47 protein-coding genes, 4 tRNA genes and 6 pseudogenes are annotated in these 56313 nt (G+C 40.0%); 40 read left to right on the top strand and 17 right to left on the bottom strand.

The window, feature by feature from the left end; translation table 11 throughout:
- Window positions 1–503: pseudogene (locus CDG59_RS11050) on the bottom strand (IS701 family transposase); the annotation flags it as partial.
- A gap of 54 nt (window positions 504–557) precedes the next feature.
- Between CDG59_RS11050 and CDG59_RS15770 the strand changes: the two are divergent.
- The 10 genes and pseudogenes from CDG59_RS15770 to CDG59_RS11095 all read left to right on the top strand — a co-directional run.
- Window positions 558–704, top strand: a pseudogene (locus CDG59_RS15770) (hypothetical protein); the annotation flags it as partial.
- A gap of 171 nt (window positions 705–875) precedes the next feature.
- Window positions 876–1193, top strand: coding sequence for a DMT family transporter (locus CDG59_RS11055; RefSeq protein WP_087545371.1), 318 nt, complete (start codon window positions 876–878; stop codon window positions 1191–1193).
- A gap of 18 nt (window positions 1194–1211) precedes the next feature.
- Window positions 1212–1700 carry a methylated-DNA--[protein]-cysteine S-methyltransferase gene (locus tag CDG59_RS11060; RefSeq protein WP_087536813.1) on the top strand — a complete coding sequence of 163 codons (489 nt, stop codon included), beginning with the start codon at window positions 1212–1214 and terminating at the stop codon, window positions 1698–1700.
- Window positions 1701–2049: 349 nt separating this feature from the next.
- On the top strand, window positions 2050–3270 hold the full coding sequence (gene argJ, locus CDG59_RS11065; RefSeq protein WP_087545373.1) for a bifunctional glutamate N-acetyltransferase/amino-acid acetyltransferase ArgJ: 1221 nt from the start codon (window positions 2050–2052) through the stop codon (window positions 3268–3270).
- Window positions 3271–3413: 143 nt separating this feature from the next.
- The gene (gene nadA, locus CDG59_RS11070; protein WP_087536814.1) at window positions 3414–4478 is read left to right on the top strand and encodes a quinolinate synthase NadA; all 1065 of its coding nucleotides are present in this window, start codon (window positions 3414–3416) and stop codon (window positions 4476–4478) included.
- Window positions 4479–4621: 143 nt separating this feature from the next.
- Window positions 4622–4698 (top strand) — tRNA-Pro (locus CDG59_RS11075).
- Between the two features lie 68 nt (window positions 4699–4766).
- Window positions 4767–4843: transfer RNA gene (locus CDG59_RS11080), tRNA-Arg, on the top strand.
- Window positions 4844–4879: 36 nt separating this feature from the next.
- Window positions 4880–4955 (top strand) — tRNA-His (locus tag CDG59_RS11085).
- A gap of 4 nt (window positions 4956–4959) precedes the next feature.
- A tRNA-Pro gene (locus tag CDG59_RS11090) sits at window positions 4960–5036 on the top strand.
- Window positions 5037–5176: 140 nt separating this feature from the next.
- Window positions 5177–5812, top strand: a complete 636-nt coding sequence (locus tag CDG59_RS11095) for a nuclease-related domain-containing protein (protein ID WP_087545375.1) — start codon at window positions 5177–5179, stop codon at window positions 5810–5812.
- A gap of 196 nt (window positions 5813–6008) precedes the next feature.
- On the opposite strand, the pseudogene CDG59_RS11100 reads toward CDG59_RS11095, so the two are convergent.
- From CDG59_RS11100 to CDG59_RS11130, 7 genes and pseudogenes are all read right to left on the bottom strand, one after another.
- Window positions 6009–6462, bottom strand: a pseudogene (locus CDG59_RS11100) (hypothetical protein).
- Between the two features lie 38 nt (window positions 6463–6500).
- Entirely contained in the window at window positions 6501–7742 is a 1242-nt protein-coding gene (locus CDG59_RS11105; protein ID WP_087545377.1) for an MFS transporter, read from the bottom strand.
- Between the two features lie 75 nt (window positions 7743–7817).
- A complete protein-coding gene (mqo, locus tag CDG59_RS11110) occupies window positions 7818–9458 on the bottom strand; it encodes a malate dehydrogenase (quinone) (protein ID WP_087545379.1) in 1641 nt (546 codons plus the stop codon).
- Window positions 9459–9793: 335 nt separating this feature from the next.
- Window positions 9794–11077 carry a ribonucleotide-diphosphate reductase subunit beta gene (locus CDG59_RS11115; RefSeq protein ID WP_087545380.1) on the bottom strand — a complete coding sequence of 428 codons (1284 nt, stop codon included), beginning with the start codon at window positions 11075–11077 and terminating at the stop codon, window positions 9794–9796.
- 41 nt (window positions 11078–11118) lie between these two features.
- Window positions 11119–11583 (bottom strand): hypothetical protein, encoded by a 465-nt coding sequence (locus CDG59_RS11120; protein ID WP_087545382.1) that lies wholly within the window; start codon window positions 11581–11583, stop codon window positions 11119–11121.
- Window positions 11584–11607: 24 nt separating this feature from the next.
- On the bottom strand, window positions 11608–11736 hold the full coding sequence (locus CDG59_RS11125; protein WP_087545384.1) for a preprotein translocase subunit YajC: 129 nt from the start codon (window positions 11734–11736) through the stop codon (window positions 11608–11610).
- A 71-nt stretch (window positions 11737–11807) separates the two neighbouring features.
- Complete coding sequence (locus CDG59_RS11130; protein WP_087545386.1) at window positions 11808–14642, bottom strand: ribonucleoside-diphosphate reductase subunit alpha; 2835 nt, start codon at window positions 14640–14642, stop codon at window positions 11808–11810.
- A gap of 545 nt (window positions 14643–15187) precedes the next feature.
- On the opposite strand from CDG59_RS11130, the gene bfmR reads away from it, so the two are divergent.
- Together bfmR and bfmS are read left to right on the top strand one after the other, a co-directional pair.
- Complete coding sequence (gene bfmR, locus CDG59_RS11140) at window positions 15188–15904, top strand: response regulator transcription factor BfmR (RefSeq protein ID WP_004655457.1); 717 nt, start codon at window positions 15188–15190, stop codon at window positions 15902–15904.
- Window positions 15905–15944: 40 nt separating this feature from the next.
- Complete coding sequence (bfmS, locus tag CDG59_RS11145) at window positions 15945–17585, top strand: sensor histidine kinase BfmS (RefSeq protein ID WP_005158651.1); 1641 nt, start codon at window positions 15945–15947, stop codon at window positions 17583–17585.
- 88 nt (window positions 17586–17673) lie between these two features.
- On the opposite strand, the gene CDG59_RS11150 is transcribed toward bfmS, so the two are convergent.
- Window positions 17674–18030, bottom strand: coding sequence for a hypothetical protein (locus CDG59_RS11150; RefSeq protein ID WP_087545388.1), 357 nt, complete (start codon window positions 18028–18030; stop codon window positions 17674–17676).
- Between the two features lie 122 nt (window positions 18031–18152).
- Window positions 18153–18257: a diguanylate cyclase domain-containing protein gene (locus tag CDG59_RS15775; RefSeq protein ID WP_413772672.1), complete on the bottom strand. Its 105-nt coding sequence runs from the start codon at window positions 18255–18257 to the stop codon at window positions 18153–18155.
- Between the two features lie 484 nt (window positions 18258–18741).
- Here CDG59_RS15775 and ndhC point away from each other — a divergent pair, with 484 nt between their 5' ends.
- The 16 genes from ndhC (at window position 18742) to CDG59_RS11235 (ending at window position 35738) form a co-directional block, all read left to right on the top strand.
- Window positions 18742–19293 carry an NADH-quinone oxidoreductase subunit A gene (ndhC, locus tag CDG59_RS11160; protein ID WP_004663758.1) on the top strand — a complete coding sequence of 184 codons (552 nt, stop codon included), beginning with the start codon at window positions 18742–18744 and terminating at the stop codon, window positions 19291–19293.
- Between the two features lie 6 nt (window positions 19294–19299).
- Window positions 19300–19977 carry a NuoB/complex I 20 kDa subunit family protein gene (locus CDG59_RS11165; RefSeq protein ID WP_004638049.1) on the top strand — a complete coding sequence of 226 codons (678 nt, stop codon included), beginning with the start codon at window positions 19300–19302 and terminating at the stop codon, window positions 19975–19977.
- Window positions 19978–20062: 85 nt separating this feature from the next.
- Entirely contained in the window at window positions 20063–21850 is a 1788-nt protein-coding gene (nuoC, locus tag CDG59_RS11170; RefSeq protein WP_004914299.1) for an NADH-quinone oxidoreductase subunit C/D, read from the top strand.
- Between the two features lie 12 nt (window positions 21851–21862).
- Window positions 21863–22372 carry an NADH-quinone oxidoreductase subunit NuoE gene (nuoE, locus tag CDG59_RS11175; protein ID WP_087545390.1) on the top strand — a complete coding sequence of 170 codons (510 nt, stop codon included), beginning with the start codon at window positions 21863–21865 and terminating at the stop codon, window positions 22370–22372.
- On the top strand, window positions 22369–23697 hold the full coding sequence (gene nuoF / locus CDG59_RS11180) for an NADH-quinone oxidoreductase subunit NuoF (protein WP_087545392.1): 1329 nt from the start codon (window positions 22369–22371) through the stop codon (window positions 23695–23697). Before nuoE ends, nuoF begins: the two co-directional genes overlap by 4 nt.
- Before the next feature lie 11 nt (window positions 23698–23708).
- Window positions 23709–26393 carry an NADH-quinone oxidoreductase subunit NuoG gene (gene nuoG, locus CDG59_RS11185; protein WP_087545394.1) on the top strand — a complete coding sequence of 895 codons (2685 nt, stop codon included), beginning with the start codon at window positions 23709–23711 and terminating at the stop codon, window positions 26391–26393.
- Between the two features lie 3 nt (window positions 26394–26396).
- On the top strand, window positions 26397–27413 hold the full coding sequence (gene nuoH / locus CDG59_RS11190; protein ID WP_004663752.1) for an NADH-quinone oxidoreductase subunit NuoH: 1017 nt from the start codon (window positions 26397–26399) through the stop codon (window positions 27411–27413).
- A gap of 18 nt (window positions 27414–27431) precedes the next feature.
- Window positions 27432–27974 (top strand): NADH-quinone oxidoreductase subunit NuoI, encoded by a 543-nt coding sequence (gene nuoI / locus CDG59_RS11195; RefSeq protein WP_004663751.1) that lies wholly within the window; start codon window positions 27432–27434, stop codon window positions 27972–27974.
- Window positions 27974–28492 carry an NADH-quinone oxidoreductase subunit J gene (gene nuoJ, locus CDG59_RS11200; RefSeq protein WP_171063546.1) on the top strand — a complete coding sequence of 173 codons (519 nt, stop codon included), beginning with the start codon at window positions 27974–27976 and terminating at the stop codon, window positions 28490–28492. Before nuoI ends, nuoJ begins: the two co-directional genes overlap by 1 nt.
- Entirely contained in the window at window positions 28492–28800 is a 309-nt protein-coding gene (nuoK, locus tag CDG59_RS11205) for an NADH-quinone oxidoreductase subunit NuoK (RefSeq protein ID WP_004638057.1), read from the top strand. Before nuoJ ends, nuoK begins: the two co-directional genes overlap by 1 nt.
- Complete coding sequence (nuoL, locus tag CDG59_RS11210; protein ID WP_087545395.1) at window positions 28797–30692, top strand: NADH-quinone oxidoreductase subunit L; 1896 nt, start codon at window positions 28797–28799, stop codon at window positions 30690–30692. The genes nuoK and nuoL overlap by 4 nt, the downstream gene beginning before the upstream one ends.
- A gap of 1 nt (window position 30693) precedes the next feature.
- On the top strand, window positions 30694–32292 hold the full coding sequence (nuoM, locus tag CDG59_RS11215; RefSeq protein ID WP_087536827.1) for an NADH-quinone oxidoreductase subunit M: 1599 nt from the start codon (window positions 30694–30696) through the stop codon (window positions 32290–32292).
- Window positions 32293–32295: 3 nt separating this feature from the next.
- Entirely contained in the window at window positions 32296–33792 is a 1497-nt protein-coding gene (nuoN, locus tag CDG59_RS11220) for an NADH-quinone oxidoreductase subunit NuoN (protein ID WP_087536828.1), read from the top strand.
- A 116-nt stretch (window positions 33793–33908) separates the two neighbouring features.
- The gene (gene upp / locus CDG59_RS11225) at window positions 33909–34544 is read left to right on the top strand and encodes a uracil phosphoribosyltransferase (RefSeq protein ID WP_004663741.1); all 636 of its coding nucleotides are present in this window, start codon (window positions 33909–33911) and stop codon (window positions 34542–34544) included.
- A gap of 117 nt (window positions 34545–34661) precedes the next feature.
- Window positions 34662–34955, top strand: a complete 294-nt coding sequence (locus CDG59_RS11230; protein WP_005158613.1) for a cold shock domain-containing protein — start codon at window positions 34662–34664, stop codon at window positions 34953–34955.
- A gap of 81 nt (window positions 34956–35036) precedes the next feature.
- Complete coding sequence (locus tag CDG59_RS11235; RefSeq protein WP_087545397.1) at window positions 35037–35738, top strand: excalibur calcium-binding domain-containing protein; 702 nt, start codon at window positions 35037–35039, stop codon at window positions 35736–35738.
- Between the two features lie 16 nt (window positions 35739–35754).
- On the opposite strand, the gene gigC is transcribed toward CDG59_RS11235, so the two are convergent.
- Window positions 35755–36639 (bottom strand): LysR family transcriptional regulator GigC, encoded by an 885-nt coding sequence (gene gigC / locus CDG59_RS11240; protein WP_004914268.1) that lies wholly within the window; start codon window positions 36637–36639, stop codon window positions 35755–35757.
- A gap of 84 nt (window positions 36640–36723) precedes the next feature.
- Between gigC and CDG59_RS11245 the strand changes: the two genes are divergently transcribed.
- Window positions 36724–37485 (top strand): ferredoxin--NADP reductase, encoded by a 762-nt coding sequence (locus tag CDG59_RS11245; RefSeq protein WP_087545398.1) that lies wholly within the window; start codon window positions 36724–36726, stop codon window positions 37483–37485.
- A gap of 20 nt (window positions 37486–37505) precedes the next feature.
- On the opposite strand, the gene CDG59_RS11250 is transcribed toward CDG59_RS11245, so the two are convergent.
- Entirely contained in the window at window positions 37506–37928 is a 423-nt protein-coding gene (locus tag CDG59_RS11250; RefSeq protein WP_016652946.1) for a hypothetical protein, read from the bottom strand.
- 206 nt (window positions 37929–38134) lie between these two features.
- On the opposite strand from CDG59_RS11250, the gene CDG59_RS11255 reads away from it, so the two are divergent.
- The 3 genes from CDG59_RS11255 to CDG59_RS11265 all read left to right on the top strand — a co-directional run bounded on the left by CDG59_RS11255 (window position 38135) and on the right by CDG59_RS11265 (window position 40554).
- Window positions 38135–38335, top strand: coding sequence for a hypothetical protein (locus CDG59_RS11255; protein ID WP_087545415.1), 201 nt, complete (start codon window positions 38135–38137; stop codon window positions 38333–38335).
- 220 nt (window positions 38336–38555) lie between these two features.
- The gene (locus CDG59_RS11260; RefSeq protein ID WP_087545400.1) at window positions 38556–40118 is read left to right on the top strand and encodes a mechanosensitive ion channel; all 1563 of its coding nucleotides are present in this window, start codon (window positions 38556–38558) and stop codon (window positions 40116–40118) included.
- Window positions 40119–40374: 256 nt separating this feature from the next.
- The gene (locus CDG59_RS11265) at window positions 40375–40554 is read left to right on the top strand and encodes a hypothetical protein (protein ID WP_005158592.1); all 180 of its coding nucleotides are present in this window, start codon (window positions 40375–40377) and stop codon (window positions 40552–40554) included.
- A gap of 35 nt (window positions 40555–40589) precedes the next feature.
- On the opposite strand, the gene CDG59_RS11270 is transcribed toward CDG59_RS11265, so the two are convergent.
- Window positions 40590–41786: an NAD(P)/FAD-dependent oxidoreductase gene (locus CDG59_RS11270; RefSeq protein ID WP_087545402.1), complete on the bottom strand. Its 1197-nt coding sequence runs from the start codon at window positions 41784–41786 to the stop codon at window positions 40590–40592.
- A 371-nt stretch (window positions 41787–42157) separates the two neighbouring features.
- Between CDG59_RS11270 and CDG59_RS11275 the strand changes: the two genes are divergently transcribed.
- Window positions 42158–46270: a DUF11 domain-containing protein gene (locus CDG59_RS11275; protein WP_087545404.1), complete on the top strand. Its 4113-nt coding sequence runs from the start codon at window positions 42158–42160 to the stop codon at window positions 46268–46270.
- Window positions 46271–46309: 39 nt separating this feature from the next.
- Here CDG59_RS11275 and CDG59_RS11280 read toward each other — a convergent pair whose 3' ends face one another.
- Window positions 46310–47179, bottom strand: a complete 870-nt coding sequence (locus CDG59_RS11280; RefSeq protein ID WP_087545406.1) for a 1-aminocyclopropane-1-carboxylate deaminase/D-cysteine desulfhydrase — start codon at window positions 47177–47179, stop codon at window positions 46310–46312.
- A 66-nt stretch (window positions 47180–47245) separates the two neighbouring features.
- Window positions 47246–47499, bottom strand: a pseudogene (locus CDG59_RS11285) (HlyD family secretion protein); the annotation flags it as partial.
- 100 nt (window positions 47500–47599) lie between these two features.
- Here CDG59_RS11285 and CDG59_RS11290 point away from each other — a divergent pair.
- The 6 genes and pseudogenes from CDG59_RS11290 to CDG59_RS15130 form a co-directional block, all read left to right on the top strand.
- Window positions 47600–47836: pseudogene (locus CDG59_RS11290) on the top strand (helix-turn-helix domain-containing protein); the annotation flags it as partial.
- A gap of 1 nt (window position 47837) precedes the next feature.
- A pseudogene (locus CDG59_RS11295) lies at window positions 47838–48155 on the top strand (transposase); the annotation flags it as partial.
- A 236-nt stretch (window positions 48156–48391) separates the two neighbouring features.
- On the top strand, window positions 48392–49759 hold the full coding sequence (locus tag CDG59_RS11300; protein ID WP_319823160.1) for an MBOAT family O-acyltransferase: 1368 nt from the start codon (window positions 48392–48394) through the stop codon (window positions 49757–49759).
- The gene (locus CDG59_RS11305) at window positions 49746–50825 is read left to right on the top strand and encodes a DUF459 domain-containing protein (RefSeq protein WP_087545410.1); all 1080 of its coding nucleotides are present in this window, start codon (window positions 49746–49748) and stop codon (window positions 50823–50825) included. Before CDG59_RS11300 ends, CDG59_RS11305 begins: the two co-directional genes overlap by 14 nt.
- A gap of 25 nt (window positions 50826–50850) precedes the next feature.
- Window positions 50851–52122: an SGNH/GDSL hydrolase family protein gene (locus CDG59_RS11310; protein WP_087545411.1), complete on the top strand. Its 1272-nt coding sequence runs from the start codon at window positions 50851–50853 to the stop codon at window positions 52120–52122.
- A 249-nt stretch (window positions 52123–52371) separates the two neighbouring features.
- Window positions 52372–52509, top strand: coding sequence for a hypothetical protein (locus tag CDG59_RS15130; RefSeq protein WP_413772671.1), 138 nt, complete (start codon window positions 52372–52374; stop codon window positions 52507–52509).
- A 46-nt stretch (window positions 52510–52555) separates the two neighbouring features.
- Here CDG59_RS15130 and CDG59_RS11315 read toward each other — a convergent pair whose 3' ends face one another.
- Window positions 52556–54178, bottom strand: coding sequence for an oleate hydratase (locus tag CDG59_RS11315; RefSeq protein WP_087545413.1), 1623 nt, complete (start codon window positions 54176–54178; stop codon window positions 52556–52558).
- Between the two features lie 354 nt (window positions 54179–54532).
- Between CDG59_RS11315 and CDG59_RS11320 the strand changes: the two genes are divergently transcribed.
- Entirely contained in the window at window positions 54533–55156 is a 624-nt protein-coding gene (locus CDG59_RS11320; protein ID WP_004663708.1) for a LysE family translocator, read from the top strand.
- 60 nt (window positions 55157–55216) lie between these two features.
- Here the strand turns inward: CDG59_RS11320 and CDG59_RS11325 are convergent, their stop codons facing one another.
- Window positions 55217–56182 (bottom strand): MBL fold metallo-hydrolase, encoded by a 966-nt coding sequence (locus tag CDG59_RS11325; RefSeq protein ID WP_087545414.1) that lies wholly within the window; start codon window positions 56180–56182, stop codon window positions 55217–55219.
- Between the last annotated feature and the right edge of the window lie 131 nt (window positions 56183–56313).

The raw sequence follows: 56313 nt of genomic DNA on the forward strand, positions 1-56313 counted from the left end.
CCAGTCGATGAATACCAACTATCACCTGTAATAAATTGAATCTTTGCACCCCAACTAAGTACTTCACTTAACATATCCATAAAGTAATCATTCTTGGTTTTACCCTCAGATTTGTCATAAATTCGGAAATTAATTGGAATATTTTGACCATTTTGATCTGTCGCATACAAGGTAATGAGATGAATACCCTTGACGGATCGGTGGTGTTTGCCTGACCAAAAATAGCTAACTAAGTCCATATGCTGACTATACGGTTTATCTAAAACAGTATCATCAATACTGACTGTAAGTTTATTATTATCAATATGTTGAATTGCTTCTTGATATAGGTCGTGAGGTGTGTAGTCTTCCCGATCTAGAAAGCTATTTACACTATCATGCGAGATGTTATAAGTCTCGGCAAGTTGTGTGCAGCTAATAGAGTTTGGTTCTGTCATGAGAAAGCCCATATAAATGGGTAGAGTACAGGTTGCTGTAGAAGCATGTTTAATTCGTCTAATCACAGATACTTTATAAAGCATTTTAATACTTTTTGAATCCGTCAATGCGTAAGTCCTAAAAAAGATGATTTAGTCTATTTAAAGGGTTCTTTAATCGAAATCCAGACAAAAGATGGCTGGCATTGGAAAAGTTCTTTATCCCGTGAAGATACAGGAAACGGGGCATGTGAGCTAATGCAGGTCGATCAGATTTCATGGCAGTAAATCTTAACCTTAGATAAACTTTTAATTTTTAAAATACTGCACTGGAATCCATACATAACCTTTCACATAATCTCGAAATTTTACAGTACACTGCTTTTCCTAAGAGGACGACCTCACTTCAAAAGCATCACGTTGGGACGACCCAACTCTTGTTAAGGTTGAGTGTGAAAAATGGCATGGGCAATTTTAATTTTGGCGGGTATTTTTGAAATTATTTGGGCATATTCAATGAAGATGTCTGAGGGTTTTACCAAGCTAACGCCAAGTATCGTGAACCTCATTTTTATGATTTTAAGTGTCGTATTATTGTCAATTGCAATGCGATCGTTGCCTTTGGGTACAGCTTATACGGTTTGGACGGGAATTGGTGCGATAGGATCATTTATTGTTGGCATCATGGTTTTAAATGAACCGATGACTGCGATGCGAATGATTGCTGCAATATTAATTGTATCTGGCTTAATGCTGATGAAATTGTCATCAAATTAATGGTTTAAGGAGAGTGTAATGCAACTGGTGTATATGTACATGGATTCTCCTGTGGGTGCATTAAAACTGGTTGCTCATGATCATGCACTGGTCGCCGTGATGTGGGACAATGAAGATCATAAACGAGTTCGACTGGCTGAACTGATAGAAGATCATCAACATCCGATGTTACTTCGAGTTAAAAAACAATTAGAACAGTATTTTGCAGGGCAACGTCAGCAATTTGATTTACCTTTGGACTTTCAAGGGACAGATTTTCAACAACAGGTTTGGCAGACTTTATTAACTATTCCATATGGCGAAACACGTAGTTATAAGGAAATAGCCGTTCAGATTGGTAATGAAAAAGCAGTGCGTGCTGTTGGGGCAGCCAATGGTAGAAACCCAATTTCAATTATTGCGCCATGTCATCGGGTGATTGGTTCGAGTGGGGCATTAGTTGGTTTTGCAGGTGGTTTGGATAAGAAGCAGATTTTACTGAGTTTAGAGCAAAGCCAAATTCCATAATCTGTAGTGTTAATACTCGATTTTCATTTCTTTTTGGAATAAGCTACTTAACAGATATGAATCGACATATTTTATGACTTGAACCGTAACTCAGTTATTCCCGAGGCGGTGTCTTGCTTAGTGTAATTCAATATTAGGAATAACCTTCGGTTCGAGTTACTTTGGTTTCGCCCAAAGTAACCAAAGGCATTGTCATCTACAAAACCTGTTCACTTGTTGCATTTGTTTTATTTATCGCAGAAACGGGATATTACAAATACCACCCAGGTTGTAGATGACCTTTCCGAGTCTCATATATAGGGTATGTATTCATTTTCTTTTTCATAACAAATTGAATGGAAGTTTAAAAATGGCTGTTGGTGACGTAACTATGCCACTTATGCATGTGGTGCAGGGTGTAAAAATTGGCTCAACTGAGGCGTATGTACGTTATCCAAACCGACGCGATCTGGTCATTTTTGAATTTGCTGAAGGTTCAAACGTTGCAGGGGTGTTTACCCAAAGCGCTTTTGCTGCTGCGCCTGTTCAATTGAGTAAAAAGCATTTAGCAGAAAATACACCACGTTATTTGATTATCAACACAGGCAATGCCAATGCTGCAACAGGCATAGTCGGTTATAAAAATGCAGAAGCTACTTGTGCCAAGTTGGCTGAGTTAGCGGGCGTGCAAACCAATCAGATTTTACCGTTTTCAACGGGTGTGATTGGTGAGCAATTACCAATTGAACGTTTAGTGCAAGGTATTCAACCTGCATTAAATGATTTAAATGCTGATCGTTGGGCGGATGCTGCATCAGGCATTATGACCACAGATACCACACCAAAAGGCGCATCTGAGCAGTTTGAACTAGACGGCGTAACTTATACGATGACGGGGATTAGTAAAGGTGCAGGCATGATTCGTCCAAATATGGCGACCATGCTCAGCTTTGTGGCAACCGATGCGCCGATTAGCCGTGAAATGGTACAGCGGTTACTGCAAACCACGGTTGAGCATTCGTTTAACCGTATTACCATTGATGGTGATACCTCAACCAATGATTCGTGTATTTTTGTCGCAACTGGATTAGCAGGTGGTGTTGAGATTCAGAGCCAAGAGGATGCACGTTATCAACAGGTACTGGATGTGCTGGCGCGTATTATGAACCGTTTAGCGCAATTGATTGTGCGTGATGGTGAAGGTGCGACCAAGTTCATTACTGTACAGGTTGATGGTGGAGAAAATACTCAAGAATGTTGTGATGTTGCCTATAGCGTTGCTGAGTCGCCTTTAATTAAAACTGCTTTATTCGCTTCAGATCCAAACTGGGGGCGAATTGTGATGGCGATTGGTAAGGCAGGTGTACCCAACCTAGATAGTAGTAAAGTACAAGTTTGGTTAGGTGATGTACAGATTTGCTTAGATGGTGGTGCAAACCCAGATTATACTGAAGAAGCAGGTGCAGCCGTCATGGCTGAAAAGGAAATTACCATTCGTATTGACCTCGGTCGTGGTACAGCTAAAGACACGGTTTATACCTGTGACTTTTCTTATGACTATGTCAAAATTAATGCCGATTATCGTTCATAAATTTGCGTTATAATAAAGCCTCCACAGTGAGGCTTTTTTTATAAGCTGGTATGTGGATAGTGTGATATTAACTAAATGCTCACCAAGATACCCACGTTATAAGTTTGCAGCGATGCAAGCACGCAGGATAGAGAAGACGCTTTATGAATGATGCGAATTTAATTGCGAACGAAGCCAAAAATATTGTGCAGGCGCATTTAGATCGTTTGGGCGAGCCAAAGGACAATAGTCTTAGCCCAGAAGTGAAACAAGAAAAGTTTGCCCAAATTGCAGCTGAGTTGAAAAAGCGAAATGCAGTGCTTGTGGCTCACTATTACTGTGATCCTGAAGTACAAGAGCTTGCTGAACTGACAGGGGGCTGTGTTTCTGATTCATTGGAAATGGCACGTTTTGGTCGTGATCATCCTGCAACAACCCTTGTGGTGGCAGGCGTAAAGTTTATGGGTGAAACCTCTAAAATCTTATCACCAGAAAAAACAGTGTTGATGCCAACTTTGGAAGCCACTTGTTCACTGGATTTGGGTTGTCCTGTAGATGAGTTTTCAGCGTTCTGTGATCAGCATCCTGATCATACCGTGGTGGTGTATGCCAATACCTCGGCGGCTGTAAAAGCACGTGCCGATTGGGTGGTGACTTCAAGTTGTGCGGTTGAGATCATTGAACATTTAGATAGTTTGGGCGAAAAAATTATTTGGGCACCTGACCAACATTTAGGTCGCTATATCCAGAAGAAAACTGGTGCAGATATGCTGCTTTGGGATGGTGCCTGTATCGTGCATGAAGAATTTCGTGCCCGTGGTATCGCGCAAATGAAAGCACTTTATCCCGATGCGGCGGTTTTGGTACATCCTGAATCACCTGAATCAGTAGTGGATATTGCTGATGCGGTGGGGAGCACCTCGCAACTGATTAAAGCAGCTCAGACCTTGCCACATAAACAAATGATCGTGGCAACGGATCGCGGTATTTTCTATAAAATGCAACAAGCAGCGCCTGATAAAGAATTATTTGAAGCACCAACCGCAGGTGAGGGGGCAACTTGTCGTTCATGCGCACATTGTCCGTGGATGGCGATGAATGAACTGGATGGAATCTTGCATGTATTACAACATGCCGATCAAGAAATACACGTTGATCCTGCTCTTGCTGAACGCGCGAAATTACCCTTAGATCGAATGTTGAACTTTAGTGCTTCTTTGAAACGCTAAAACGTCTAAAAATGCTTGTTAAATATACATTTGATAAGGATTTATTCTTTTTTTGAAAAATAGGTGTTGACGTTCTAGGGCGTCGCGCCTAGAATGCACACCGTACCGCACGATGTGCGATACGCTAAAAGCTGAAAAGAAATCGGAGCATAGCACAGCCTGGTAGTGCACCTGGTTTGGGACCAGGGGGTCGTAGGTTCGAATCCTACTGCTCCGACCATTTAAAATATGTTGAAAAACATAGTTTTAAATATCGGCGAAGTATCGTGATAGTATTATCATCGTTATGCGCCTGTAGCTCAGTTGGATAGAGCATCCGCCTTCTAAGCGGATGGTCACAGGTTCGAATCCTGTCAGGCGCGCCATTTGGCAGCTTGGTATGTAGAATCAAAGTTTTGATGGTGGATGTAGCTCAGTTGGTAGAGCCCCGGATTGTGATTCCGGTTGTCGCGGGTTCGAATCCCGTCATTCACCCCAATTTCGGAGCATAGCACAGCCTGGTAGTGCACCTGGTTTGGGACCAGGGGGTCGTAGGTTCGAATCCTACTGCTCCGACCATCATCTTTAAGATGAGATAAAAACCGCTAAGTTAGCGGTTTTTTTACGTCTGAATTAATTGATTATGTTATTAATATAATATTTATAACGTATTAGATTTATTATTTTAAACTTCAAAAACTATAAGTGATTGGGAAGAGATGCTTTTCTATTTTATTTTTATCATTATTATTTTAGCTGTTCTTACTTATTTGAAATCGCCCCATTTTAAAGGAAAGATGGGTGAACTCATGGTTGCCGTACATGTCGATAAAGCATTAGGCGATGAGTATATTCTGTTAAATAACTGTACGATTCCTGACCAAGAGCAGGGAACAACACAAATTGATCACATTCTAATAAGTCCTTACGGTGTTTTTATTATAGAAACGAAAAACTATACGGGTTGGATTTTTGGTAGTGCTCGTCAGAAACAATGGACGCAAAAGATTTATAAAAAAAGTTATAAATTTCAAAATCCATTACATCAAAACTACAAACACATGAAAGTTTTGGAGATGATTTTAAGTGATATACTTGAACCAAAATGTTTGCATTCAGTTATTGTTTTTACTCCTAGAAGTGAATTCAAAACAGAGATGCCTGAAAATGTATTTCGTGGAAAGGCATGGATAAATTATGTAAAGAGCTTCAATGAGGAAGTAATCAGTTCAATGAAGCAAAAAAGAATTCATTACAGAATAGAAAAAGAAATATTGGAATCTTCATGGAAAACAGATCGCCAACATGTTGAATATCTCAAACAGAAAAGTACGAATAACAAGCACTTGAATTAGAAAAACAATTGCAGAAAGTCGGTGTAGTAACGCAATCAAGATATTTTGATCACAAAACTAATCCTACAGAACACGAATATCAATTTCTATTGGGCACTAAACCTGCTCAACTGACTTTGCAGGATACACTTCAGTTTATGGTTACATATAGAAAAAATGATTTGATCAAGAACACAAAAAACATAAATGTTAGGGTTTATAGCGCACCATATTTTTGCCATGTTTCACCCGTTTCATAGTTTGCATAATGGCTTTTCAGTTCATGCAGTGATTGGCTTTGGTAGATTGCAAAAACGATCATGATCAAAAACAGGCTGATCAACTTAATGGCGCGTTTATGTTTATATTCACCCGCATATAAATAGAAAATACAGTAAAAAGCGATGATCAAATAGGTGCAAAATAAAGAGTGAAAGCCCAGATAGAGCAACAGTAGTGCTGTAATCGCCAGAGCAATTCGATTTTTAAGATGTTGGGGCGCAAGCTGAGTACGTCAGAATCAACAGACCCAAAGAAGTCCAGAACAGATAGGCTTGCCCCCCGATAATGACAATATAGGTCGACTGTAGCCACAACAGCACTAGCCATACAAAAACGGAAAAAATAATAAATTTGGAGGGGCCTGAAGATTCGGGCAAAGTGTATTTCATATGATATTGGTTTTTTAAATAGCTGTTTGTTTGGGGGATTAAAAACGAAACTTCAATAAATCTTTGGTTTTGATCTTGGTCAGTAGTACACAGAACAAAGACAGTGAACCGCCAATCAACATAGCGGGCACCACGCTAAAAAAGCGTGTCATCACACTGGACTGCAATGCACCCAGTTCATTACTCGAGGTGACAAAGATGCCATTAATGGCAGCGACACGTCCAAGCATGTCCTTGGGTGGAATCAGTTGTAGAATCGTTTGACGGATAATTATGTTAATGCTGTCACATGCCCCCATAATAATGAGAACTGCGATCGAAAAATAGAGGTGTCTGGTAACAGCAAATAACAAGGTGCATAGTGCAAAGCCAGTGACGGCAATCAGCATGATCTGCCACGGTCTGGATTTGGGCGGGTAACGCACCAAGATCAGCATCATGACCAAGCCACCAAATGCAGGCGCAGCGCGTAATAGACCAAAACCATCGGCACCGACATGCAAAATATCTTGGGCAAAAATGGGCAGTAGCGCGATGATGCCGCCAAAGAAAACAGAGCCGAGATCGAGAAACATCGCCCAAAAAATAATTTTGGTTTTAAAAATAAATTGTAGTGCGTCTTTTAGACTTTGAGTTACCGATTCTGTTTGGATTTGAGGAAAATCTCGTTTTTGCAAACACCAGAGGGCAATACTGCCACTTAAAAAAAGTGCCACGATGACGCTAAAAGTAATATCCAAATCCAGATGCGCCAGTAGAAAACCGCCAACCACGGGTGCAAGTATGGCGCAAGCTTGCCAGCACATGCTGGTCCATGTTGCTGCATTAGTATACAAATGTTCGGGTACGACAAAAGGACGTAAAGAATTAAAGCAGGGACTGTATATGCCGCGAATACAGCCAAATAAAAATAAAATACTCAAGGATGAGATTAATAATAAATTTGCACTGATGGTTTGGGTGTGGAAAAGATCAAAACTGATCCACAAAGCAATCGATAAGGGGATGGCAAAGCTAAAACTGATTTGTAAAATACGCTGCCGATTAAAACGATCAGCAATATAACCACCCCATAAAGACAGCGCCAGAAAAGGTAAAAAATCCATGATCCCGAGTAAACCGAGGAAAAGTGGATTTTTGGTGATTTGATACAGATGAAAGGCAATCAGCACCTCTTGAATCAGCACCGCAAAAGTCAGGCAGCATTGATTGAGAGTCAATAACTTAAAGTCACGACTGGCAAATGCAGCAAAAGCAGAGTGGGGTGCAGCAGAAGGCATAGTATAAAAATAAAAGACAAAATGAGAAAAAGGGAAGAGCCAAAACTCCTCCCTTTTTGATGTACTTAGCGTTACTTATTGAGCAACAGCTTCAGCTTTTTCTACTTTCTTAGCAGGAACTAAGTTTGCTGGAGTCGTATAATTCAAGCCCAAAGTTGCACTTGAGTATTGACGGATTTGATCTAACAACGCTGGATCTGTTGAAAGGTCTTTACCATAAGAACGTACGATCTCATGCAATTTTTCATTCCATACACCTTTAGTCTGCTCAGGGAATGCTTTTTCAAGCAAGTTAAGCATGATGTAAGGTGATGTAGATGCACCCGGAGAAGCACCTAACAATGCAGTTACAGACTTGTCTTTAGATGCAAAGATTTCTGTGCCAAATTGCAATTTAGCAGGTTTGCCTGGCTCTTTTTTGATGATCTGAACGCGTTGACCACCTTGTTGTAAATGCCAGTCTTTAGGATCAGCTTCAGGATAGTATTTTTTCAACTCGTTGAAACGATCTGCATCAGACATCAATACTTGGCTTACCAGATACTGAACAAGATCAGCATTTTGTAGACCAATTGCAGCCATAGGCAAGACGTTGTTTTTGTTGGTTGATGCAAGCAAATCAAGCTGTGAACCATGTTTTAGGAACTTGTTTGAATAGGTTGCAAATGGGCCAAACAACACATATTTTTTACCATCGATATAACGGGTATCGATATGTGGAACAGACATTGGAGGCGCACCCAGATCAGCACGACCATAGACCTTGGCTGTGTGTTTTGCTGTTACCGCAGGATTGTCAGTCACAAGGAACTCACCACCCACAGGGAAACCCGCATATTGTTGCGCTTCTGGTAAACCAGTCATTTGCAATAATTTAATTGCAGCACCGCCAGCACCAATAAACACGAAACGTGTTTTTACATGACTGACTTCACCAGATTTGACATCTTTGAATGCAACAGACCAAGTATTATCGTCATTCTTACTAATCCCAGTGACTTCAGTCGAAGTTCTGAGTTTAAAGTTTGGACTTTTCTCGAGATTGTTAATCAATTGCTTGGTGATTGCACCGTAGTTCACGTCAGAACCAACATCCATACGAGTTGCAGCCACTTTTTGCTGAGGATCACGACCGTCCATCACCAATGGTGCCCACTGCTGAATTTCGGCTTTGTCCTCACTCAATTTCATGCCAGCGAATAACGGATTTTGAATCATGGCAGCATAACGCTTTTCCATGAAGTTCACGTTATCGCCCCATACAAATGCAATGTGTGGTACTGGGTTAATGAATGTACTTGGTGTTTCTAATACACCTTGTTTCACTTGATAAGCCCAGAATTGCTTAGCAATTTCGAATTGGCTTGCCACTTTAACCGCTTTAGAAATGTCCATTTTACCGTCTTTTTCTTCGGTATAGTTCATTTCCATAAAGCCAGAGTGTCCTGTACCTGCATTGTTAAAGCCATTTGAACTTTCTTGTGCGACTGCATCAAGACGTTCATACATGCGGATGTTCCAGTCAGGTTGTAACTCGTTGAGGTAAGTACCAAGTGTGGCACTCATGATTCCACCGCCGACCAATACAGCATCAACAACAGTTTCATCATTTTTCGTTTGAATTACCTTAGACGTAATCGGTCTAAAAAGAAAGGCAATAGCAATCACTATTAGTACCAGTAATAGTACTAATAAATACTTCCAGAATTTTTTCATTCAATTTACCTTAAAAATTAAATGACTCCCTATATCGGTAATATAGAGAGAAAGGATTTCAATAAGAATTGGCGCAATCAAGGCACATCAGTAAAAGGGTTGTCTTTACTGATGTTTGGAGAAAAAGTCCGTGAATTTTACTTTAAAATAGAAATGATTTTGGTATACCAAATGTTGCAATATGTATTATTCAAGTCATTTTGAATGGTAGATTATAGGTCTTATTGTTTCTTGTTCTAGTCAATCTAAGTTTTGTAGGTTAAGGGGACATTTGATATTTATTACCATTAAAAAAGGCTGTCTAATGACAGCCTTTTTCCACTCGGTAAATGACCTTACCAGCTTAACGCACCACCAGTTTGGTAATCCGTAACACGCGTTTCAAAGAAATTCTTCTCTTTACGCAAGTCCATCATCTCAGACATCCATGCAAATGGGTTTGTTACACCAGCGAATTGCTCTGGTAAACCAAGTTGCGATAAACGACGGTTACAGATGAATTTCAAGTATTCTTCCATCATGCTTGCATTCATACCCAATACACCACGTGGCATCGTATCACGTGCGTATTCGATCTCAAGCATTGTACCTTCAAGAATCATTTGAATGACTTCTTGTTGGAATTCGGCAGTCCAAAGGTGAGGGTTCTCAATCTTGATTTGGTTGATCATATCAATACCAAAGTTCAAGTGCATAGATTCATCACGTAGGATGTATTGGAACTGTTCAGCAACACCGTTCATCTTGTTACGACGACCCATACTCAAGATTTGAGTGAAGCCACAGTAGAAGAAGATACCTTCAAGTACACAGTAGAATGCGATCAAGTTACGAAGTAAGCGTTGGTCGTTTTCAGGTGTTCCTGTGTGGAATGTAGGATCACTTAAAGATTGTGTATATTTCAAGCCCCATGATGCTTTACGTGCAACACTTGGAATCTCACGGTACATGTTAAAGACTTCGCCTTCATCCATACCTAAAGATTCAATACAGTATTGATACGCATGTGTATGAATCGCTTCTTCAAATGCTTGACGCAAAATGTATTGGCGGCATTCTGGGTTGGTGATGTGGCGATAGATCGCCAAAACCAAGTTGTTCGCAACCAATGAATCTGCTGTTGAGAAGAAACCTAAAGAACGCATAACGATAGTGCGCTCATCTTCGGTTAAGCCATTTTCAGACTTCCAAAGTGCGATATCGTGGTTCATGTTAACTTCTTGTGGCATCCAGTGGTTTGCACACCCGTCCAAGTATTTTTGCCAAGCCCACTCATATTTGAATGGAACAAGTTGGTTTAAATCCGCACGACAGTTGATCATGGCTTTGTCGTCAACTTGTACACGCTGAGCACCCATTTCAAGCTCTTCTAAGCCCGGTGCAACGTCCAAATGATCTAGGGCTGCAGATGCTCTAGCCAACGAATCGGTTGGATTTGTTGCTCGGTTGGCACCGGCTCCAACGGGTTGTGCAGCTGCCATGCTCGGCGATGATTGCTCTGAATCAGATACCACTTGCGTATTAAGCGTTTTTTGCGAGTCGAGGGACGCAGACTTGTGTTCAGGTGCAGTCGGTTTTTGCGTATCATCTTCAAAATCGTCCCAGCTAAGGATAGACATATTTAATCTCACTATAATCTTAATTTATTTACATTGCAGTTTTAAAAAATGAAAATGGCGCATAAGAAAAACAGCAAAACAAAAAGGGTAATAATCAATCCCATCATCGCTAAACGTTTGAGATTGATAGTTGCGGGAAGTGAGTTTGGCGTTAATAATTTGCCTGTTTCATCATAAATGGCAATCGCTCTTGCCCCACTACTTAGCCCTAGCTCTTGTAATGCTCGTATTTCTACTTGTGTTAAACCAAATTCCATTCGCTCCATTGCTTGAATAAACATATAAGGAGCTAAATACTTAAAACCGCCACCACCACGTTTGAGTAACTGCGTTAATGTAGTTTCAGCGATACTAAAATCACCTAATAACGAACGTGGATGTGAAAACTGTGCACATTCAGTTAGATATTCTGTAGAAGATGGATAATGAAGTACTATCCGATCGACATAAATCTGTACTAAAACAGCAGGAGCATTAGCATATCGTTCTAAATCAGTTTGAAGCATAGTTCTACTTCCCAATAAAGCACTTTATTGATCTTGCTTACGCTGTTGTTTCCGAATGGCTAAAAATGCATAGACCATTGGTACATAAAAGAAAATAAAGGCAAAGATTAAAACAGCTAGTCCTAACATATAGTTATAGCTAATATTGAACATAATCCTTGCCTCTTTCCTTTAAATCTTAAATAAACCCTACTTTATTTAAGAAGGGTTTCTCCAAGATCTAATTACTGACAAGCTTCACAATCTGGATTGTCGATTGAACAAGCCATTGGCACTGGAGCTGCTGTTGTGAAACCATCCTCTTCAACTTGAACTTCAGGTTTTTTATCTTCAACTGCTTGAGCCGCAACGATAGGTGCTTCAATTGTCGCTGGTTTTACTGCATTCAGTGCACCCGTATTGATTGTTGATTTCTCAGCAGATGTTGCACCTAAAGCACGGAGGTAATACGTCGTTTTAAGACCACGTAACCATGCCATCTTATAGGTAATGTCAAGTTTCTTACCGTTTGCACCAGCGATGTAAAGGTTCAGCGACTGTGCTTGATCAATCCACTTTTGACGGCGAGATGCAGCATCTACGATCCAACGAGTTTCCACTTCAAAAGCTGTCGCGAAGATTGCTTTCAATTCCTCAGGAATACGTGCAATCTTTTGTACTGAACCTTCAAAGTGTTTCAGATCATTTACCATCACGGTATCCCATAGACCACGTTCTTTTAATGCACGAACAAGGTAAGGGTTGATTACAGTGAATTCACCAGAAAGGTTAGATTTCACATACAAGTTCTGGAATGTTGGCTCAATTGATTGAGACACGCCACAAATGTTTGAAATGGTTGCAGTCGGTGCAATTGCCATCACATTCGAGTTACGCATACCGTCTTTTTGAACTTTGGCACGTAAGCTATCCCAATCTAAACGTTGTGTACGATCAACTTCGAACATACGCTCTGGACGAGATTTCGCAACAATTTCTAAAGAGTCGATTGGCAAGATACCTTGATCCCACAATGAACCTTTAAATGTTTCGTAAGTACCACGCTCAACCGCCAAGTTACTCGACGTTTCGATTGCGTAATAGCTGATTACTTCCATTGATTCATCAGCAAAGTCGACTGCTGCATCTGAACCATAAGCAATGCCCATTTCATAAAGTGCATCTTGGAAGCCCATGATACCCATACCCACAGGGCGGTGTTTCATGTTCGAATTTTTCGCTTGTGGTACTGCGTAATAGTTGATGTCGATGACGTTATCGAGCATACGTACTGCAGTTTTAATAGTACGTGCTAATTTTTCACGGTCTAACACACCACCTTGAACGTGTTGCACAAGGTTGATTGAACCCAAGTTACACACCGCAATTTCATCTTGGTTAGTATTGAGGGTAATTTCAGTACATAAGTTAGATGAGTGCACTACGCCAACGTGTTGTTGTGGTGAACGTAAGTTACATACGTCTTTGAATGTGATCCACGGATGACCTGTTTCGAATAACATCGAAAGCATTTTGCGCCATAAGTCTTTTGCACGGACTTTCTTATGCAGCATGTTTTCTTGTTTTGCTACAGCTTCGTAGTGTGCATAACGCTCAGCAAATTCAGCGCCTGTTAAGTCATGCAAGTCTGGTGTTTCAGAAGGTGTGAATAGTGTCCATTCAGCATCTTCAAATACACGTTGCATAAATAAATCAGGAACCCAGTTTGCTGTGTTCATGTCATGTGTACGGCGACGATCATCACCTGTGTTTTTACGTAGCTCTAGGAATTCTTCAACATCCAAGTGCCAAGTTTCGAGGTATGCACAAACTGCACCTTTACGCTTACCACCTTGGTTTACCGCAACAGCCGTATCATTGGCAACTTTTAGGAAAGGTACAACACCTTGAGACTTACCGTTTGTGCCTTTGATATACGAGTTCAAAGCACGTACAGGTGTCCAGTCATTACCTAAACCACCCGCCCATTTTGAGAGCATCGCGTTGTCACGCATTGCACCATAAATGTCATATAGGTCATCACCAATTGTTGTTAAATAACAGCTTGATAATTGTGGGCGTAATGTACCTGAGTTAAATAGCGTTGGCGTAGATGCCATGTAATCGAAGCTAGATAATAAGTTATAGAACTCGATTGCACGCTCTTCTTTATTTTCTTCATTGAGTGCGAGACCCATTGAAACACGCATAAAGAATAATTGTGGTAATTCAAAACGTACGCCATTTGAATGAATGAAGTAACGATCGAATAAAGTTTGTAGACCTAGATAGGTAAATTGATTTGAGCGTTCAGGTTGAATCGCTGCTGCCAATTTTGCAAGATCGAAGTTAAGAAGATCAGCAGAAAGAAGATCAAGCTCGATCCCTTTCTTCAAGAAAGTTTCTAAAGCATCATTTTCCAATGTGTCTGTAGATAGACCTAAGAACTCTAAACCTGTGCTCACTAGCTCATTACGTAATAAGCGTGCAGTCACATACGTATAGTTTGGCTCTTGCTCGATACGAGTACGTGTTGCCATCATCATGGTCGTTGCGATGTCGCTTTCTTTTACACCGTTGTATAAGTTTTTAACGGTTTCATCGACGATCGCTTGAACATCAATCCCTTCCAAACCTTCACTTGCTGTTTCGATTGTCGCTGTAAGTGCACCGAGGTCTAATGGTTGGAGCTGTCCATGAGCATCAGTGATTTGAAGGGTAGGATGATGGTTCGCACCTGCTTGCTGACGAGCAGTGGCACGTTGTTCACGATAAATAACGTAGGCACGTGCAACTTTTTGCTCGCCTGTACGCATCAGTGCTAATTCAACTTGGTCTTGAATTTCTTCGATATGAATCGTACCGCCAGAAGGTAAACGACGATTAAAGGTATTCAGCACCATTTCTGTAAGTTGTTCAATACGGTCATGGATACGACTTGAGTCGGCTCCCTGCTGACCCTCAACAGCTAAAAAGGCTTTTCCAATCGCAACAGAAATCTTCTCGGCATTAAAAGACGCGATTTCACCAGTGCGCTTAATTACCTGAATTTGACCAGGAGTAGAAGTGATGATGCTCATGTCAGCATAGCTCCATTATCATCTATTTTTATGTTCATAGACCGTTTGAATCGAGCAAAATGTATGCCACGATGTTTGAGGGATAAACACAATACTTAGTGGTTAAAGTTTATTTTCAACACAAGATACGGGATTTTTTACAGCAGATCAATCCTTGACATTTTGGTAATTTTTTTTTCATGTCTTAACTGCTGAATTCACAGGCACATAGCATAACAAAGCCATGAAGAAAGGCTTATAGATAACTCTGTGGATAAGTCAAAAAACAAACACTTAAATTATTTTGGGTGAAGAAAGAAACAGATTGTTTAACATTGGCACAAAATCTATACTAAAAATTCATTCTGTCGGAAAAAGCAGATGAAATTAAAAAATATATTAAAATTCATAATTTTAATAAAAATATAACAAAAGTGCTTAACCGTGTATCAGTTTGGTGAACGCCTACTTGTTTACAATGTAAACGTGTGTATATTGCAAAACATAAACCAATGTATCTGTCAGATTTTTATAGATAGATTCACTCTAATTTTAGGGGCATACAAATGAGCCAAGAAGAAAAGTTACCAAAAATTTTGATCGTTGAAGATGACGAACGTTTAGCTCGCTTAACACAAGAGTATTTGATTCGTAACGGTCTAGAAGTTGGGGTCGAAACAGATGGTAATCGTGCGATTCGCCGTATTATTAGTGAGCAACCAGATTTGGTTGTCTTGGATGTGATGTTACCAGGTGCAGATGGTTTAACCGTTTGTCGAGAAGTTCGTCCACATTACCATCAACCGATCTTGATGTTGACTGCGCGTACAGAAGATATGGATCAGGTACTTGGTTTAGAAATGGGTGCAGATGACTATGTTGCTAAACCCGTTCAACCACGTGTTTTATTAGCTCGTATTCGTGCTTTATTACGTCGTACTGATAAAACAGTTGAAGACGAAGTTGCTCAACGTATCGAGTTTGATGATCTCGTGATTGATAACGGTGGCCGTTCAGTGACTTTAAACGGTGAGCTGGTTGATTTTACGAGCGCTGAATATGACTTATTGTGGTTGCTAGCTTCAAACGCAGGACGCATCTTATCTCGTGAAGATATTTTTGAGCGTCTCCGTGGTATTGAATACGATGGTCAAGACCGTTCGATCGATGTGCGTATTTCACGTATTCGTCCAAAAATTGGTGATGATCCAGAAAATCCAAAACGTATCAAAACTGTGCGTAGCAAAGGTTATTTATTCGTTAAAGAAACTAACGGGATATAATTTGCATCTTGCTTTAAATTAGCTTGGATTTATTTCCCTTATGGTAAGTCGAGTACTAAAAAACAGCATTTTCTTGCGAATTTATGCTGGATTAGTGGTTTTGGTTGTTGTTGTTGCCGCATTTTGTTATTTGCTGGTACAGGTCATCAACTATCAACGCGCGCAAGAATATCGTGAATATCTGACGGATGGTATTTCATATGTCATCAGTGAGGGGGTATCTCGACAGCCTCAAAAACAACAAAAGCTAGATTGGATTTCTGATGCTTCCGATTTATTAGAACTTCCAATCTACTATGTTGATGCAGCACGTGTAGAGCTTTCTCGTACTGAGAAAAAGCGGATTGCTGAGCAGAAATCAGTGGTTCGTTATGATGCCAATAACGGTGTGGGTTATATCATTATTGGTCTGAAAGATGATGCGAAACATTATCTTTATATCAAAGTGGATAAGCTCGGCGAGCGCCAAATGAAGGCGTTGCCAATTTTTGTACTGGATTATTTGATTTTTTATCCGGGGCAAGAGCGTGAATATTTAGAAAGAATTAAAAAGCATTTTTACTATCCGATTACGATTGCCAATATTAAAGATATTAATCTAGATTCAGAGCAAATCGGTCGTTTACGTCAAGACCAAAGTATTCTGTTATATAAGGATAGTGCAACTGTACGTGGTACAACGATTTCAATTGTTTCTCCAATGCCAAATCATCCTGCACAAGTTCTTATCTTAGGTCCAGTTCCAATGTTTAATTGGATGCCTTTTCAGCTTTCAGCAGGTATTACCTTATTTAGCTTATTCTTATTAAGTCTAGGTGTTTACGGTTTAATTCTACCGCTTGAGCGGAAAATTCGTCAGGTTCGTCATGCCCTGAATAAAATGAAATCGGGTGACCTGTCATTACGTGTTCCGATTGAAGGCACAGATGAAATGGCAAATTTGGCATCAAGTTATAACAATATGTCAGACCATATCCAGCGCCTGATTGAGGCGCAACGGGAATTAATGCGCGCAGTGTCGCATGAACTCAGAACGCCTGTGGCGCGTATCCGCTTTGGTATGGAGATGCTGGCAGAAGAGGATGACTATAGTTACCGTATTCAGCAGGTGGAGATGATTGATAAGGATATTGAGGCACTCAATACCCTGATTGATGAGATCATGACCTATGCGAAACTGGAGCAGGGTACACCATCTTTGGACTTTGAGGACCTTGTGCTGGTCGAAGTACTCGATCAGGTTGCAATGGAAACTGAAGCACTGAAGACTCAAAAAGAAATTGAGTTAATTGCACCGCCGTTGTCATTATCTGTAGATGCTGAACGTCGCTATTTGCATCGTGTGGTACAAAACTTGGTTGGAAATGCCGTTCGTTATTGCGATCATAAAGTTCGAATTAGTGGTGGTGTTCGTGCTGATGGTAAGGCATATGTCTGTGTAGAGGACGATGGGCCAGGCATTCCAGAGCAAGAGCGCGCCCGTATTTTTGAAGCCTTTGCTCGTTTGGATGATAGTCGTACACGCGCATCAGGTGGGTATGGTTTGGGTTTATCAATCGTGAGTCGTATCGCGTATTGGTTCGGTGGAGATATTATGGTAGACCAAAGCCCTAACTTAGGTGGCGCACGTTTTACCATGACATGGCCAGCGAAGCGTTATAAACAAAACATAAAAAAATAGTTTTAATTCATTTAAGCTTGTATGAAGAATATAAGAAAGCCAAAGCATCAAGCTTTGGCTTTAATTTTTTATGAAGCATAAATATTGCTTATTCATGAATAGATGAATCAGGCTCGATTAATGGATGACCAGACCTTAAGCCATTCAGTGCATCTATATTCAAATCCAAAAGTAATGAATTATTTTTTACGTCTATTTTATAAATTTTAATCAATGGTTGATCGCCATTTAATGTTTCAACTTTATAGCTATCAGCAATGTTTAGAATACTTTCAAGATTGGTTGTTGTTGCCGCAAAGTCTTCTCTAAAGACTTCATAGATATCTCTTAGGTCGAAAATTGCATTATCAGCATCAGGGTGTTTTCGAATATAACTTTCAATGTGCCGCATCAGCAGCTGTGAAAAAAAGAAATAATCTGAGTCATGTGTATATTCTAAATGCATATTTTTCTCCTTGTTTGCTACTTTTAGAATATCGATCTCTCAGCCAAATAGTGTATAAAGTTAATTAAAGCATGTAGCTGAATTGCAACATATTATGTCGAAATGACAACCTGATTTCGGCCCTATCTTTTTGCGTGGTAAAGCGCATTGTCCGCCTTCTTGAATAAATGCTCAATCGGCTGGTGATTTTCGGGCGTGCAAATGCACAGGCCAATGCTAAGCTGAATGAAAAAATGCTGCTATTGATCAATTGAAATAGGAGTTTGGCTCATGTGTCTGCGAATCTGTTCTGCACAGGCATGAACAGCCTCTATGCTGACACTTTTCTTTGGGGGAATTAGATCGGGCTATTATATAAATTTTGTTTAAATTTTCAGCATAAATTTGTATCAATGCAATGATTTAGTTCATGCTGCAATATTTTTGAGCATTGATGACAAGTTGCGGATATTTTTGGCGCAATAATAAAGAAAAAAATGATTAACATTGGTTAGTCGATTTGATAATTCGATTTTTAAGGGTGAATTTGTAGCGATCTAGGTCGTATCAGGAAATTAATCAACAAAATCATGCTAAAGACTAAAGCGCTTCAACTAGCATGAGAAATTAGAAATCAGGTACAATTGGCGGGATTAATTTTGTGTTTGGTGTATTTGAAGGCCAATACATACATTCTTTGTTAAAAATAGGCCTGCCAGGAGTTATCCCCGCATGAGTGCCATTACTCCATACGATTGGGCGATTATCGCCTTCGTGATCGGCGTTACATTTCTTTGCGTTTTTATGCTTACAGTTCCCTTACTCCTCGGGGGTAAAGCATGGGGGCGTGCGAAGCAAGAGCAGTTTGAATCAGGTGTAGTTGGTGCGGGCGGTGCTCGTATCCGCTTGTCAGCCAAATTCTATTTAGTTGCAATTTTCTTCGTTGTCTTTGACTTGGAAGCTCTTTACCTCTACGCATGGTCGACATCAGTTCGTGAAGTAGGTTGGTTTGGATTTACCACGGTCGTTATTTTTGTTGTGGATCTTTTGATTGCTTTGGTTTATGCAATTTCTGTAGGTGCGCTGAATTGGGCACCTGTAGATCGTCGTAAATCTGCTGGTGTGACAACAAAAATTGGTTCACCGAATATGAATATTGCTGACATTACTCGATTCAATAATATTGAAGAGCTTGTTGTCGATCCTACTGGTCATATTCCAGCACAGTCTTCTGGTCGTGTTAAGTCTAAAACACCGACTACATCATCATTTGAACAGGAGTAAGTCGGGATGAAATATACTTTAACCCGTGCGAATCCAGATGCCGATCAATATCCATTGCAAGATCGTCAGATCGTAACTGATCCATTAGAGGAAGAAGTTAATAAAAGTGTGATGATGACACGTCTTGAAGATGTGTTGCATACAGCTGTGAACTGGGGGCGTAAGAACTCCTTGTGGCCATTCAACTTTGGTACATCATGCTGCTACGTTGAATATGCAACTACATTAACTGGCGTTCATGATTTATCACGTTTTGGTGCAGAGGTTATTCGAGCTTCACCTCGTCAAGCGGATTTGATGATCGTTGCAGGAACTTGCTTTGTCAAAATGGCACCTGTAATTCAACGTTTGTATGAACAAATGCTTGAGCCTAAATGGGTCATCTCTATGGGTGCTTGTGCGAACTCTGGTGGTATGTACGACATCTATTCTGTAGTACAAGGTGTCGATAAAATTATTCCTGTTGATGTGTACATCCCAGGTTGTCCACCTCGTCCAGAAGCATTGATCCAAGCATTGATGTTACTTCAAGACCAAATTCAACTAGAGCGCCGTCCACTTTCAGCGGTGATTGGTGATGATCTTCAGCCTGTGTATAAGCCAAAGATGATGCCAGAACGCGATCGTAAAAATGCGGAACGTATTGCGGTGAAAAACTTACGCTCTATGGATGAAATTAAATAATTTGAACGATGAATTGTGACATGTCTGAAGAGACATGATCATCGGGAAAATTGCCAGAATTTGTATTAAATAGGAAGCCAAGCCAATGGCTGAAACTGACATTGCTATGCCAGAGTCAACGCAAGTTGATTCACGCCCAGCATTTGCAATCGTAGAAGAGCTCAAAACCAAATTTGGTGAGAACTTCTATGTGCAGGCGACTTTTGAAGAGTTTCCAACAGTCTGGGTTGAGCGCGCACGCGTGCAAGAAGTCCTTATGTTCCTTCGTAAAGTGGAACGTCCTTATGTAATGCTGTTTGACTTATCTGCGGTTGATGAGCGTTTACGTGTTCACCGTGATGGTTTACCAGCATCAGACTTTACTGTGTTTTATCACTTGTTATCGCTTGAGCGTAATAGTGATATTCGTATTAAAGTTGCCTTAAATGAAAATGATTTAAGCATCCCAACCGCAACCAATATTTGGCCAAATGCCAACTGGTACGAGCGTGAAGCTTACGATATGTTTGGCATCGATTTCGCAGGGCATCCTATGCTCCGTCGTATCTTGTTGCCAACCTATTGGGAAGGTCATCCATTACGTAAAGAATATTCTGCACGTGCGACAGAATATACGCCGTATATGCAGAATCAAGCGAAACAGGATTTTGAACAAGAACACCTACGCTTTGTGCCTGAAGACTGGGGTCTAAAACGCGGCAATGCTGATGAAGACTTCATGTTTTTGAACTTAGGTCCTAACCATCCATCTGCACACGGTGCGTTCCGTGTGGTATTGCAGTTGGACGGTGAAGAAGTGAAAGATTGCGTACCTGATATTGGTTATCACCACCGTGGTGTGGAAAAGATGGCTGAACGTCAGACATGGCATTCATTTATTCCTTATACCGATCGTGTTGACTACTTGGGCGGTTGTGCGCAAAACATGCCTTATGTGATGGCAGTTGAGCAGCTTGCTGGTATTAAAGTACCTGAGCGTGCGCAAGTGATTCGTGTGATGTTAAACGAATTATTCCGAATCAATAACCACTTATTATTCTGTGGTACAGCGATTCAGGATGCGGGTGGTATGACCCCTGTATTCTATATGTTCGCAGACCGTCAAAAAGTCTATGATATCGTTGAAGCGATCACGGGTTACCGTATGCATCCAGCATGGTTCCGTATCGGTGGTACGGCGCATGACCTTCCAAACAACTGGCAAAAACTTGTTAAAGAGTTGCTAGAGTGGATGCCAAAACGTTTGAACGAGTACTACACTGCGGCACTTAAAAACTCAGTATTTATTGGTCGTACCCGCAATGTTGCGCAATACGACGCTAAATCTGCGTTGGCTTGGGGTGTAACGGGTACGGGTTTACGTGCAACGGGTATTGACTTTGACGTTCGTAAATATCGTCCATACAGTGGTTATGAAAACTTCGACTTTGATGTTCCAGTGGAATATGAAGGCGATGCATATGCGCGTGTTTTAGTGCATTTTCGTGAAATCACTGAATCACTAAAAATCATTCAACAGTGCTTGGATAATATGCCTTCTGGTCCATATAAAGCGGATCATCCATTGGCAGTTCCACCACCGAAAGATAAGACATTACAAGATATTGAAACCTTGATTACGCACTTCTTGAGCGTGTCATGGGGTCCTGTCATGCCTGCAGGTGAGTCATCATTTATGACTGAAGTGGTGAAAGGTGCGAGTACTTATTACTTGACTTCAGATAAGTCGACGATGAGTTACCGTACTCGTATTCGTACACCGACCTTCACACATTTGCAGCAAATGCCTTCTGTGATTAATGGCAGTTTGGTTTCTGACTTGATCATTTATTTGGCGACCATTGACGTGGTTATGGCTGACGTGGATCGCTAGGGGTAAACGATTATGATGATTTTGACTGATAAAAAACCTCGTGTGAATGTTGAAGGGATTTTGACTGCTGAAGAAATCCATGAGATTGAACACCATATTGATCACTATCCATATCCACGTGCGGCATCATTGGATGCATTAAAATGCGTACAACGTCGTAATGGCTGGGTAGATGACGCTCAAATGAATGCGATTGCGCAATTGTTGACAATCAGTGTGGCAGATTTAGAGGGTGTAGCAACGTTCTATAACCGTATTTATCGCCAACCTGTAGGTCGTCATGTGATTTTGTTATGTGACTCAATTGCATGCTTCTTGATGGGTGCAGAAACTTTAGCAGAAGCATTTCAGCGAGAGTTAGGCATTCAGTATGGACAAACCACAGCAGATGGTCGTTTCACCTTGCTCCCAATTTGCTGTTTAGGCAACTGTGATAAAGGTCCAACGTTAATGATTGATGAAGATACTCACGGTTTAGTGGATGTGTCATCAGTTAAACAGTTATTGGAGAAGTATGTATGAATACTGAACCAAAACCAATTTATGGCGACGGTAATCCAGAAACTCATCCACTCACTTGGCGTTTGAGTAAGCAAGATGCAGTACGCAATGCTGATGAATACGAAGCTTTAGAAGGTTATGCAGGCTTCAAAAAAGCGCTCAGCATGCCACCAAAAGATGTACTTGACGTGATTAAAGCTGCGACAGTTAAAGGTCGTGGCGGTGCAGGCTTCCCAGCAGGGATCAAATGGTCACTGATGGCGCCAAACGACAATTCAGGTCCACGTTACCTGATCTGTAATGCTGATGAAATGGAACCAGGTACCTTTAAAGACCGTTTGTTGATGGAAAAACTTCCACATCAATTAATCGAAGGTATGTTGATCGCAGGTTATACCCTTGAAGCAACGCATGGTTATATCTTCATTCGTGGTGAATACATCGAAGCAGCTCAATACTTAAATGAAGCATTAGAGCAAGTTCGTGCCAAAGGTTACTTGGGTGAAAACATCCTCGGTACTGGTTGGAACTTTGAGATGTATGTTCACACGGGTGCAGGGCGTTATATCTGTGGTGAAGAAACTGCATTAATTAACTCGCTTGAAGGTCGTCGTGCCAATCCGCGTACTAAACCACCATTCCCACAAGTTGCTGGTGCATGGGGTCGTCCAACGATTGTCAACAACGTTGAAACCTACAATAACTTGCCAGCAATCATGTTGCGTGGGCCAGAGTGGTATATCAACCTTTCTGCACATAAATCCAAAGATCCAGGTACTAAGATTTATGGTGCATCAGGTAAGGTGAAATTCCCAGGACTTTGGGAACTTCCGTTTGGTACAACTGCGCGCGAAGTGATTGAAGATCATGCGGGCGGTATGCGTGACGGTCTAACACTGAAAGCATGGTTACCGGGTGGCGCATCAACAGATTTCTTGGCGGCTGAACATATTGACCTGCCAATGGACGCTGAAAGCATCATGAAAGCAGGTTCACGTTTAGGAACATGTTTGTTGATGGTGGTTGATGAAACCCAATGTATGGTCTCTGCAACGCGTAACTTAGAAGAGTTCTTTGCACGTGAATCATGTGGTTTCTGTACACCGTGCCGTGATGGTTTACCTTGGGCAGTCAAAGCGCTGAAAGCACTCGAAACAGGTACAGGTAAGAAAGAAGATATCGATCATTTACAAGAACTGACGCGTAAATTATGGATCGGTAAAACTTTCTGTGCTCATGCACCAGGTGCGATGGAGCCGCTTATGGGCGCATTAAAATATTTCCGCCATGAGTTTGAAGCAAAGGTTAAAACCCATGCTGCTGCTCTTGATGTAGAACAAGCTTAAGGAATTCGACTATGGCTACAATTCATGTCGATGGAAAATCGTATGAAGTCAATGGCTCTGAAAACTTGCTACAAGCATGTCTCAGCCTTGGTATCGACATCCCGTATTTTTGTTGGCACCCATCCTTAGGTTCTGTTGGTTCTTGTCGTCAATGTGCTGTTACGCAATATAATAATGCGGAAGATACACGTGGGCGCTTAGTCATGTCTTGTATGACACCAGCTGCCGACAATACCTTTATTTCTATTGAAGACAAAGAAGCAACAGATTTTCGTGCATCAATCGTCGAATTCTTAATGACCAACCACCCACATGACTGTCCAGTCTGTGAAGAAGGTGGTCACTGTCATTTACAAGATATGACGGTGATGACGCAACACGATCGTCGTCGCTATCGCTTCACGAAGCGTACCCATCATAACCAAGAGTTGGGTTCATTTATTGCACATGAAATGAACCGCTGTATCGCGTGCTATCGTTGTGTGCGTTACTACAAAGACTATGCGGGTGGTACAGACTTTGGTGTCTATGCCAATGCATCACGTGTTTACTTCGGTCGTCCAGAGTCAGGAACTTTAGAGTCTGAATTTTCTGGTAACTTGACTGAAGTTTGTCCGACTGGTGTATTCACGGATAAGACGCATTCAGCACGTTATAACCGTAAGTGGGACATGCAATATGCTCCGAGCGTATGTCATGGCTGTTCTTCAGGCTGTAACATCTCACCGGGTGAGCGTTATGGCGAAATCCGTCGTGTTGAAAACCGTTTCAATGGTTCAGTAAACCAATACTTCCTGTGTGATAAAGGTCGTTTCGGTACAGGTTATGTGAATCGTGAAGATCGTCCACGCCAACCTCAATTCCGTAACGGTGAAACTGTTGCAACTGTGAGTGTTGATCAGGCACTTGATCAAGTCATTGCACAGCTTAAAGGTAAGAAAGTTCTAGGTATCGGTTCTCCTCGTGCAAGCTTGGAATCAAACTACGCACTTCGCCAACTTGTTGGTCAAGCCAATTATTCAACAGGTATGTCTCAAAAAGAGCAAAATCTGGTTGAATTAGCTGCATCAATCATGCAAACACAGGGTATTTACAACCCGAATATGCGTGAAATTGAAAGTTACGATGCGGTGTTGATCTTGGGTGAAGACTTAACGCAAACAGCACCACGTATGGCTTTATCAGTTCGCCAAGCTGCGAAAAATAAAGCCAAAGAAATGGCTGCGAAAACACGTACACCCGATTGGTTGGCAGAGCCTGTACAACGTATTGGTCAAGATGCTAAATCTCCAATCTATATTCTTGCTGCAACGCAAACACGTTTAGCAGATGTGGCAACGGGTGAAGTAGTTGCATCGCCAAATGACATCGCACGTTTAGGTTTCGCGGTTGCGGCTGCTGTTAAAGGCGAAGCGCTTTCTGGTTTGGCTGATGATGCAAAAGCATTTGCGCAAACCATTGCAGATACCTTGAAAGCAGCGAAAAAGCCTTTGATTATCTCTGGTACAAGCTTGCAAGACTCAGCGATTATGGAAGCTGCTGCACAAGTTGCACAGAATCTTGGTGAAAATGCTGGTTTATCTTTGACGGTTCCTGAAGTGAACTCAATGGGTCTAGCATTATTCGGTGGTTTAAGTTTAGAACAAGCTTTTGCACAAGACTATGATGCCGTAGTTGTGGTTGAAAATGACTTGTTCCGTCGTTTACCTGCTGCTCAAATCAAAGCTGCATTTGACAAGGCTGAGACTGTGATTGTATTGGATCACAGCGAAACTGAGACCGTGAAGCTTGCAGACATCGTTCTTTCAGCAGCAAGTTTTGCTGAAGGTGATGGCACTGTAGTGAGTCAAGAAGGCCGTGCACAACGTTTCTATCAAGTGTATGACCCAAGCTACTACAAGCCTGAATATGCGATCAAAGAATCATGGCGTTGGTTACATGCCGTTGAGACAGGTCTTAAAGGTAAAGCAGTCGATTGGACATTGCTTGATGATGTAATTGATGACATCGTGAAGAATGTTCCAGTACTTGAAGCGATTCAAGATGTTGCACCAGATGCAGGTTATCGTGTTCATGGTTTGAAAATTGCACGTGAGCCACGTCGTTACTCAGGTCGTACTGCAATGCGTGCGCCGTTATCGATTCACGAGCCAAAACAACCAACCGATCCAGATTCAGCATTAACATTCTCTATGGAAGGTTATGTGGGTAATCAGACAGCATCGTCTTTAGTACCTTTCGCATGGGCTGCGGGTTGGAACTCGCCACAAGCGTGGAACAAGTATCAAGATGAAGTTGGTGGTCATTTAAAAGGTGGTGATTCGGGTGTACGTTTATTCGATCACTTAGCAAAACGTCCTGCACGTAGCTATGTTGCACCGACTGCCGTGGTTGTGAATCCTGAAAGCTTCCGTCTTGTGCCAATGCACCATATTTTTGGTTCTGGTGAATTCACGATTAAAACACCAGCAATGGAATCACGTATTCCTGAAGCGATGTTTGCCGTGGGTGAACAAGATGCAACGCGCTTAAATGTTCAAGATGGTCAACGTATTACAGTGAAAGCAGGCGAAACGAGCATCAGCTTACCTGTACAAGTCATCGAATATTTACCAACAGGCTATATTGGTTATCCAATTGGTCTAGCACCAACCGTTTCATTGGCAGAGCCTGTGTCTGTGGCAGTAGGAGTGTAATTCATGAATCAAGAAATTATACGTCAAACGCCACTTTGGGCTGAGAACTGGCCAATCGCTTATTCAGTGATTCAAGCAGTTGTGATCCTGTTGGTGGTGGTTTTGGTTGCTGCGTTAATGTCATTTATTGAGCGTCGTCTCTTGGCGTTATGGCAAGACCGTTATGGTCCAAACCGTGTTGGTCCGGGTGGTATGTTCCAGATCGTTGCCGACATGCTCAAGATCATGTTCAAAGAAGACTGGACACCAAAGTTTGCCGACAAGCTGACTTTTCGTTTAGCACCAGCAGTTGCGATGGCAACTGCGGTACTTTCGTTTATGGTCATCCCAGTAAGTCCTACACTGGGCGTTGCGGATATGAGTATCGGTCTATTGTTCTTTATGGCAATGGCGGGTATTGCAGTTTATGCAGTGCTATTTGGTGGTTGGGCGTCTAACAACAAATACTCGTTACTCGGTGGTCTTCGTTCTGCTGCTCAAACTATTTCTTATGAAGTGTTCTTGGGTATTTCATTGATGGGTGTGGTTGCGATTGCAGGCTCATTCAATCTACGTGAAATCGTTGAAGCTCAACGTGATGTTTGGTTTGTTATTCCACAATTCATTGGTTTCATTATCTTTGTTATTGCTGGTGTTGCAGTGACGCATCGTCATCCATTTGACCAACCAGAAGCTGAGCAAGAATTGGCGGAAGGTTATCACGTTGAATATGGTGGGATGAAGTGGGGGATGTTCTTCGTTGCGGAATACGTAAACGTGGTTTTAATCTCTGCACTGATCGTAACGTTATTCTTCGGCGGATGGCTTGCACCATTTAACTTAGAAATTCCATTTGTTCCACCAGTTTTTTGGTTCGTGATTAAAACAGCATTCTTTGTAATGATGTTTGTATTGGCGCGTGGTTCTTTGATGCGTCCACGTTATGACCAAGTGATGAATTTTGGTTGGAAAGTTTGTTTGCCATTGGCGTTGGTCAACTTGTTAGTGACTGGTGCTGTGATTCTGATGAATCAGGCCTAGGACAGCAAGGAGTACAAAATGTATAAAATTCTAGCTGGATTTGGATCGATTGTCCGTTCGTTGTGGATGGTGTTTAGCCATGTAACACGTAAACGTGACACGATTTTATATCCAGAAGTACCAGCTGAACAAATTGTGCCTCCACGCTTTCGTGGTCGTATCATCTTGACGCGTGATCCAGATGGGGAAGAGCGTTGTGTGGCATGTAACCTGTGTGCGGTTGCATGTCCTGTTGGCTGTATTTCATTACAAAAAGCGGAAAAAGAAGATGGACGTTGGTATCCAGAATTTTTCCGTATCAACTTTTCACGCTGCATTTTCTGCGGTATGTGTGAAGAAGCTTGTCCTACAACTGCAATTCAGATGACTCCAGATTTTGAACTTGCTGAATATGTACGCCAAGACTTGGTTTATGAAAAAGAAAACTTATTGATTTCTGGCCCAGGCAAATATCCTGACTATAACTTCTACCGTGTCACTGGTATGGCAGTAAATGGTAAGGAAAAAGGTCAGGCACAAAAAGAAAGTGCACCAGTTGATGTACGGAGCTTATTACCATGATGTGGCCATTTTATTTGATGGCACTTGTGGCCATCGTATCGACAATACGTGTTGTGACAAATACGAATCCCGTACATGCTCTTTTAAGTTTAATCGTTTCTTTACTTGCTGTTGCTGGTATTTTCATGATCGTGGGTGCGCCTTTTGCTGGTGCACTTGAGATTATTGTTTATGCGGGTGCAATCATGGTGTTGTTCGTCTTCGTGGTCATGATGTTGAACCTTGGACAAGATACGGTTGAACAAGAACGTAAATGGTTAACTTCTGATGCATGGGCATATCCTGCATTAATGAGTTTCTTATTGGGCTTGGTTTTGGTTTGGATGTTGGGTGGAGAATACACCACAATTTCTGCACCATTAGGTACAGAAATTGTAGGTCCTAAAGCAGTCGGTCAAGCATTATTTACTCACTATCTATTATTGGTAGAAGTTGCCGCGATGTTATTGCTTGCAGCCTTAGTTGCTGCATATCACCTTGGCAAACGTGAACCAAGTGCAGAAGAGGATAAAGAATAATGGGACACATCCCTTTAGAACATGGTTTGATTGTTGCAACCATCCTTTTTGCACTCGGTTTTTACGGTGTAATGGTGCGACGCAACCTATTATTTATGCTAATGAGCCTTGAAGTGATGATGAATGCTGCTGCATTGGCATTTGTTTTGGCAGGTAGTGTTTGGGCTCAACCAGATGGACAAGTGATGTTCATTTTGATCTTAACGCTTGCTGCTGCCGAGGCGTGTATTGGTCTTGCGATCGTCCTTCAGTTTTATCATCGCTTCCATCACTTGGATGTGGATGCTGCTAGTGAGATGCGCGGATGAGTACATTATATTTAACCGTTTTATTCCCGCTCATTGGTTTTATCCTGTTAGCGGCAGGGCGTAACAAACTGTCTGAAAATGTCGCTGCCATTATTGGTGTCGGTTCAGTTGGTTTATCTGCCTTATTTGCTTTAATCGCTGGCCTTGCATTTACCAGCAGTGGCCAAACTGTTTTTGTTCAACACTTATGGACGTGGTTCAGTGTTGGCGGTTTTGAGCCAGGCATCAGCTTGCACCTCGATGGTTTGTCATTATTGATGACTGGTATGATCACAGGTGTGGGTTTCCTGATTCACATCTTTGCATCATGGTATATGCGTGGTGAAGAAGATTACTCACGTTTCTTCTCTTATTTCAACCTGTTCGTTGCCAGCATGTTGTTGTTGGTACTCGGCGATAACTTGGCGTTATTGTTCTTAGGTTGGGAAGGCGTAGGTCTGTGTTCATACCTCTTGATTGGTTTCTACTACTCAAACCCTGCAAATGGTTGGGCAGCAATCAAGGCATTCACCGTAACACGTGTGGGTGATGTTTTCTTACTCATCGCATTGTTCTTGCTCTATCAACAGTTTGGTACGTTGAATACACAGTACATTGTTGAACATGCAGCGACTGTGATGACGCAAAGCTCATCATTGTCGATTTGGACAGCATTGATGTTGTTCTTAGGTGCGGCAGGTAAATCAGCGCAAATTCCATTACAAACTTGGTTAGCTGATGCGATGGCTGGTCCTACACCAGTATCTGCATTGATCCACGCTGCAACGATGGTGACAGCGGGTGTGTACTTATGCTGCCGTATGTTCTCTGTGATGGAAATGGCACCAGAAGTAATGCAGTTCATCTCGATTACAGGTGCTGTGACTTTGCTTGTTGCTGGTTTTGCGGCATTGGTTCAAACCGATATCAAACGTATCTTGGCTTACTCAACCATGAGTCAGCTCGGTTATATGTTTATGGCAGTGGGTGCTGAGGCGTATCAAGCTGGTTTATTCCATATGCTTGCTCACGCATTCTTCAAAGCGTTATTGTTCCTTTCTTCGGGTGCAGTGATTCTTGCATGTCATCACGAACAAAATATTTTCAAAATGGGTGGATTACGTAAAAAGATTCCATTCGTATTCTGGTGTTTTGTGATTGGTGGTGGTGCATTAGCCGCGCTTCCAATCGTGACTGTTGGCTTCTTCTCTAAAGATGCGATCTTGGGTGCTGTATACGCGCAGTCTACAATTGCAAATCTTCCACTTTACAATACTTTGTACTGGGTTGGTGTTGCGGGTGCATTCTTAACGTCTATCTATACTTTCCGTTTAATCTGGGTGGTATTCTTCGGCGAAGAGAAAACACATGCACATGCGATTCATGGCGTGACTTACTGGGGACCACTTGCGATTCTCGCTGTGTTATCAACAGGTATTGGTTATTTCCTTCAAGCGCCAGTTGCAAAATTATTGACGACAGCAAGTATTCCAAGTTTTGTTGTTCCTGAAGCTTTAGAAGAAGCGGTTGCACATGCAGAACATTTAGCAAGTGGTGTTGCCCTTGTTGGTTTGGTTGTTGGTATTTTCTTATTTGCCTTTGCGTATGGTGCGGTTAAATCATTTGCTCAAACGTCTTTGGGTTCTGGTTTAGCGCATATTTGCCGTACCGCATTTGGTTTTGATGCTTTGTATGACATCGTTTTTGTAAAACCATATTTATTGATTGCGAAAATCTTAGGTCGTGATCCAATTGATGGTTTATGGTTAGTGCTACCTGCACTTGTGAAAGGTGGTAATAGCTTTACAAGTTCGCGTCAAACAGGTTCATTGCGTGAATACGCATCAAGCATGTCACTCGGTGTAGTGGTGTTATTGATGATCTTGATCGTGATTCAGGTTGTGGGGAAATAAAATGGAAAACAATTTAATTTTACCCGCACTGATTTTAGTTCCTTTCATTGCTGGTTTTATTTGTTGGTTGGTTGATAAATTTGACCAACATTTGCCACGCTGGATTGCCTTGATTGGTATGCTCATTACCTTTGGTTTGGGTATTGCACTATGGCAAACTGGTACATATAGCTACGAGTTGGGCGGTAAAGTCCCAACTTGGGCTGCTGAATTCCATCTCCCGTGGATTCAGTCTTTGGGTATTAGCATTCACTTGGCTGTGGATGGTTTATCTCTACTCATGGTTTTACTTACAGCATTACTTGGTGTACTTGCTGTTGGTTGTTCATGGGGTGAAATTCAAAAGAATGTTGGTTTTTTCCACTTAAACCTCCTTTGGAGTTTAGGTGGGGTTATCGGTGTATTCCTTGCAATTGACTTATTCTTGTTCTTCTTCTTCTGGGAGATGATGCTTGTACCAATCTATTTCTTGATTGCGTTATGGGGTCATAAAGGCTCGAATGGTCGTTCACGTGTTTATGCTGCAACTAAATTCTTCTTATATACACAAATTGCTGGTTTGATCATGTTAATCGGTATCTTAGGCTTAGTGGTCTATGGATATATGATGACAGGTATGATTGGTTTTGATTACAGCTACTTATTGGCTGTTGCAAACCACTTACCACCAGAAGTTGCATATGCATTTATGTTGTGTTTCTTTGTTGGTTTTGCAGTTAAATTACCTGTATTCCCATTACACGGTTGGTTACCTGATGCGCATGCACAAGCACCAACAGCGGGTTCTGTGGACTTGGCTGGTATTTTGATTAAGACAGCAGCGTACGGTCTACTTCGTTTCGTAATTCCATTCTTCCCAGCAGCGTCAGCTCAGTTTGCTGATATTGCAATCATTTTGGGTCTGATTGGTATTTTCTACGGTGCATTCTTAGCGTACCAACAAACAGACATGAAACGTCTGCTTGCGTATACGTCTATTTCACACATGGGTTTCATTTTACTTGCAATCTATGCAGGTAATATTCTGACTTTCCAAGGTCTTATGATCATGATGTTGGCACATGGTTTGTCATCTGCTGCATTGTTCATTATGTCGGGTCAAGTGTATGAGCGTTTACACACACGTGATCTACGCTTAATGGGTGGCCTTCGTGGTCAACTGCAATATTTACCATTCTTCTTGATGTTCTTTGTTGCAGCACTTGTCGGTGTACCTGGTCTAGGTAACTTTATTGGTGAATTCTTAATTCTTATGGGTTCATTCAAAGCTTATCCTGCATTCACAATCATTGCTGCAGTAAGTTTAGTATTTGCAGGTCTTTACGGTCTGATTCTGATTCACAAAGCACTTTTTGGCGAACCAAATGCTGAACAAAAGCAACACTATCCGAGTCCACTGAAAGATTTATCAGTACGTGAAGTGAGCATTTTGATGATCTGTGTGATTGGTTTACTTTGGTTAGGACTTTACCCACAGACATTCTTGGATATGTCACATTCAAGCATGCAGTGGTTAGTCAATAGTTATATGCCAGTACAAGAAGTTGTTGAAACTGTTCAACAGACTGCAACTCAACTTGAACAAGTGGAGATGCGATAAACCATGAACTTCACTCTTTCTTTTTCTGAGCTTATGCCGCTTGTCCCAGTGATGATTGTGGCATTGACCTCTGTTGTTGTGATGTTATTGATTGCGATTAAACGTAATCATAATCTGATTGCAACAACGACGGTGGTCGGTTTAAACCTTTCTGCAATTTTTATTGCATACACCATGTTTAGTGGACACTTTGTTCCTGCGAACGTGATGGGCATGTTTATGGTTGATCCATTTACCATGCTCTACCAATTCCTGATTTTGATTGCTGCTTTGGCTTGTAGCACGCTTTCACATGCCTACATTGAAACGTATAAAGATAATCGTGAAGAACTTTATATCTTGTTACTTTGTTCAGTAGCAGGTGCGATGTTGATGGTTGCTAGCTCTCATTATGCTTCGTTCTTTATCAGCTTAGAATTAATGTCAATTCCTGTGTACGGTATGTTGGCTTACACGCATCAACGTAGCCAATCTTTAGAAGCGGGAATTAAGTATCTTGTACTTTCAGCAACTGCATCTGCGATGTTGTTGATGGGTATGGCATATATCTATGCGTATACAGGTTCATTGTCATTCTATGATTCTGTTCAAGCTTTGATGACTGCGATCAAGCAACCAATGGTGCTATTAGGTTTAGGTCTCATTATCTTTGCTGTTGCATTTAAGCTTTCACTTGCACCATTCCATAAATGGACGCCTGATGTATATGCAGGTGCACCAGCACCTATGGCGACATTCTTAGCTACAGCTGCCAAAGTTGCAACGATTGGTTTATTTGTACGTTACTTATTAAGTTCTGGTGCAATTTTAGTTGAATCAATAGTGACTGTTTTGACAGTCATTGCTGTGTTATCAATTTTGGTCGGTAACTTACTTGCAGTACGTCAAGTGAACTTAAAACGCATCCTTGGTTATTCATCAATTGCACACTTTGGTTACTTGTTGATTGCTTTGATTAGTATGACTTATGCAAGTTTAGGCAGTGTAACGGTTTATGTGATTACTTATGTACTCACCACAATCGGTGCATTTGGTGCAGTTGCGTTAATGTCTAGTCCATATAACAACGTTGATGAAGCACAAAGTCTTGCAGACTACCGTGGTTTGTTCTGGCGTCGTCCGATCTTAACTGCAACATTAACGGTGATGATGTTGTCATTAGCAGGGATTCCATTAACTGCAGGTTTTATTGGTAAATTCCTTGTGATAATGGCTGCTGTAACAACTCAACATTGGTTCTTGGCTGCAATGGTTGTTGTCGGAAGTGGTATTGGCTTGTATTACTACTTACGTGTCATGGTGGTGATGTATATGACTCCACCAGAAACACCTCGTATTGATGCTGATGCACATTGGGGAACTAAAGTTGGTGGTATCATGGTACTTGGTGCAGCATTGCTTGTACTATTACTTGGTATATACCCAGATCCAATGATCAATTTAGCATTGAAATCAGAGATTCTTTCTCCATTACATTTCATGTTATCTCAGCAACAGTAATCATCCGATAATCTGATTTGTACAAAAAAGCCTCCAAAATTTGGGGGCTTTTTTTAATGAAGAGTAAAAAAACACTCTATAATACTCAAAGATTAATATTAGTTAGGTACTTACTCGTGTCGATTCAAGAAATTCGCCATCCGCTTATTCGTCATAAACTTGGTTTATTACGCCGTTCAGACATTAGCACAAAGAACTTCCGTGAATTGGCGCAAGAAGTCACGATGCTACTGACTTATGAAGCGACTAAGGATCTACCTGTTGTGGATCATGAAATTGATGGTTGGGCAGGTAAAGTTTCGACTCAACGTATCGCAGGTAAGAAAATTACCATTGTTCCTATCTTGCGTGCTGGAATTGGTATGCTTGAAGGCGTACTGAGCTTGATCCCAAGTGCCAAAGTGAGTGTATTGGGTTTAGAGCGTGATGAGGCGACTTTAGAGGTTCGTACTTACTATAAAAAATTAGTACCTGATGTTGCGAATCGCTTAGCGATGATTATTGATCCAATGCTGGCAACAGGAAATTCGTTAATTGCTGCAATTGATGTACTCAAGGCAAGTGGCTGTAAAGATATCCGTGTTATGGTCTTGGTTGCGGCACCTGAAGGTGTTGCAAAAGTAGAAGCTGCGCACCCTGACGTACGTATCTATACGGCATCGATTGACCAAGGTTTGAATGAGGATGGCTATATCGTTCCAGGTCTTGGTGATGCGGGTGATAAGATTTTTGGTAGTGTTCAAAAAGATTAATTTTTGAAAATATGCTTAAAACAGAGACTTAATCCAACCGTACTGTTTTCAGGAGAGGATTTAAAGTCTCTTTTTTTATATACTGAAATACAGTACTTGCAAAATTAGGTGAATGTCATGAAGAAAGAATTTTATCAGGGAAAAGTTAAACAATATAATCCAGACAAAGGGTTTGGTTTTATTGCAACTGCTGAAGGCGAGATCTTTTTTCATATTTCAGATTTTCCTGCATCGGAAGGTGAGCCGAAACGAAATGAAAAAGTAAAATTTGTAGCCCTAGAAAATAATGGAAAATTTAAAGCAGTACAAATTGAACGAGTAGATCCGAATCCTGCAAAAACTAAAAAAAATAAAATATTGGCTCATAATCAATCGATTACATCAGAATTGTTATCAAACTTTCGGCGTTAATCATATAGATAAAATATGGAGAGAATTTTTTGATCTCCATATTGATCTATTAGGCTTTGCAAATGAGAAAAGAAAATATGTTTGTTGAAGGTAAAATTAAAAAAATATAATTCAGAAAAAGGGTTTGGCTTTATAGCGCTTGAAGAGCAGGCAGATATCTTCTTTCATATTACCGATTTTCCCACAGCAGGCGGTGAGCCAAAAGTCGGCGAATTACTTAAATTTCTTATTGTGCAAGATAAAGATAAATTTAAAGCAGCAAATATTGTTCGGTTAGATTTAAAGAGCTCTCATCCTTCTAGTCATTTTTCCTCTAATTCTGAGATCTCTTCTAATGCAATTTTACCAAATAATGCTCAATCTAGTTCTAAAAAGAGAATGATCGTTACGGTCATTGGTTTAATGATGATTGCGGTTTTAGCAGTTTTGGTCTTTAACAAATATCAGTCTTATCAACAGTCACAAAGGTTAAAAACAGCACAGCTGATTGCAGAGCAGAAGAAAATTGTGCAACAGCAACGAGATGCTTTGGGTGAACTGCCAGAAATTAAATTATCTCAAAAGACAGAAAACGCTTTGCAAGCCTCAACATCTGTTCCTGTCATGAATAACCAATCACAACAATTGACAGCGAATCAGACTCAATTTAAATGTGATGGACGCCAACATTGTTCGCAAATGAGATCACGTGAAGAAGCAGAGTTCTTTGTGCGCAATTGTCCTAATACCAAAATGGATGGTGATAATGATGGTGAACCGTGTGAGAATGATTCGAGATGGTAAATTAAAAAGATCAGATTTAAATCTGATCTTCACAAAATTGTAGAAAGGCTTTTAATCCTGGCCCCTGATATTTTTGGCGGTGTACCAGCATATAAAGTGGTCTTGTCAGTTGCCAGAACGGTGTGTCAAGGATGACCAATTGACCTTTTTCAGCTAAAGGCTCAATCGCCAATCTTGATACACAAGACATTCCAAGCCCACCCGCTACAATTTTTAAAATTGCTTCGTTATGACCCAAGGTCAAACGAATATTCGCATCAGGAACATCTTGTAAAATTGCATTGTCAAAAACTTCACGTGTACCAGAGCCTTCTTCACGTAAAATCCATTCAACATTTAGAAAGTCAGCAGGGCTTAATGCACGTTGAATTTGAGCAAGAGGATGTGAAGGTGCACAGCAAACGGCTAATTCATCATCACGCCAGTGAATACACTGTAATTGTGGCAAATGACAAGAGCCTTCAATTAAAGCCAAATCTAACTGAAATTGGTTGACTGCTTCAATCATTTGACGAGTATTACCCACTTGTAATTGTAAGTGTGCTTGTGGGTGTTTTTGTAAGAAATCAGCCATTAAATCAGGCATTAAGTAGTCGCTGATTGTGAGCGTTGCTCCCAATCTAAGGTCAATACTTTGTAATTCACCTTTGGCTGCTTGCTCAAAAGATTCACAGCGACCTAATATTTCTAATGCTTGTGGCAATAAAAAACGCCCCAAATCATTCAGTTGTAAACGCTTGCCTAAACGGTCAAATAAAGGCGCACCTAAGCCATCTTCTAAATCAGCCAAAGCCATACTTGCTGCACTTTGTGTCAGTCTGACAGCATCACTCGCTTTGGTTACTGTTCCTTCTTGTGCAACCGCCACGAAAACAGCCAATTGGCGTAAGGTCATGCGCATGTTAAATAGCCTTAATGTTTTGAGTATCCATCAATTATTCGATCATGCTAACATGAGCCTACTGTTTCGTGCCACGTTCAAATCATGTCAATTGAAAAATTTAGCGTAGAAAAAGTTCTATCTGTTCATCGTTGGGCTCACAATCTTTTTAGTTTCACCATGACCCGACCTGCTCATTTTAAATTTACAGCAGGGCAGTTTGCGCGAATTGGTTTAATGGTTGGCGGTGAGCTAGTTGTAAGAGCTTATTCTGTTGTTTCTTCGCCCTTTGATGAAACTTTAGAATTCTTTTCGATTGTTGTTCCCGATGGTGCATTTACGTCAAATTTGCAACACCTTAAAGTTGGTGATGAACTTTATTTAGATAAAATATCTTATGGTTATTTGACTTTGGCAAGATATCAACAACCTTTACCGCAAGATCTTTGGCTATTGGGGACTGGTACTGGACTTGCACCATTTCTATGCATGTTACAAGACTTTGAAACTTGGAATAAATATAAACATATTCATCTAGTTTATAGCGTTCGCACAGAGTCTGAGTTGGCTTATGTGGAACGTATTGAAGAAATCGCAGCATCATTTGGTGAAGGGCATTCTGGATTTAAATTCATTCCAATTGTTACCCGTGATCCTAAAGCCGCATTACATGATCGACTCCCAATTTTAATTGGTAATGGCGAATTAGAAAAAGCAGCAGGATTAGCTTTGAACCCTGCCAGTAGTCATGTGATGTTGTGTGGTAATCCTCAGATGGTTGAGGATACAAAAGAGGCACTTAAACAACGAGGTTTAACGATGAATCGTCGTGGTGAAGGTAATATTGCAGTAGAGAATTATTGGTAGTCGTATGGTATGGATATGTCTTAATGTACAAACATATCCATAAATTCACGGATCTCTTGAATGGCAGTATCGACATCAGTGTTTAGCCATGTCGGTTCAAAAATACCGATATAATGTTCTAAACGGTCTTGAGGAACAACAAGGCGAACAGGGCAATCTTCTTCGAGTAGGCGCCAAGGTAAAATAGGCACTTCATTGTCTAAAAAAGGTTGTACATTTCGAATATCGATAATCATTGCATTTACACAATCAGGTAAAGGCATGACGGAGAATTCTTCAGTGCGACGACGGAAGTATTCTAAATCTCCCCACTTTAAGATATAGCTTGGCTTATTAAACTCAATAATTCCTATTAAATGTTCATCACGTGTGTGATGTAAAAAACATTGATGAGTAACATCCGTGTCTAAATCAAGAGAAACACTTTGTTGACTATAGGACATAAAGCAAAACATATGAGAAACGAAGCCGACTAGTATAGCTTATTTTTAGCGTATTCTAAAACCGACTATATTTTAAACAAAAAAATAAATAAAAAAAGTAGAGTTCTGCAAACACAGCAACGATAGTCCGAAGCTTTTTCACACAATGCAACATTGAGTATTGCTAAGATAAAAGCCTAACAAATAAAAGGATGAGGGCTGCTATGATGCATGATTTTAGTAAGCCACAACCTCATGTGGCGAGTCGAGAGGAAATTGCAAAGAAAAGGAAACTACCCGTTTATATATTGATCATTGTGGGGGGTTTCCTAATTGCACTTCTTGTTTATATGGTCGCGGATCATTCAGCGAATCCAACTGCTCAAGTGATGATATCAAATCTGCAGTCTGTACTTCTGAATGCTTAGTGGCTTTGACCAAAACAATTTATCTAAAAGCTCATTAGTGTGAACTAATGGGCTTTTTGCAAAATTATGAGTGCTTTTTGTTGTATTAGTGATGCTGTCGATTGATTCAAAAATCGACAAAAACTAAGGTGATAAACATTCATAGTTTGTGTGTTTCAACATAAAACAGTGATGGGTGATTTATATCAAGATTTAAAAATACAAGATAAGGATAACTCGCATGAATGAATTTTTTAATGATCCCTCGCATCGAGGGGGATTTGATGCCATGTATTACTGGGATCAATTTCATCCAATTTTAGCGGCAATTTTGATCTTACTGGTGGGTTGGATTATTGCCTTAATCATTGCAGCAGGTGTAAAGCGGCTATTGCAAAAGGTTGGTACCAATCACAAGTTATCTTCGGTAACTGGTCGTACGCCCAATATTGAAAACTTGGTTTCTAAATTGGTGTTTTGGTTTGTTATGATTCTCGCTGTGGTTGGCTCACTCAATGTTTTAAATATTAGTGGTGTAAGTGACCCGTTTAGCAATATGGTAGGACGAGTACTTGCTTATATACCAAACTTATTTGCAGCCGTTGCAGTAGGATTTATTGGTTGGATTGTGGCGCGTTTGGTACGTGCTGGATTGACCAATGTATTATCTAGAACAGAATTAGATGAGAAGCTAAGCAGTGAAGTTGGTATTAACGCTTTAAGTAGTAATATCGCAGAAATTTTTTACTGGTTGGTTTTATTACTATTTCTACCAATTGTGCTGTCTATTTTAGGTTTAACAGGACTGCTGATTCCTGTACAAAACATGGTAAATGAAGCGATTGCTTATCTGCCTAATTTGTTTATTGCGGGTGTGATCCTTTTTGTAGGTTATATTCTCGCCAAGATTGTGCGCGGTATTGTCGAGGGATTAGGTAATAGCTTGGGATTACAAACGCAAGCTGAAAAAGTAGGATTATTTAAAAACTCAAATATATCGAAATTTTTAGGCTCATTTGTGTTTGCAATTATTGTCATCACAGCGTTGATTGTGGCATTTGAAGCTTTAGGAATCCAAGCGATTTCTCAACCGGCAACAGCGATGTTGAATGAAATTATGTATGCAATTCCACAAATTATTGCAGCTGGTTTAATTCTAATCGTTGCTTATATTGTTTCTCGTTTTGTTGGACGTTTGGTCGCTGAACTTATTTCAGGTGCGGGAATTGATGAAATTCCAATGAAGCTGGATGTGCAACGATTCCTTGGACAAACACGTATTTCTGATCTGATCGGTTATTTGATTGTATTTTTTACCATGTTGTTTGCAATCTCTGAAGCTGCGAACCGTCTTGGCTTAGAGCAAGTAAGTGTGCTGATTGCGATGTTTATTCAGTTTGGTGCAAGTATTTTATTGGGTGCAGTCATTTTGGTGATTGGATTCTGGCTCGCCAATGTCGTGGCTAATGTGGTACAACGTGGTGAATACAATAGTTCACGTTGGTTAGCAAACCTAGTTCGTATTTTAATTATGGGCTTAGTGATTGCGATGGGTCTAAAAGCTATGGGTATTGCGGATTCCATTGTGAATTTGGCTTTTGGTTTGACGCTTGGTTCAGTTGCAGTTGCTTTTGCCTTGGCATTTGGTTTAGGTGGTCGTCAACCTGCAGAACGCTTATTGACAGATTTATTAGATAAGGCAGAGAATGAAGCGAAACAGCCAAATCCGTTAGATAAAGAAATCACACCAAGTCATTCGGTACCACCAATAACACCACCGACCCCGCCTTATTCAGATGAATAGTAAAAATAATCTTTGATTTTTTGAACCAATTCGACCACTCTAAGCAGGGTGGTCGTTTTGTTTGTATAAGCATTATTGAGTTTTTATCTATATCGTGATTAGGGCATATTTTAGAAAAACGAGACCTAAAACTGACTTTTAGCGTACATATCACTGTAGTTTAATAGGATTAATCAAAAATTTGACCTGAAAAGCAATTCATTTATAGATAAAGTATCAATAGTCTCTAAATAAAAATTCTATAGAGGAGAGTGAAATGAAGAGGCCAAATCGCGTATTTGCACCGATTATTATTGCAGGTATTACTGTAGGTTTTTTGGCGAGTGCGTACAAATTTGTTGTTGCGAAATCAAATACGGCTAAAGAAAAACCAATTAAAAATACTCAAAAAGTATCTTCTACAGAAGCTGCTAACTCTTCAGATCATCATGCTTAGTGTTATTTAGCAATCGGCTTAATGTGTTAAGTGAACTAAACAAATTGAGCCGCTGCTTGAGCCGAAGACCATGCCCATTGGAAGTTATATCCTCCCAAATGACCTGTTACATCGAGTACTTCACCGATAAAATATAAGCCTTTCTGCTTTTTACTTTCCATGGTTTTTGAAGAAACTTCGCTAGTGTCTACGCCACCTAATGTGACTTCAGCAGTACGATATCCTTCAGTTCCAGATGGTTTAACAGAAAAGGCGTGCAATTGATCAGCAATTTGCTCTAGTTGTAAATCGCTAAAATTGCCAATCGCATTTTCACTTTGTTCCGCCCAAATTAGTTGTTGTAGCTCAAGCACGATACTTTTCGCCGTGAATTCACTGAGCAAAGTTCTGAGCAGAACTTTGGGTTGCGACTTTTTCTTTTCCTTAAAGAATTGAACTAAATCTTGGCTCGGGAAAAAATCAATTTTAAAGCTTTCACCCACATGCCAATAATTTGAGAGCTGTAATGAACTTGGTCCACTTAAGCCTCGATGAGTAAACAACAAAGCTTCAGTAAATTGATGGCGATCATTTACCAGTGTTGCATCTAAAGCATTACCACTTAAGCGTGTTGTGACTTCTTTAAAATGGTCTGAAAAGGTGAAGGGGACTAGACCTGCACGGGTAGGAAAAACATGGTGTCCAAACTGTTGAGCAAGTTCATATCCAAAACCAGAGCCACCTAAAGTTGGAATAGATAAGCCACCAGTCGCCACAACGAGAGATTCACAGTGATAAGTGCCTTGATTGGTTTCAATGATAAAACCTGAATCTGTTTGTGCTGTTATGCTTTGTACTTCGCAATGGGTCTGAATCTGAACCCGTTTCGCTTTATTGCACTCTGCAAGTAAAAGTTCGAGGATTTCTTTTGCGCCTTTGATTGTAAATAGCTGACCGTGTTTACGTTCTTCATATTCAATACCATATTCGCAGACCAAACCAATAAAATCCCAGTTGGTGTAACGAGTGAGTGCTGAAATAACAAAGTGTGGATTTTCAGAAATATAATTTGAAGGTTCAACATCTAGGTTAGTGAAGTTACACTTGCCACCACCAGACATTAGAATCTTTTTACCTACTTTATTGGCTTTTTCTAATACGACAACGGAACGTCCACGTTTACCAGCCTCTGCAGCCAACATCAAGCCTGATGCACCTGCACCTAAAACAACAACATCAACTTGATGGACCATGAGGATTACTCGGTAGATGAAAAGCGAGCGATTATAAAAGATTTAAGCGAAGTTTAGTACGCACAATTCATAATGCCCAAATTATTTGTAATCGATATGAAGATCTCTGTGGTTTACATTATTGGATACAAAAAATGTACAGTTTTTTAAAAATAATCTTTAGCGTAATAAAAAATGAGCATCTGCTGATGTAAAATAAAATTAAGATTTCAGTCTCTATTTGATATTAAATTTTGATATTTTTCAGATAATTTTGTTGTTTCTTGAGGCGGTCTGATGTTGTGGGGATGAATATGTAGAGGCATTCTTTTTGTTTTTTTAATAGCACTCTATAGCCAGTCAAAGCTACAAATTTATTTTTGGGGTGCGTTATGGTGGGTATGAAGGTTTTACAAATATTTGATTTGTTGAAATTACAGTGTACTTATTCTACAAAAATCAAGATCGCAATTTTATTGTGCATATTCAATATTTCTGTTGCAAATGCTGCTTATCAGCGTGGATACCTGAATTTAGGTTTTGAAACGCCGACCATTGCGACAGGAAGTAATGTTTGCCGTGTCTATATTAGTAGCACACGTGTACCTGGTTGGTTAACCACACACCCCTATGGAAATGAGGGCTTCAGTGGCACATGTTCAATCTCAACCAATGGTTCAGGGCAACTGATGGAAATGTGGGCTGGCTCAAGAAATATTGATGGTACCAATACAACCCCTACCAACACCATCAAAGCACGGGAAGGCAATCAATTTGTCGAGTTAAATGCAGATGCTGTTTCTACTATTTCTCAAAATATCTGTTTAGTGAATGGTGAGTCTGTATCTTGGAAATTTAGTCATAATGGGCGTAATACTGCTAACGATACGATGTTGTTGCGTGCTGGAGCTCAAACGATCACAACGGTATCGACAAATAAAACTGGGGATGGGCTAGTCACGAGTTGCATGTCAGGCACGTGTTCTGTATCCAGTGGTTCTGGATCAGGTGTAGGAGCGACAACGGGTTCTACAATTACACGTTGGGCAGACTATAGTGGAACATTTACCTATACAGGCGCAACAGGGCAAGTGCCAATGGGATTCCATTCGACTTCAGGAACAAGCACCAGCGGAAATTTTTTAGATGCGATACAAATTATTGTAAAACCCATTATTGAGTTTAGCTCAGCCAATTATGTTGTACCTGAAAATGGCGGTATAGTGCAGCCGCTTAAGGTTATTGTGGTCGGTGATGTACCGAGTGAGGGTATTTCATTAGTCTTTAATGTGAATGATGGCACAGCCCAATTAGGTGTCGATTATAAAATTAATGGTGGAGTTGCAAACACTTTTACCAAGACGATACCACAAGGCAATTACGGTGCGGGGACCCCTTATGTTCTTGAGGTTCCAGTCGAAATTATTAATGATTTGGTGAATGAAGTTGACGATACATTTAATGTAACCATCAATCAAAGTAACGATTTTCATATTATGTCATCAAATGATTGCGGAGCATCTGGTAACGGTGTCGCAAACTATGAAATTAAAGATGATGATCTGCCGACAGATATGGATTTGAAAGTGGAGAAGAAACAAAGAATAGGTACTTCTGGAAGCTTTGTAGCTGATTCATTGACGATGAATGTAGGAGATACCATTCAGTATCAATTGGTCATTAGTAATAAAGGTGAAAATGCAGTCAGTGACACGAGTCGTGCAAACTTCAGTGATGCAATACCAAGTAATTTCAATACACTTTCTATACTCAGCACAACGAAAGCAAATGGTGCGATCACTTGTAGTGCAAGCTTTACAGGCAATAATTTAAGTGGGCAGTTTAGTGGTCCCAAAGGTGCAACTTGTACGCTTATTATTCAAGCTAGAGCAAATAGCGCAGGGATCATCACCAATACTGCGACAGTGAGTGTACCATCTGCCAACACTGAAATTTTCCCATCTGATAATAGTAGTAGTGTGCAAGTTGCTATTGCAAAAGCTTTAATTACACTCACAAAATCAACAATAGGTGGCTTAGGTACTTTCGGTTTTACACTAACTGGTACAAGCCAAACTTCAGGTTCGATCACAACATTGACTCAGGGTGAAGAATATCAGGTTGATGGTGATACGACGCTGATTGGGGTGCAACCTTTTGTCGTCACAGGAACAGGTAGCATAACGATTAATGAAAGTAGTCTACCTACTGGCGGGGGATGGAGTTTAACAGGTGCCAGTTGTCGTAACACAGCGGGCAACTCTGTCGGTAGCCGATCAGGATCGGTTTATACTCTAACAGCAGCCGATATTAGCAATAATCCAAATTTAAACTGTAACTTTGTGAATACCAAACTTCCAACGGTAAAGATTCAGAAAATTTCTCAGGGAGGAACGGGAACATTCGATTTTGCGAATACTAATTTATCCAGTAATTCCAGTAATGTTGCGACAAGTTTACAAGGATCACCTAATATTGGAACGGGGACATCGCCTGTTTTAACGGTATTGAATAATGCAACAGATGTTGTTATTAGAGAGTCATCAATTGCGACGGGTTATGCACTAAAATCTGCGAGTTGTGTTGATTCAAATAGTTTGATTACAGGGAATATTGGTACATTTGGTAATTTCAGTACCGATAGAATCACGATTCCTTACACCTATTTAATTACTGGTGGTGCTGACATTACGTGTACTTTTATTAATAGTAAGCCTAGTTTAATTATTAAAAAAATTAGCCGTGGTGGATTGGGTAAGTTTGATTTTACTGGCAATAATGGTATCGCAAATCATTCAATTACGACCACAGCTCAAGATACTGAAACTGTGGGGGAAACACAGTATTTTACTACCCCAAATCCATCAACAGATGCTATTATTACTGAAACAAATATTCCAACAGGTTTCCGTCTAACCAATGCAGTTTGCACAGGATTGCCAGCCAGTTCAGTTACTGCGAATTATACCAATGCAACAGTTACATTAAATAAAAGTGGTATCGTTTCTGGCGCTGAAATCGTATGTACCTTAACCAATACGCTCACGACTTTAACATTGATAAAAAAATGGGATAACGCAGTCGCTGGTGATAGTGTAATCGTGAATAGTATTGGCTTGGATACCAATGCAACCACCGCAGTTTCGGTTGCTGATCAGACAGGGGCAAATAGCACTACTGGAACGCCTGTTGTGCTTATGCCGAATATGATTGGTAAAACTGCAACGATTCTTGAGTCATTTAGTAAAGGTGATGCTGCAGATTATAATAGTAGTTTACTTTGCACAGGCAACAACATCGCACTGAATGGCTTTAAGCTAACGATTCACAATGATGATGCTGCGATTATTTGTACTTTAACCAATAGTCGAAAAAAACTAGTCCTGATTACAGGGCGTATTTTTAACGATAATGGCGGAACGACCAATAATATCTTGAGTAATGCTTATAATGCCGTACAAGATGCAAATGAAATCGGCATTGCAGGGAGTCGTCTCAAACTTGCCAATTGTGCTGGTCTTGAGCTTAATTTTGTGACGATCAGTAATAGTAATGGAGAATATAGTTTTAAAGTTGAGGACAGCGTTCTAACCAATCCATTTTGTATCGTACAAACAAATTTGTCCGAATATAGTTCTGTCAGCGGAGCGAGTCCAACCGGAAGCTATAACCGAAGTACGGATACGATTTCACTCCCTAAAACAACAGCAACCAGTTATCCAAATAATAATTTTGGTGATGCAAATCTGAATATCGTACTGACTGAAGATGGGCAACACACCATAGCTTCTGGAGAGGTCACAGATTATCCACATCGTCTCAATTCACAAGCTCCAGTACAAATCACTCAGTTCAATCAGTTGTCTACCCAACAACCCAACAGTGCTAATGACCAAGTTTGGCAAGCTTTGGTTTATAAAGATACGAACTGTAATGGGAATGTAGATACTGATGAAACCGTATTTAATCCAACCGTAGCGAATCCATATACATTACAACCCAATGTAGATCTTTGTTTGGTTCAACGTGTTCATTCACCTACAAATGTCATGGCAGGTGCACAGCATGTTTCGACCTTAGAGGCAAGTTATAGTGTGATCTTGGCAAATCCAACACAGACAATTACGGGTCAATCAACTCAACGACAAGATGTCACATTGATTGGTAAAGCGGGTCTTAGCTTAACTAAAAAGGTACGCGCAGTTGCCAGTTGTCCTTCAACGTCGGCTGATCAAAACCAATTTGCTGTAACGAATCAAGCAAATAATGTCGACCATTTAGAATATGAAATCACTTATAAAAATAATAGTACCAAGCTGCTGAATAATGTGAAAATTAAGGATAGTTTACCTATAGCCACCAGTTTCGGAAGTATGAGTTGTAATTCAACACCGAATGGTAATAGTTGTAATATCAATCATGTTGGGGATTCATTGGAGTGGAACTTGATTGGGGTATTAAATCCCGCAGCGACAGGAACGGTGAGGTTTTGTGTAAATCAATAACATCCATCTAGGTTGAATGATAAAAATGATTTTGGTGATTTATGTTTTTAAACGGCCTTGTAGCCCACCTGTATGAATCGCCAAAATCCTTGTATTTGCTGGAAAGTGGTTATGTTGAATTAAATCGAACACCCCCATCATCATCTTAGCGGTATAAACCTGTTCTAAAGGAATTGCATATTGCTGTTCAAATTGCTGCATAAATTGTAGTAGTTCATCAGTAGTTTTCGCATAACCCCCACAACAATAGGCATCGGTTAATCTCCAATTGGTTTTAGTGGTCCACTGTTGAATATCGTGTTGTAAAAAATTCCCTTTTAATGCAGAAAAACCCACTATTTGTTGTTGATTTGAACTACTTTCAATCAGTCCTGCAATTGTTCCACCAGTTCCAACGGCACAGCAAATGACATCATAATTCTTTCGGTCATCTTCGCTCAGAATTTCCTGTGTTCCTTGCAGAGCAAGTGCATTCGTTCCACCTTCTGGAATAATAAAGGCTTGAGGATATTGCCGTTGTAATTGTTGTAAATACTCAACATCATGGCGTAGCCGATATTCGGCTCGGCTGACAAAATGCAGTTGCATGCCAAAATCTTGTGCTGTCTGTAGGGTAGGGTTTAAGTCTTTGGTCGCAAGTTCTTCACCACGAATTACACCAATGCTTTGAAAGCCAAAGCGTTGAGCTGCATAAGCCGTTGTTGCAATATGATTGGAGAATGCACCACCAAAAGTGAGGACTTGCGACAAACCTTGTTGTTGTGCAGCGAGTAAGTTGTATTTCAGCTTAAAAAATTTATTGCCTGAAATTTGAGGATGAATCAGATCCAAACGCTTAATGGTTAATTGAACCGAACTGCTAAGCGCTAATGTTTGATAGGGGATGGGAAAAGCAATGTGATCAAACATTTTCGAACAAGGGAAAGGAATTTGATCACATTGTAAATGGATTTGATTGAGAATGTCAGTCTTACATTAGGAGTCAGTATCTACAGAGCTAATCACAGACATACCTGGTCGTAATTTTTCAATGCCTTTTTGATTTGGATCAATCCAATCGCAATACGGACAGAAATCCGTTGTACCACTTTGGTGAAATTACCTGTCGCATTGTCAGGTTTGAGTACACTAAATTCTGAACCTGCGGCAGGGGAAATCTGCTCAACATGCCCCGTAAATTTTTGATGATTCATGGCATCAACAGTGAAGTAGGCTTTTTGACCAATTTTGGATAATAGTTGAAAAATCAATAATTACTCACACCCATTCTTAAGTTGATAAAAATAACGAATCATGCGAAAAGGTTTTTTAGTTAATAGATGTTCATACATGCCTCGAATTGTCTCTGTACCACTTAGTTTAGAACAGCGAGAACGACTCATTTTTCTGGCCAAACATGCAAAACATTGGCGTGAAAGACAACGTGCCCAAACTATTCTCTGGCTTTCCGAAGGTAAAAGTGTTGCGGAAGTTGCCACTCTACAAGAACGTATCCCAGAAACCATAAGGCTACAACGCCGACGTTGGAAATTGTATGAGTTTGAATCGATTAAAGAAGGTCATCGCTTGGTTTTATGCCTATTTAACTGGAATAGCTCAACAAGTAAAACAGACGTATAACCTTCCATTGGTTCTTACTGTTGATAATGCCTCGATTCATAGAAGTAAAAAGATGGCTGATTACAGAGAACTACTTAAAACTAACTTTTCGACGAATCTGTATTTTATTCCAGCTTATAGCCCTGAGTTAAATCGAATCGAGATGGTATGGAAGCAGATGAAATATGATTGGCGAGATTTTCAAGTCATGACAGCTGATAAAATAGAGCAATCGGTGCAGAAAGTATCAAACCAATTCGGAAAAGAATACATGTTTACTTTTTAATGACAGCTTATCTAAAATACTCATTCAACTTATTATAAAATCTAATAAATTTAATTTTTAAAATAATGTTATATTCGGGTAATTTTTTGTAACTGATTAAAATAATGTTTTCTTTTTTATCTATAGAATTTGCATTGTCGTTCATTCTATTTTTTGGTATTTATTGGCTATTTAGGAATAGGCCTCAAATTCAGAATCTGATTCTCGTTATTACAAGTTATTTGCTGGTATTTTTGATGGCTGGTGTGTTAGCTATCACCATTTTACTTATTTTTAGTTTGATAATTTATTTAATATCCATATTAATGGATCGCTATGTTTTACTTAAGAAAAAATTATTAATTTCCGGAATTGTAATAACATTAATTCAGCTAAGTATCTTTAAATATTACGATTTTTTTAAATCGATAGTTTCTGAATCTTTAGATAAACTTAATTTAGATAATTCAGGATTGGCAGCAAATTTAATTTTACCTTTAGGTATTTCCTATTACTCATTCCAAGCGATTAGTTATTTGGTTAGTCGTTATAGGAATGAAATAGATTGCCCTAGATTTAATTTAATTCAACTTTTAATGCATTTTTCATTCTTTGTAACTATAACAGCCGGCCCTATCGCTCGTGCTCAGAATGCAAAGGGGTTGACCGATATTAGTGGCCAGTCTTGTGGAATGAGTACACAGATAACGACGAACCAGCCCCGTAAAATTTTATTACCGAGCTTGGCTTTAATACTTCTGGTTTTAGCGTTAATAAAAAAATGGTGGATCGCAGGTTGGCTTGCGGATCAATGGGTAAATCCTGTATTCGCTAATCCAATGCAATATCATAGTTTGGAAATATTGGCTGCGATTTATGGTTATACCTTACAGCTATTTCTCGATTTCTCCGGCTACAGTGAAATGATGATCGCTTTTGGCCTGCTGTTGGGTTTTAGATTACCTGTAAACTTTAGAGCTCCGTTACTTGCCCACAACATCCGTGATTTTTGGGATAAATGGCATATCAGTTTGTCTACCTGGATCCGAGACCATATTTATATCCCGCTAGGGGGAAGCCGGGGTGGTTTCACACTAACCCAATTAAATCTAGTGATTGCAATGGTGTTATCAGGTATATGGCATGGTTCAGGATGGAATTTTTTTATCTGGGGATTGTTACACGGCTTAGCATTAGTACTGCTTAATATCTCAGATAAAATCTATCAAAAGGTCTTTAAAGTAGACATAAAACATGCACGTGATGCTTTTGCAAAATCAAGTTGGATAGGTAAAACCACGAGCGTATTTTTAACAATCACCTTTGTTAGTTTTTGCTTTGTTTTCTTTAGAGCCAAAACCTTTGAAGAGGCATTGCAAGTATTTAGAGCCTTATTGAGTAATTATATTAATGTCCAGTGGACTAGTAACCCATTATATTTACTTACTTTATTAACGATAGCCTGGGTGATTTACCCATTTGTTTATCGGGCATTAAGTAATTTAAGTTCATATCAACGAAAGATCCCAAGATATGCATTGCTAGTACCGCTCATCACTATTTTCATCACTATTATCATTTGTGCACCTTCTGGAATTCCTGGATTTATATATGCAAATTTCTAATGAATCAAAAATGCTAGAGCTTGAATATGAAATTAATGCTCAGGAATTTGGTCCAGCTGATGATCATGTTCAGAGTTATATTTTTATTCTGGTTACCCTGATTTTTTTTGCATTTTTATCAATTTGGATTATGCAAAATTCAGTCAATGCCTATTTTCAGCAGACTTATCATAGAGAAAGCCCTTTATCTAAGTTAGAAAAATTTGAAGTATGGACATTAGGTGGGCAGATTGGTGATCTTTTATATACGAAACATGACTTGAATAAAGCCATGATTGGTCAATTGAATACCGAGATCATAAGTCAATACAATCAGCATTATGCGTATACACCAGAATATCGCCAGTACTTAGTACAACTTGAAAAACAAGAAAAAATCAGATTGGCGAAAGAAGAACAAGCAAGGGCACATCAAGCCTTACTTGACCAATTTACCTTGACCAAAACTGACCAAGTTTTCTTTGCAGGTGACTCATTAATGCAGGGAGTTGCACCGCACGTGCAAAAGCATTTGCAAGAAAAATTTGATATTAAAACCATTAATTTAAGTAAACAGAGTACAGGCTTGTCGTACCCTAGCTTCTTCGATTGGCCTAAAACAATTCAAGATACTATTTCTGCAAATAAGCAAATTAAAGTTTTAGTCGTGTTTTTAGGAGCGAATGATCCTTGGGATATGCCAAACCCTAAAGGTGGAAGTTACCTTAAATTTCAATCGCCTGAATGGGAGACTGTCTATCGTTCTCGCATTTCTCAAATTATTCAAACAGCCAAAGAAAATCGAATTAGTGTGATGTGGTTGAGTCCACCAAACATGAAAAAAGATTCGTTGAATCAACAGATGGTATATTTAAATCGAGTCATTAGTGATGAAGTGAAAAAGCATCAGGCATTTTTTATTGATTCCAGACCATTACTCGGTGGAAAAAACGATATTTACAATGAATATGTTACTAAAAATGGAAATTCTATTAAAATGCGTAGTGCTGATGGAATCCATTTTTCAACAGATGGTCAGAAACTGATTGCACAAGTTATTTCAAGCCATCTAAAAATTATTCATTAAACTCAATAAAATACAGGTTAAGTCTATGTTGATTAAAAAGTCAGTTTATTTAGGTGTATTTTGCATTTTAACGATCGGATCACCAGTTTATGCTAGTAATTTGACCAATTTTAATGATCCTAATACCAACCAATTAATGACTGCTTTTAAAAATAAATCTGTTCATATTGTTCAATTCGGTGATTCCCATACAGCGGCTGATGTAATGACAGGTACGTTAAGGGCTCAATTACAAAACCGGTTAGGAAACGGTGGAATGGGGTGGGGAATGCCTATGTATTTTTCTGGGCAGCGTTTAGCCCGTTATGGGTACGATAACAATGGTTGGGAGCCAATCTCGAGCCGTCAGCAACGAGATCAAAATTATACTTTGGGGGGCTTAATCGCTACCCCTAAGTTTAATGGAGCAACTTTAACCATTAAATCAAAACAAAGTGAACTTTCGCAAAAAATCAAAGTAAATTTAAGGCAGGCTGCAACGGATGGTAAGTTTTTGGGCCGAGATGCACAAGGGCATCAATTTGAGATTGAAGCCCCAATCAAAAACAATACCTGGCAAACAGTCGAGTTTGTGGCACAGCTACCATTTACCATCACTGCTTCAAATGCAGAGCAATCAGCAATTGGGGGATGGTGGGCAAAAAATCAAAATGGTGGGGGTGCTGTTGTTTCAGCATTAGGAATTAATGGAGCAGAATTATCATATTGGAATCGCTGGAACGAGGGGTGGCAGCAAAATTTAAAGAGCATCTCGCCTGAATTGATTATTATTGCTTATGGAACAAACGAAGCATTTAACGACAATATTGATGTTGATAAGTATAAAAATTTATTAATTTCGAAAGTTGATCAGATTCGTGTAGCGAGTCCTGATACTGCCATTATGATTGTTTCAGCACCAGAAAGCTTAAAAAATATCGCGGGTCAATGTGGGATAAGACCAATTAAATTAACTGCGATTCAAAATGTGCAGTACCAAGTTGCACAGCAAAAGCATACTTTGTATTGGAATTGGCAACAAGCTATGGGGGGGGGATGTTCGATGAAATCTTGGATTAATCAAGGTTTAGGTCGAAAAGATGGGGTTCATTTTTCAGAAGCAGGTTATCAAAAATTAGGACAAGCATTGGCAGAGGACCTACTGTCTTTTGTAGGATTACAACAAAGTTATAACACTGCTACGAATACAGAAGTTAATGTGGCGAAATCTTCACAGCAGTATAAACCTTCAACAAATACAGGATATGCGAGTATTTGTTTGGAAGGAACTAAAGAGTGTAAAAGTATAAGCTTTTAACAATTGAATTATGATAGTTAGAAAAGAAAGGTTCGGATGAAAATATCAAAATCTATTTTATTGGTAAGTGTACTTACAATGACAACTGGGGTATTTGCGGAGGATTTCATTTTTGCAAATGGAATAAAAGTTACAGTAGGAGATTCTTTCAGTACTCTAAAAAAGTGATCCTAGACAGTATTGTGGGCAAGCAGCCCCTCTAAAGGCAGCATTGGTTGATGAAGTGTTGCCTATGATTTAACCCCGTCAATGGTTGAGCTTGTATCGATTCAAGCCAAACAACGTGATTTACAAAGCAAAGCATCAGAGCAGGTGCAACGATATTATCAAATCAAAGCCGATGGTTCTTTGAGCAGTGAAGTTGCTTATATCGTTTTATCAAAATAAGTTGAATAACCATAGGGCAGCAATTTACCCTATGGCTTTTTAAAATTTAATGAAAAACTGCTTCCAAAGCATTTAAGCCAACTTTAGGATCGAGTAAACCATTGTAAATCTCTGGAATTTCACGTTCGACACCTAAGAGCTGATAAATGGCAATCATGGCACAACGTACGGAATATTCCACCGTGAAAACCACATCATCTTCAAGCTCTACGAATTGACCTAAGAAAGCAAAGTTGACCGCATTTTCTGGAATGACCAATGGACGATCACCTGCTTTACGACATGCAAATAGGGCAGAGGCATAAGGCATCATTACTGTGGTAATGTCAGTATGTGCCAACACATGATCCAAAATGTCATCGAAACCAAGTTGATGAATCAACTCAATTAAAATCTCTTGACCCGTCGCTTCACTCATCGGTTTTTTAATGTAATCGCCGATATGGTCAATTTCAAAACCATAACCCCATAAGGTGAATTTACCTTCTGGTAAGTCAGCAAAATGCGGTTGAGCTGGAACGACCACAGATAGATGCCAACCAGATTCAAACCAAGTCATGAGTGCACCAGTACCCGGTTCATTTCCTGTGTAATCAATAATCCGTTTTAGCAGCACATCATCATGCATGGTGAGCGTAAAGGATTTCCATTTATGCTCATCAATGTTGCCATAGAAGGTCATTGGACGACCAAAATCAGGGGCTTTTTGAGCCAATGTTTCCCACAAACGCCAGCCATGATCTTGTCGATCACGAATCAGCTCAGGAACATCGAATTTATCGCCATAACGTGAATCAGCCGTAATCGAACCTAAAGTAAAGAGCGCAAGATCATGCTCACCCAGTTGAATTTGTTCAGTGCCTTCTGGAATGTTGACATAAAGTTGGGTTGCCTTACGTTCCTTCGTTTGGGCATCTTCGACAAAGTCTGCATCTGTGACATAACTACCGAAACGAACATCAACGCCTTGTTCCACCAACCAGCGTTGTAGAGGATGAATCATTGAATCATATTGATTGTATTTAGTTCGTTTCACACCTGCTAAGGTATGGATGCGTGGTAATTCTTGAATGAAACGTAGAAAATAACGGCGTAATTCCGCTGCGCTATGCCATTTTTGAAAGGCAAACGTGGTTCGCCACATCCGCCAAAAATTACTTTGGAAAAATGCATCATCAAAAAACTCATCAATACGGCGACTACCGATACGATCTTCTTTTAATGCCAGTAGACGTAACATTTGAGCACGGTTGAGCGTTGATAATCCCAATTTTTGAGCTTCTGCAATAATATGATTTGAGTCGATCAAACGTGCTTGAGCATTGGTTTTAACTTGTTCGTTAAATTCACGACATTCTTCACGAACAGAAATGTCTGGATTTTCTAAAGATGGGATGCTTGAAAATAAATCCCAAGTACACAAATAAGTTTCATCAGTTAGCATACGTCCACCACGTGTGACCCATGCTTGGTTCGGATTAAGCGGATTATGTCCACCATCCATCGAACCACCAGAAACATTTAATTCTTCTAAAATATGGATATGTTCGGCTGGCACTTTAGCATCACGAATCGCAAAAGCAGCAGCAGCCATACCAGCTATGCCTCCACCTACAATCCAAAGATGTGATTTAGAGCGGTCTAATGTTTTCAGTCTTTTATTTTGCATCTGATGTGCCTCGGTTGTAGTTCTAAAGAAAATTAAAGCATAATTTTATTATGGGATTATGTGTTTTAAAAATATATGAAAGTTCTGCTAAAAATCGATGATAAATTATTATCAGAAAAAAACTTTAATAGAAAAAATGGATGCACAATAAAATTTTACTATTCATATGCTATGTTTTAACTGTTTGATATTGAAATTAAATTGAGTTTTTACTCTATTTTTGGTTTTTTACTAAATATCAAATTGCTTGAAAAATCCTTAAATTTATAAACAGAAATCAAAAAAATATATCTTCTATTATGGTTTTTTAAGTAAAATAAATAGTTGAAAATTATTCTAATCTTGAGGTCTATCTTGGAATCATTATTGATTTTAGGCTCTATTGCTTTGGCATTAATGTTGGGGGCAATTAGTCCCGGTCCTACATTTATTTATGTTGCCAAAAACTCAATTGCGATTTCACGTAAACATGGCTTATTTACTGCGCTTGGTACAGGCACGGGGGCAGCATTATTTGGTTTGCTTGCAGTGATGGGGCTACAAGCAATTTTGTTGGCTGTGCCTTCTGCCTATATCGCTTTGAAAGTTTTTGGTGGTCTGTACTTACTTTGGCTGGCGTATAAAATTATTAAACATGCCAAAGAACCCATGGAAGCTGTAAATGGTGCAGTCAAGACCATGAGTTATACGCAAGCATTTCGTTTAGGACTGATTACCCAACTCAGTAACCCTAAAATTGCGATTATCCTTGCCAGTATTTTTACCGCGTTATTGCCGAAAGAAATCCCAACGTATTTTTATGTGGTATTGCCGATGCTATGCTTTTTTATTGATGCAGGTTGGTATTCGCTAGTGGCTGTTGCATTGTCAGCAGAAGGTCCTCGCAAAGTGTATTTAAAATCTAAGGCTGTTTTTGATCGTATTGCAGGTGGGGTGATGACCTTGCTGGGATTGAAGTTAATCTTTGGAATGAAGTGATACCGTAAAAAAGCGACTATGGAAGTCGCTTTTTTATTGCCTAAAATCAGCTCATTTGTCTTAATCTTTAAAATGTACAGGAATCCATTGATAGCTCTTTCCATCTGCTGAATAAATATGTCCAATGCCGGGGAACGGTAAATGTGGAGCGGCAATGGTTTGTCCATTTTTAGCAAAATTTGCGAATTGCTTTAAACGTGTTTCAACTGCTTTTTTCGGGTCTATATCGTATTCAATTGCCGTTTCAGGTTTATCAAATTGCAGGGTATGTGAATGGACAATATCACCAATAAAGACGACAGATTCATCTTTGGTTTTTAGTGCATAACTAAAATGTCCCGGTGTATGTCCCGCCGTATTAATGACTTTAAAACCATGAATGTCATCACCGAGTTTATAGGTTTTAAAGCGTTGTTTGGCTTGGTAAGGCGCAATCGCTTGTTTAATTTTCTCAACCGTACCTGAGTAATTGGCTTGTTTTTCTTTCGGTAGTTTTGCTGCTTGTTTCGGATCTAACCAATATTTTGCTTCATCATCAGATACATAGACTGTCGCATTAGAGAAATTGGCAACGCCATCTTTACTGATTCCACAGACATGATCGGGATGTAGATGTGTGAGTAGAATGGTATCGACTTGTTCAGGTTGATAGCCTGATGCTTTTAGGTTCGTTAAAACTGAACCTAAATGAGCACCAAAACAACTAGCTGCACCGCTATCCACTAATACTAGAGATTTTCCTGTATTAACGAGGAAGGCATTGACTGAGGTTTGTACGCCTTTCTCTTGATCTGCATAGTATTTCTTTAAAATCTCGTGAACTTGTTGTGGTGATATATCTTTAAACAAGCTTGGTGACATGAAGTTTGTACCATCGAGCAGGGCAGTGATCTGTACGTCACCAGCTTGATATTGGTAGTAACCAGCGACTTGTTTTTGTAGGGAGATGGTGGATTCAGCAGCTTGGGTGAAGATGGCTGGTGTGCTTAGGGAGAGTATTAGAAAAATTGATTTGAGGGTTTTCATGGGGTTCTTATATGTTTTAAATGGATAGATTGTTTTTAGCATATCTTTAAAGAATAGACTTCCGTCATAAATCAAAAAACGTACAATTTATTTGATCTTAAATTAATCAGCAAAATTATTTAATTCAAGAG

The organism is Acinetobacter sp. WCHA29 (genome assembly GCF_002165335.1).
Taxonomy (GTDB): domain Bacteria; phylum Pseudomonadota; class Gammaproteobacteria; order Pseudomonadales; family Moraxellaceae; genus Acinetobacter.

Excerpts from the sequence above, each read along its gene's own strand:
- gigC (WP_004914268.1), bottom strand. The coding sequence starts at position 36,639 with ATGCGCATGACCTTACGCCAATTGGCTGTTTTCGTGGCGGTTGCACAA.
- CDG59_RS11105 (WP_087545377.1), bottom strand. The coding sequence starts at position 7,742 with ATGCCTTCTGCTGCACCCCACTCTGCTTTTGCTGCATTTGCCAGTCGT.
- CDG59_RS11130 (WP_087545386.1), bottom strand. The coding sequence starts at position 14,642 with ATGAGCATCATCACTTCTACTCCTGGTCAAATTCAGGTAATTAAGCGC.
- argJ (WP_087545373.1), top strand. The coding sequence starts at position 2,050 with ATGGCTGTTGGTGACGTAACTATGCCACTTATGCATGTGGTGCAGGGT.
- CDG59_RS11095 (WP_087545375.1), top strand. The coding sequence starts at position 5,177 with ATGCTTTTCTATTTTATTTTTATCATTATTATTTTAGCTGTTCTTACT.
- CDG59_RS11260 (WP_087545400.1), top strand. The coding sequence starts at position 38,556 with ATGAATGAATTTTTTAATGATCCCTCGCATCGAGGGGGATTTGATGCC.
- CDG59_RS11305 (WP_087545410.1), top strand. The coding sequence starts at position 49,746 with ATGCAAATTTCTAATGAATCAAAAATGCTAGAGCTTGAATATGAAATT.
- CDG59_RS11150 (WP_087545388.1), bottom strand. The coding sequence starts at position 18,030 with ATGCATTTAGAATATACACATGACTCAGATTATTTCTTTTTTTCACAG.
- nadA (WP_087536814.1), top strand. The coding sequence starts at position 3,414 with ATGAATGATGCGAATTTAATTGCGAACGAAGCCAAAAATATTGTGCAG.
- mqo (WP_087545379.1), bottom strand. The coding sequence starts at position 9,458 with ATGAAAAAATTCTGGAAGTATTTATTAGTACTATTACTGGTACTAATA.
- CDG59_RS11325 (WP_087545414.1), bottom strand. The coding sequence starts at position 56,182 with ATGAAAACCCTCAAATCAATTTTTCTAATACTCTCCCTAAGCACACCA.
- nuoJ (WP_171063546.1), top strand. The coding sequence starts at position 27,974 with ATGTGGCCATTTTATTTGATGGCACTTGTGGCCATCGTATCGACAATA.
- CDG59_RS11120 (WP_087545382.1), bottom strand. The coding sequence starts at position 11,583 with ATGCTTCAAACTGATTTAGAACGATATGCTAATGCTCCTGCTGTTTTA.
- CDG59_RS11115 (WP_087545380.1), bottom strand. The coding sequence starts at position 11,077 with ATGTCTATCCTTAGCTGGGACGATTTTGAAGATGATACGCAAAAACCG.
- nuoG (WP_087545394.1), top strand. The coding sequence starts at position 23,709 with ATGGCTACAATTCATGTCGATGGAAAATCGTATGAAGTCAATGGCTCT.
- CDG59_RS11275 (WP_087545404.1), top strand. The coding sequence starts at position 42,158 with ATGGTGGGTATGAAGGTTTTACAAATATTTGATTTGTTGAAATTACAG.
- CDG59_RS11060 (WP_087536813.1), top strand. The coding sequence starts at position 1,212 with ATGCAACTGGTGTATATGTACATGGATTCTCCTGTGGGTGCATTAAAA.
- bfmS (WP_005158651.1), top strand. The coding sequence starts at position 15,945 with ATGGTAAGTCGAGTACTAAAAAACAGCATTTTCTTGCGAATTTATGCT.
- nuoM (WP_087536827.1), top strand. The coding sequence starts at position 30,694 with ATGGAAAACAATTTAATTTTACCCGCACTGATTTTAGTTCCTTTCATT.
- CDG59_RS11230 (WP_005158613.1), top strand. The coding sequence starts at position 34,662 with ATGAAGAAAGAATTTTATCAGGGAAAAGTTAAACAATATAATCCAGAC.
- nuoE (WP_087545390.1), top strand. The coding sequence starts at position 21,863 with ATGATGATTTTGACTGATAAAAAACCTCGTGTGAATGTTGAAGGGATT.
- CDG59_RS11300 (WP_319823160.1), top strand. The coding sequence starts at position 48,392 with ATGGCTGGTGTGTTAGCTATCACCATTTTACTTATTTTTAGTTTGATA.
- nuoL (WP_087545395.1), top strand. The coding sequence starts at position 28,797 with ATGAGTACATTATATTTAACCGTTTTATTCCCGCTCATTGGTTTTATC.
- nuoK (WP_004638057.1), top strand. The coding sequence starts at position 28,492 with ATGGGACACATCCCTTTAGAACATGGTTTGATTGTTGCAACCATCCTT.
- nuoI (WP_004663751.1), top strand. The coding sequence starts at position 27,432 with ATGTATAAAATTCTAGCTGGATTTGGATCGATTGTCCGTTCGTTGTGG.
- nuoF (WP_087545392.1), top strand. The coding sequence starts at position 22,369 with ATGAATACTGAACCAAAACCAATTTATGGCGACGGTAATCCAGAAACT.
- ndhC (WP_004663758.1), top strand. The coding sequence starts at position 18,742 with ATGAGTGCCATTACTCCATACGATTGGGCGATTATCGCCTTCGTGATC.
- nuoC (WP_004914299.1), top strand. The coding sequence starts at position 20,063 with ATGGCTGAAACTGACATTGCTATGCCAGAGTCAACGCAAGTTGATTCA.
- CDG59_RS11245 (WP_087545398.1), top strand. The coding sequence starts at position 36,724 with ATGTCAATTGAAAAATTTAGCGTAGAAAAAGTTCTATCTGTTCATCGT.
- CDG59_RS11315 (WP_087545413.1), bottom strand. The coding sequence starts at position 54,178 with ATGCAAAATAAAAGACTGAAAACATTAGACCGCTCTAAATCACATCTT.
- CDG59_RS15130 (WP_413772671.1), top strand. The coding sequence starts at position 52,372 with ATGGTTGAGCTTGTATCGATTCAAGCCAAACAACGTGATTTACAAAGC.
- bfmR (WP_004655457.1), top strand. The coding sequence starts at position 15,188 with ATGAGCCAAGAAGAAAAGTTACCAAAAATTTTGATCGTTGAAGATGAC.
- CDG59_RS11265 (WP_005158592.1), top strand. The coding sequence starts at position 40,375 with ATGAAGAGGCCAAATCGCGTATTTGCACCGATTATTATTGCAGGTATT.
- CDG59_RS11270 (WP_087545402.1), bottom strand. The coding sequence starts at position 41,786 with ATGGTCCATCAAGTTGATGTTGTTGTTTTAGGTGCAGGTGCATCAGGC.
- CDG59_RS11055 (WP_087545371.1), top strand. The coding sequence starts at position 876 with ATGGCATGGGCAATTTTAATTTTGGCGGGTATTTTTGAAATTATTTGG.
- CDG59_RS11165 (WP_004638049.1), top strand. The coding sequence starts at position 19,300 with ATGAAATATACTTTAACCCGTGCGAATCCAGATGCCGATCAATATCCA.
- nuoN (WP_087536828.1), top strand. The coding sequence starts at position 32,296 with ATGAACTTCACTCTTTCTTTTTCTGAGCTTATGCCGCTTGTCCCAGTG.
- CDG59_RS11125 (WP_087545384.1), bottom strand. The coding sequence starts at position 11,736 with ATGTTCAATATTAGCTATAACTATATGTTAGGACTAGCTGTTTTAATC.
- CDG59_RS11310 (WP_087545411.1), top strand. The coding sequence starts at position 50,851 with ATGTTGATTAAAAAGTCAGTTTATTTAGGTGTATTTTGCATTTTAACG.
- CDG59_RS11255 (WP_087545415.1), top strand. The coding sequence starts at position 38,135 with ATGCATGATTTTAGTAAGCCACAACCTCATGTGGCGAGTCGAGAGGAA.
- CDG59_RS11250 (WP_016652946.1), bottom strand. The coding sequence starts at position 37,928 with ATGTCCTATAGTCAACAAAGTGTTTCTCTTGATTTAGACACGGATGTT.
- nuoH (WP_004663752.1), top strand. The coding sequence starts at position 26,397 with ATGAATCAAGAAATTATACGTCAAACGCCACTTTGGGCTGAGAACTGG.
- CDG59_RS11280 (WP_087545406.1), bottom strand. The coding sequence starts at position 47,179 with ATGTTTGATCACATTGCTTTTCCCATCCCCTATCAAACATTAGCGCTT.